Genomic DNA, 57,671 nt, shown 5'->3' on the forward strand with positions numbered 1-57,671 from the left:
TCTTCGATATAATCCATCCACTCCAACAATTCTTCCACAGCACAAATCTCCTTTTTATTTTCAGCATATCACATAAAAGGAGATTTGTTCACAATTTATTTACTCATGCGTTTGTCCTGCCCTTCCCCTGAATCTCGAGAGGCTTGAACACTTTGCGCGCCGCCGCAATCCATGCCTTGTCCGTACAGAACAGGAAGCCGTCACCAGGCGCGCATACATCGATAACATGCTTGATATCATCCTTAATCTTGTCAATGCTTTGTGTTCTCACAGCCGCCACTTTCAGGCCGCCCTCAATAATCTGATGATCGCCGAGTTCCTTCTTGGCCTTGCAGATATCGTCATCGTCAATATGTAAGATACAGGAATCCTTCGGCACTTCCAGGAAATGATGCCATACCTTCTCCCAGCTGCCCTCCAGCATGATCCATACCTTGGAGCCTGCTGCTGCAGCCCGCTCAATCCATTTCTTTTCATAAGGCCAGTACAGCTCCTCAAACTGCTTCGGGCTTAAGTACAGCGCGATGTGAGTCATATGGCACGCATAGGGGAATTCATCTACCGGGCCGGACATACGCGGAAGATTGTATACCTCCCAGAGTTTGTCGCAGGCCGCTTTCACCTTATCCGGCTGTCTGCGCAGGTCTGTCAATGTTCCCTTGAAACCGCGGCAGTAGTCAAACAGTGTATCCACCGGGTTAGAGAATACTTTGGAGAAATCCGCGATATCAGTAATTCCATATTTCTCCGACAGTACCTGGGACTGCTTTCCCATCAGCACGCCAAGAGAATAGAACTTGTCCTCTGCCACTGTCTTCAGAACCTTTTTCGCATATTCCCGATCCTCATAAAGCTTCGGGTACTTTCTGGGAACCCGCACTTCAGAGACAAAGCGGTTCGGATCCTCGATAAACTGATCGTACTCATCCCTCCTGACTCATGTATCACATGTCTTCAAAAGTTTCTATATAAAATATATATAATTTGCACAAAATTTTCCCTGCTGGCTAAAATTCATTCTCCGGCAGATTCTGTCTGTCCAAACATCCCTCCAGTCTGTGGGCAAGCCCACCCCAGCTCCCCCCACCTCTCAATCTTGAGGGACTTAAACACTTTGCGCGCCGCTGCAATATCACAAGGCGGTAACATACCTTATTGCGGCGTGTGCATCCCGCCCGGAAGGCTTTTTATTCTATAGGGCAATCCGGAAGAATTTCCTATAAGTTAAAAAGCTTTCCCTTATTTTTTCCGGTAAGAAAAAAATAAGGGAAAGCTAATACGTAAACTGTTTTATACAATGTACCTTTTATTCCTCTGACCCTTCTTCGGCGTTTTCCTGGTTCATTGCAATCCTTGGCTTGGTAGTCAGGATCCTCATAAACTCTTCTCCCGAGATGGTCTCATGTTCATAGAGATACTTAGCCAGTTCATGGAGTTTCGGCATATTCTCTTCCAGGATCTTCACAGCCTTGTCATGCTGTTTCTGTACCAGATCCACTACCATTTTGTCAATCCGTGTCTGTGTCTCAAAGGAACAGGTCAGGGAACTGTCTCCTCCTAAATACTGGTTGGATACAGTCTCCATGGCTACCATGCCAAACTCCTGGGACATACCATATCTGGTGATCATACCTCTGGCCAGCTTGGTAGCCTGTTCAATGTCATTGGAAGCTCCTGTGGTAATGGAGTGGAAGATCAGCTCCTCTGCCGCTCTTCCTCCTGTAAAGGTAGCAATCTTATTCTCCAGTTCTTCTTTTGACATAAGATAGTGTTCTCCATCCTCTACCTGCATGGTATAGCCCAGAGCCCCGGAAGTCCTTGGGATAATGGTGATCTTATGCACCGGTGCGGAATGGGACTGCATGGCAGCAACCAGTGCGTGTCCCACTTCGTGGTAAGCCACAATAAGTTTTTCCTTGTTGGAAAGGACCTGGTTTTTCTTCTGATATCCGGCGATGACCACCTCAATGCTCTCCTCCAGGTCTGCCTGGGTGGCAAATTTTCTGCCGTCACGGACTGCCCTCAGAGCCGCTTCATTCACAACATTGGCCAGATCAGCTCCGGAAGCTCCAGGGGCTGCCTTAGCAATATCACTGAAGTTCACATCATCGGAAATCTTGATCTTTCTGGCATGAACCTTCAGGATCTCCTCTCTTCCCTTTAAGTCAGGAAGCTCTACAGGAATCCTCCTGTCAAAACGTCCCGGCCTTAAAAGTGCAGGGTCCAGAGAATCTGGACGGTTGGTGGCAGCCAGGATTACAACACCTTTTGAGCTGTCAAATCCATCCATCTCTGTAAGAAGCTGGTTTAATGTCTGCTCCCTCTCATCATTAGCTCCGGCAAATTGTCCGTCACGTTTTTTACCAATGGTATCAATCTCATCAATAAATACGATACAGGGAGCTTTTTCGTTGGCCTGCTTAAACAGGTCGCGGACTTTTGCAGCGCCCATTCCCACGAACATTTCCACAAATTCAGAACCGGATATGGAGAAGAAAGGGACGTCGGCCTCTCCTGCCACAGCCTTGGCCAGAAGGGTCTTACCTGTTCCGGGAGGTCCAACCAGAAGGGCTCCTTTTGGAAGGGATGCGCCAATCTCTGCATACTTTCCTGGGTTATGAAGATAATCTACCAGCTCGGTCAACAGTTCCTTGGCCTCGTCTTCTCCGGCTACATCTGAAAACTTGATCCCTGTAGATGACTTTACATAGATCTTGGCATTGCTCTTTCCGAAAGTCATAGCTCCCGGACCACCCATACCGCCCATGTTTTTCATCATCCGCTTCATCAGCCAGCCGCCTACTACCCATAAAAGTACCAGGGGCAGTACAAAACTGATAAGGGATGAGAGCAGCGGGTTCATCTGCTGAGGAATCTCCTCAGAGAAGACTACTCCTGCCTGATCCAGTCTCTCTACCTCGTTTACATCGAAAATACGGCCTGTCTTATAAACCTGCTGCTGGTCGCCGTCCTTTTCCAGATAATAAATCGTATCTTCTTCCAGATTTACTTCTGAAATCCTGCCTGCCTCAAGATCATCCAAAAACTGGTCATAGGTAGCGTCCTGTATGCGGCTCTCTGACAAAGAGGGCACAAGGAATAAGTTAACCGCCGCCAGTATGACCAGCACGATAAGGTAATAAAACATCACCGGTTTTTTTGGAAGCTGAGGCTTTTTCTTTTCTTTAATGTCCATTTGTTTACCTCCAACCTTTTCCATTTTATTTATATAGTATAAAAATATGACAGCATCATTATATAAAAACTATACTTCTTATTATAAAAACAATCAATGAAAAAACTGTGAAAACTTTTAAAAAATTCAGAAAAGAAGCCCCAGTATCTGGGCTTCTTTTCCTGTTTTTCCTTGTTTACTTTTCGCTGTCATCCCCTGTCAGCCGGAGGATCGCTTTCATTTCTTCCGGCTCCATATCCAGGAATCCGGAAAGTTCTTCCACTGTATATTTGATATTATCATCTTCTGTGAGAGCCTTTAACCGTTCTTCCAGGTTCTGGACCTTTTCCACCAGGAAATTATCTTCTCTCTTCTGCCTGGTCTGCTCCTCCAGAAATTCTTCCACCAGGCTGCGGACTTTATGCATAAGCCATTCTTCTGCTGCTTCTTCCTCTGTCACATCCTTAAGCTCCTCCAGTGCCATAAGAAGAGCTGTATTTGCCTCAGAAAGCAGATCTGCGAAGAGAACCTCCCGGCAGTTCAGGTCTCTTGCCACATCTGCCAGTTCTCTCTGGCAGGCCTTTACCAGACTTTCCCTGGCACCTTCTTCATTTCTTTTGCAGGCCAGAAGCAATTCCTGCCGGTCTCTTAAATTTCCTTCAAATCCAAAGGCTTTCAGATACTCCTTAAGATACTCTTCTTCCTCTGCTGTAAGAGGAACTCTTTCCTGTTTTTTCTCTATATGAGGAACCGGCCCTTGTCCGGCGTCTTCTCTGTCTCCTGTTCTTCCGGTAACACGGATTCCCTGGACTTCCAGATAATCGTAGACCTTCTGGAGTTTCTCCTGATCCATATCCTCCTCACCGAAAAATTTTTCCACCAGCTCTGCCCGTACCTGTTTCCCGTTATTCAGAGCCAGGGTCTGTATATCTTTTAGTTTATTCTGAAATTCAATAATATCCATAGCTTTCCTCCCATCTTCTACAGTAGCTTACCACAAAAGAGGATGGTTTTAAAGCTCTTCCGGATTTTTCTTTTCTGATGTAAGATCCTTTAAATACCTTACGCTATGCCTTCTCCTCTGCCTCCTGAAGCTTCTGTCTAAGAAGCTGGTTCACCTGTTTAGGATCTGCTTTTCCTTTCATCTGCTTCATGATCTGTCCTACCAAAAATCCGGTGACTTTCGTCTTTCCTTCCAGATACTGCTTTACCGTGTCTGGATTTTCTTCCAGGACTTTTGCCACGGTCTCTTCCAGAAGTCCGGTATCCAGAACGGTTTTCAGCCCTTTCTCTTCTGCATAGATCATGGGGTCCACATCGTCTGTAAAAATCATACGGAAAACTTCTTTGGCAGTTTTATTGTTCAGCTCTCCCCGGTCTGTCATCAGGATCAGCTCTGCCAGATGCTCCGGAGAGAAGGAGATTTCTTCTGTCTCTATTCCTTCTTCTTTTACCAGGCGCAGAGTTTCCCCAATATACCAGTTGGCCGCCTTCTTCGGCATCTGGCAGATTGCCGCAGTCTTTTCAAACATTTCGCTCAGGTGTCTGGACTGGGTCAGAAGGCCGGCGTCATAATCTGACAGCTCGTACTGCTCCATATACCGTTTTGCCTTTTCCTCCTGAAGTTCCGGCTGGGCATTCCGGATCTGGGCTATCCACTGATCGCTGATGCTCACCGGAGGCAGGTCCGGGTCCGGGAAGTAGCGGTAATCCTTGGCGTCCTCCTTGGAACGCATAGCGTAGGAATATTCCTTATTGTCATCCCACCGCCGGGTCTCCTGGATCACCGGGCGTCCCTCTTCCAGAAGCTCAATCTGCCGGGCTCTTTCTCCTTCGATAGCTCTTGCAATAGCCTTAAAAGAGTTCAGGTTTTTCATCTCTGTCCTGGTTCCCAGTTCCCGGGATCCCACCTCTCTTACTGAAAGGTTTACGTCGGCACGCATAGACCCTTCCTGAAGCTTACAGTCAGAGACTCCCAGATACTGGCAGATAAGCCGCAGTTTTTCCAGATAAGCGATCACTTCCTGGGCGTTTCTCATATCCGGCTCAGACACGATCTCAATAAGGGGAACGCCGCTTCGGTTGTAATCCACCAAAGAGCAGTCATCCCACTCGTCATGGATCAGTTTTCCTGCATCTTCTTCCATATGCATCTCATGGATCCGGACTTTTTTAGGACCTGCCGCTGTCTGGATCTCCAGGAATCCATCGTGACAGATGGGAAGATAAAGCTGGGAGATCTGATAGTTCTGAGGGTTATCCGGATAAAAATAATTCTTTCTGTCAAATTTGCAGTACTGGTTGATCTGGCAGTTGGCCGCCAGCCCCAGGGCAAGGGCGTATTCCACCACCTGTTTATTCAATACGGGAAGAGCCCCGGGAAGGCCAGCACATACCGGACAGGTATGGGTATTGGGAGCTCCCCCGAACTTAGTAGAGCAGCCGCAGAAAATCTTGGATTCTGTAGAAAGTTCTACATGGACTTCCAGTCCGATGACCGTCTCATATTGTTTTTCCATTATCCTTCCTCCTTTGCAAATGCCAGAGGAAAGTCCCCTCTGATTTTTTCCAGTCCCATAGCCGCCTGGAGAACCTTCTTTTCTTCAAAGCAGTTTCCGATAAACTGCAGTCCTACAGGAAGTTTCTGGCTGTCCAGAGTCCAGGGCATGCTAATGGCAGGAAGTCCTGCCAGGTTTACCGCTACGGTATAGATGTCGCTTAAATACATCTTCAAAGAATCTGTAAGACTTTCTCCCAGATGGGGCGCCGGCGACGGTGAGGCAGGAGCCAGGAGAACATCATATTTTACAAAGGCCTCGTCAAAGGCTTTCTTGATAAGAGCCTTAGTCTTCAAAGCTTTCAGATAGTAAGCGTCATAGTAACCGGAGCTTAATACAAAGGAGCCCAGAAGGATTCTTTTCTTTGCCTCTTTGCCAAATCCCTCTGCTCTTGTTTTCTTATACATATCATGAAGGTCTGTTCCTTCCATAGAACGGTATCCGTATTTTACCCCGTCGAATCTGGCCAGGTTGGAACTGGCCTCGGCGCAGGCGATGATATAATAGGCCGGGATCACATAATCTGTCATGCCCAAGGAGAAAAATTCTACAATAGCGCCGCTCTGGCTCAGAGCGTTTACCACATCTACAATGGCTTTTTTGATCTCACTGTCCAGACCTTCAGAGAGATACTCTTTAGGAACGCCTACCCGAAGCCCCCTGATATCCTCTCCCAGATTTTTGGAGAAATCATAAAGTTTTCTCTGAATGGACGTGCTGTCCCGCTTGTCATATCCTGCGATCACGTCCAGAAGAGTGCCGCAGTCTTTTGTATTTTTTCCAATGGGACCGATCTGATCCAGGGAAGAAGCATAGGCCACCAATCCGTAGCGGGATACCGTGCCGTAAGTAGGTTTCAGCCCTGTGACGCCGCAGAAGGCGGAAGGCTGGCGGATAGATCCTCCTGTATCAGAACCTAAAGCCAGGGGCGCCTCTCCTGCTGCCACTGCCGCACAGGAACCTCCTGAAGAGCCTCCCGGCACCCTGGTCAGATCCCAGGGATTTTTCGTTTCTCCAAAGGCAGATGTTTCTGTTGTGCTTCCCATGGCAAATTCATCCATATTAGTCTTTCCCAGGAGGATCATTCCTGCCTCTTCCAGCTTTTCCACAGCACCTGCGCTGTATGGCGGCACAAAATCATTTAAAATTTTAGAAGCGCAGGTAGTGGCCTGTCCCCGGGTGCAGATATTGTCTTTTACCGCAATGGGAACACCTGCCAGAGGACCGGTATATTTTCCCTGGCGGATGCCTTTTTCCACTTCTTTTACTCTCGCATATATCTTTTTTTCGTCAATATCCAGATAAGCGTGGACAGAGGGTTCCACAGCTTCTATCTGATCCAGGTAAGCTTTCACAGCTTCCTTTACGCCGATCTGCCCTTTTTTAATCTCCTCTCCCAGAGCAGTGGCTGACATCTCTATGATCTTCATGTCTTTCATCCTTTCTACACGGTCTTGGGAACCTGATACTGTCCTTCTTTTTTCACCGGAGCGTTGGCCAGCATTTCCTCCTGGGCGTCCCCGTTGGTCACTTCGTCCTCCCGGAACACATTTTCCAGTGGGAAGATATGGGAAGCTGCCTCCACATTTTCCGTATCCAGTTCATTAAGCTTTTCTACATAATCCAGGATTTTTTCCAGCTCTGTCCGCATTTCTTCCCGTTCATCCTCAGACATGGAAAGCTTTGCCAGGATCTCTATATTTTCCATTACTGTATCATCAATTCTCTGTGCGCTCATTGTTTCGCTCCTCTCTAGGGCTCAAGCCTTGTTAAATCTCTTGGGAATAAAGTAGTCTCCCGGATGTTGTCCTCTCCTAAAAGCTGCATGGTCAGTCTTTCCAGGCCGATGCCCAGTCCTCCGTGGGGAGGCATGCCGTATTTAAAAGCATCCAGATACTGTTCCAGTCCTTCTTCGCTCATACCCTTTGCTGCGATCTTATCTTTCAGCATCTGATAATCATGGATCCTCTGGCCTCCTGTAGTGATCTCCAGTCCCTTATACAGCAGGTCAAAGCTTAAAGTATAGCGGCTGTCTTCCGGATCATCCATAGCGTAGAAAGGACGTTTCTTAGAAGGATAATGGGTGACAAATACAAAATCTGAACCCCATTCTTCCTGGAAATATTTTCCGATCAGTTCTTCCTCCTCCGGTTCCAGATCAAAAGGCGCCCGGATCTTTCTCTGGTATTTTTCAGAAACCAGTTCCTTTGCTTTCTGGAAAGTTACACAGGGGATTTCTTTGATCTCAGGAAGGGTTACCTTTAAGATATCCAGTTCTTTCCTGTATTCTCTGTTCAAAAGATCCATGGTGTATTTCAAAAATCCTGTCTCCATCCGGCAGATATCGTAAAAGCTGTCAATATAGCCCATCTCAAAGTCCAGGCTGGTATATTCGTTCAGATGTCTTCTGGTGTTGTGTTTCTCTGCCCGGAATACAGGCCCGGTCTCAAATACCCGGTCAAACACACCTACCATCATCTGTTTATAAAGCTGGGGGCTCTGCTGGAGCACTGCAGGATGATGGAAATATTCCAGCTTGAAAAGGTTGGCGCCGCCCTCGGCACTTTTTGCTCCGATCTTGGGGCTGTGGATCTCTGTAAAGCCCTGATGATACAGGAAATCCCGGAAACCTCTGGTGATCCCTTCCTGAATACGGAATTTCGCCCTCTCTCTTACATTCCTTAAAGAGACAGGGCGCATGTTCAGTTTGGCTTCCAGGGACGTGTTCAGGTTCCACTTTCCTACCGGCAGGGGCAAAGGCTGGTCAACCTTAGACAAAAATTCCGTTTCCTTAATCCTCAATTCCTTTCCCTGGGGAGCTCTCTCTTCAGTTTTCACAGTTCCCGTCACACGGATACAATCCCCTTCATGAAACTCCTTCAGATCCTCTCTGGAGACGCCTTCCTCCCAGACCGCCTGAAGAAGCCCTTCCCTGCTTCTAAGAATCACAAACCCAATCTCCCCCATATCCCGAAGACTATGGACCGCCCCCTCCAGACAGGCAGTATCCCCCTCCGCCTTCTCCAAAAACTCCTCATATCCAGACTTTTCTCTCTCAACAATACCCTTAACAAATTCCATAATCCCATTCCCTTCCTTTACCAAAACTATCACTCTCTATTGCAACTATTCTGATCTTCTTTTATATCTAAGCGACCACGCACCGACCAACCGTGCTTTTCACTCGAACTCCAGCACCAGCATACCATCCAAATTTCTTTTTTAATTGAATTCCTGCAATGCCGTACAACCTTTGTCCCCCGGCAGCGGAAACAACCGTAGCTTCAAGAATACAGGTGTGTTTTCAGCGAATTTCCCGAGCATAGCTTTGAGACCTCAGGCTCAAAGCGGCGCAGGCTGAGCAGAAAACACACCTGTATTCTTGCTCACCACGCTCCCCCGGTTCACCTATTCAATCAAAAAAGAAATTAAAAAAGTCCGAAATACCCAGAAAAATCCAGATACTTCGGACAGGATATCTTTGATTACATCTTCGTAATCCTCTTAATCGCCTCTATTGTGTTTTCATAGGTGCCGAAAGCACTTAACCGGAAATAGCCTTCTCCGCAGGCGCCGAAACCGCTTCCAGGAGTTCCTACCACATTCACCTCATGGAGAAGGGTGTCGAAGAATTCCCAGGAGGTCTGGTTACCCGGCGTTTTCAGCCATACATAAGGAGCATTCACGCCGCCGCTGACTGTATATCCTGCGTCTTTCAGACCATTATATATGGCATGCGCATTTCTCATATAATATGCAACCTGCTCCTTTACCTGGGCTTTTCCTGCTTCTGTATACACAGCAGCTCCTGCTTTCTGCACGATATAAGGAGCTCCGTTATACTTGGTCCCGTGTCTTCTGGCCCAGAGGTCATTTAAGGAAACTCCTCCGGCTTTCAGATCTTTCGGCACTACCGCAAATCCCAGACGGACGCCGGTGAATCCCGCATTCTTGGAAAAACTTCTCAGCTCAATAGCACAGGTTTTTGCTCCTTCACATTCATAAATGCTGTGAGGCACGTCCTCCTCAGTGATATAAGCCTCATAGGCCGCATCGTAAATGATCAGACTGCCGTTTTTATTGGCGTAATCCACCCAGCCCTGAAGCTGTTCTTTACTGATCGTAGAGCCTGTAGGATTATTTGGAAAGCAGAGATAGATCACATCCGGGGTTTCCTTTGGAAATTCCGGGGCAAAATTATTCTCTGCCGTACAGGACATGTAGATCATACCGTCAAAATTCTGTGTCGTCTTATTATAATTTCCTGTTCTTCCCGCCATAACGTTGGTATCTACATATACGGGGTAAACCGGATCGCACACAGCAATCTTATTATCCAATCCCAGGATCTCCTGAATATTTCCGGAGTCACATTTCGCTCCGTCAGATACGAAGATTTCTTCTGGATCAATGTCACAACTGCGATCCTGATAATCATTTTTCGCAATAGCCTCTCTCAGGAAAGCGTAGCCCTTATCCGGCGCATATCCGTGGAAGGTCTCTGCATGAGCCATCTCTTCCACAGCTCCGTGAAGAGCCTCAATGATCGCCGGCGCCAGGGGCTGTGTCACATCTCCGATTCCCAGTCGGATGATTTCTTTTTCCGGATTTTCCTTCTGATATGCTGCGATTTTTTTTGCAATATCAGAGAACAGATAGCTTCCAGGAAGCTTCAGATAATTCTCATTAATAGTAAACATATCACATTTCTCCTTTAACATTCGTCATAGATCAACGTCAATATCATCTGGGCAGTTTCTACCATATTCGTGCCGTTGTCCATGCTGCATTTCTGAATGTAGCGATAGGCCTCTTCTTCTGAAAGATGATTACGCTCCATCAGCAGGAACTTGGCGTTCCTAATATAGTTTTCTTCTTTCTCCGTCCTCTTCCTTGGTTTTTTCCTGTCTTTTTTATACCGCCGTTCTACCTGGCTGAGGACCATTTCCACGGTATTGACTAAATCATATATTTTCACTGGCATAGTCACGGCGATGATTCCGCTTTCTGCCGAGCTTACAACATTTGCTGATCCCATCAGCAGCATTTCAAAATATTTTGGTATACATTCATACAACTGGGTATAATGCATATCCGGAAGTTTATAGCCGCTGATGATCAGTCCTCTCTGATCTTGATTTGCCTCGATTAAAGCTGCGGAAGCGGTACAGCAGGATACTACATTTTCAAATCCATGGTTCATCAGGATCTTTCGTATCCGCTTTGCATCTTCAATCTTGGGTAATGCCACAATGATGATGCTCATATACTGCTCCCTGCCTTTTCTTTAATTCTGCGAGTACCTTATAGCAGACATCCTATAGGATGTTTGCATTGCCGATTAAAAAATATTTAAATCTGGTACAGATACTGTTCCAGTTCCCATTCGGAAACCTGCTTCATATAACTCTTCCACTCTTTTCTCTTGCCTTTTTTATAATGCTCCAGAAAAGATTCTCCCAGCATCTCCTTTACCCAGACATCTCTTCCCATCTCATATAACGCATCGCTTAAATTTTCCGGCAGGGCTTCGATACCCTGATTATTTTTCTCTTCTTCGGACAAATCCCGGATGCTTCTCTTCAGTTCGGCAGGCGCCTCCAGTCCCTGTTCTATACCGTCAATACCGGCTTCCAGGCACAGGGCAAATACCAGATAAGGATTTGCGGAAGGATCCGGACTTCTCAGCTCAATAGCCTTCTCTTCTCTCATACCCTGGCATACCTTTATGAGTGCTGTCCTCTGGGTAGAGGACCAGGTTAAATCTGAGGGTGCTTCAAATCCCGGTACCAGGCGTTTGTAGGAATTCACCAGAGGATTGAAAACCGCTGTCATACCCTTGATATGTTCCAGCAGCCCGGCGATAAAGGAATATGCTTCTTTACTCAGTCCCAGACTGTCCTGGGGATCTTCAAATATATTTTTTCCATCCTTGTAAAGAGCCATGTTGATATGCATACCTGAACCGTTTACCTCGGATCTTGGCTTTGGCATGAATGTGGCGTGGAGTCCATGACGCTTTGCCACAGTGCGGACCGCCACCTTAAAGGTCATCAGCTTATCCGCTGTGTCCATCACATCTGACATAGTAAAATCAATCTCATGCTGACCGGGAGCGATCTCATGATGGGAAGAAGCTACTTCATATCCCATATCCTCCAGAGTCAGTACAATGTCTCTTCTGGCATTCTCCCCCAGGTCCACCGGACTCAGATCCAGAAAACCGGCTCTCTCGTGCGTCAGGGTAGTAGGAGAACCATTATCATCGGTATGGAAAAGGAAAAACTCACATTCCGGATTTACCTTAAAAGTATATCCCTTTTCCTCAGCTTTTTTCACAGCGTTCTGAAGAATGTATCTGGGACTTTCCTTATAAGGTGTCCCGTCCGCCTTATAAATATCGCAGATAAATCTGGCTACCTTTCCCTGCTGGGGTCTCCATGGAAGAATGCAGAAAGTATCCAGATCCGGGTGGAGATACATATCCTCCTCTTCGTTTCTATAGAAGCTCTCCATAGAAGAAGCATCGATCACACATTCATTATCCATAGCCTTTTCCAGCTTGCCGAAAGGAATCGCAATATTCTTCATAGTACCGAACATATCGGTAAATTGAAGACGGATAAATTCCACGTCTTCTTCCTCTGCCATATGCAGAATATCCTCTCTGGTGTATTTCGCCATAATGACCACCATGTCCTTTCTGAATTAATCAACAATCCCGCTTAAGGCAGCGGGCAGCCGGCCCTGCATTCCTATTTGGCGACAGGATATGCTCTGGCCTTTTCATCACACAGGAAAGTACAGCGGACTTTCTTATGTAATGAAAAAGGGCGCACTTACTCAGGTCCCCGCCTGAATAAGAACGCCTTTGTCCTTCATGGGTGGTATTATAGCAGTGTAAAATTGAAAAGTCAAGATATGGCCTGGGAAATTATTCGTATTTTTGCAAGACACTCTTAAAGGATCTTCAAAATATCTTGAATCCTGCAGCCCAATGTGTTATATTGAGAATAGAAAAAGGGAAACCATAGAAGCGGTCTACCCTCAATGGTAACTAAATTTAACGCTTTATAGCGTCAGCCGTCACTGTTGGCAGTAGTGGCGGCTACTTTCTTTTATCCTTGAAAATCTCATATACGAGACCAACAAGGGCAACAATGAATATTAAAAGCTGAATCAAATCAGCATATGTAACATACATTGGCATCGCCCTCCTTTCTTTCGTCTGGAGGGTTCGCCCCTCCGGAAATCGGAGGGTAAGCCGCCTGGCTCTATGGTTTCCCGTGTTCCTATTCTACCATGCAGCCTCTATTTCTTCAATCTTGTTTCTGCAATTTGCATATTGAAAACAAAATCCGCATATACTATAATGCCCATAGGCAAAAAGATAATGCAAGTCCATTGTGGACGACAGCGAAAAGCCCCGGTGTTCCAGCACCGGGGCTTTTCTATTCCCTTTTTTGGAGTGGCAGGGCTTATGTCCACAATTTTATACGGTATATCCCATCAAATCTTTATCTACCGCCTCTGCCGCTTTTCTTCCCTCTGTAATGGCCCATACTACCAGGGACTGGCCTCTGTGCATATCTCCTGCTGTGAATACTCTGGGCACGCTGGTCTGGTATTCATCGGGTTTGGTCAGCACGTTGGTCCTTGGATTCAAGTCTACTTTGAAAGCGTCTGTCACATATTTCTGGCTTCCCAGGAAACCTGCTGCGATCAGCACCAGCTGGGCGTCAATGACTTTTTCTGTGCCTTCCACTGGAACCATGTTCATACGTCCTGTCTTTTCGTCTTTCTTCGGCTCCAGGCTGACGATTTTGGCTTTCTGCACATTGCCTTTATCATCTTTTAAAAACTCTGTCACAGTTGTCTGATAGATTCTGGGGTCTTTCCCGAAGACTGCAATGGATTCCTCCTGACCATAATCGGTCTTCAGCACTCTTGGCCACTCCGGCCATGGATTCCCGGGAGTTCTGGTTTCTGAAGGCTTAGGCATCATCTCTAACTGGGTAACGGATTTTGCTCCCAGGCGGATAGCAGTTCCCACACAGTCATTTCCCGTATCGCCGCCGCCGATGACCAGCACATGTTTTCCTTTCGCAGGGATAAACTGGTTGTCTTTAAAATTAGAATCCAGAAGGCTCTTGGTCACAGATTTCAGGAAGTCTACAGCAAAATAGATGTTTCCCGCATCTCTTCCCGGCACCTGGATATCTCTTGGATTGGAGGCTCCGCAGGCCAGGACTACCCGGTCAAATTCTTTCAGAAGGTCCTGAGCTTTCACATCTTTGCCTACGTCCACGCCGGTTTTAAAGACTACTCCTTCTTCTTCCATGAGCTTCACTCTCCGGTCAATGATGGATTTGTCCAGCTTCATGTTGGGGATCCCGTAGCGGAGAAGTCCTCCTACCCGGTCATTCCTCTCAAATACCGTTACCCAGTGTCCTTTCCGGTTCAGTTCCTGAGCTGCCGCCAGTCCGGAAGGGCCGCTGCCTACTACCGCCACTTTCTTTCCGGTACGCACAGGAGGCACCTGGGGAACTACCCAGCCATTTTTCCAGGCAGTCTCGATAATTGCCTTTTCATTGTCTTTTGTGGCTACCGGGTCTCCGTTAATATTACAGGTACAGGCAGCTTCGCACAGAGCAGGACACACATGGCTGGTAAATTCCGGAAAACTGTGGGTCTTGGACAGTCTCTCGTAAGCCTGTCTCCATTTTCCCCGGTATACCAGATCATTGGTCTCCGGCACCAGGTTGTGCAGCGGACAGCCGGAAGCCATCCCTGCGATCATCATACCTGCCTGGCAGAAGGGAACGCCGCATTCCATGCAGCGGGCTCCCTGGATCTGCTGTTCCTCTAAGGGCAGAGGTTTCTTGAATTCATTAAAGTTCTTGATTCTCTCTAAAGGCGGTGTCTGTACTGCATCTTTTCTCTCATAATCTAAAAATCCTGTCGGTTTTCCCATCTTTATACCTCCGAAAATACTTCTGTAAATGCTTCCAACTGTGCCTGTTCTGTACTCATTCCCTGTTCCTCCAGCTTAATGCTCAGGGATGTCATTCTCTTGTAATCATCAGGAATGATCTTCTTAAACTTCGGAAGATATTCGGTGAAGTTTTCCAGGATTTCTTTTCCTCTCTCAGAGCCGGTATACTGTACATGCTCCTCAATCAGGCTTTTCAGTTCATGAACATCTACCTTGCTTTCCACCTGTTCAATGGAAATCATATCTTTATTCAGATTTTTATAAAGAGTATTGTTTTCATCTAATACATAAGCGATACCGCCGCTCATACCTGCGGCAAAATTCTTTCCTGTAGAGCCAAGGATCACCACACGGCCTCCGGTCATGTATTCGCAGCCATGTTCTCCTACCCCTTCTACTACCGCATAGGCGCCGGAGTTTCTTACGGCAAAACGTTCTCCTGCAATACCGCTTATAAATACTTTTCCGCTGGTGGCTCCGTAAAGAGCTACGTTACCGGCGATCATATTATCCTGGGCAGAGTATTTCCGGTTTTTCGGCGGATACAGGATCAGCTTTCCGCCGGAAAGTCCTTTGCCGTAATAATCGTTGGTATCTCCTTCCAGTTTCAGGGTCAGACCTTTCGGGATAAAGGCGCCGAAGCTCTGTCCGCCGGCTCCCTTGCAGTTTACAGTCAGGGTGTCTTCCGGCAGTCCGTGTTTATGCTGTCTGGTGATCTCTGCACCCAGAATGGTGCCGAAAGTCCTGTCTGTGTTGCTGACTTCCACAGATACAGAAGCTTTTTCTCCTTTTTTCAGGGCAGAAGCAAATTTCTTCAGAAGTACTTTCTCGTCCAGGGTCTTCTCCAGCTGGAAGTCGTATACATCCGCCGGGTTAAAGGTTACCTGTTCTCCTTCTTTTGCAAAAGGATTTTCCAGAATAGCGCTAAGGTCGATCTTAGCAGCCATTGGATTCTGGGCTTTATCTTTTACTTTCAGAAGGTCGCTTCTTCCTACCATCTCGTCAATGGTACGGACGCCCAGTTTCGCCATATATTCACGGAGTTCCTCAGCGATAAATTGCATAAAGTTTACCACATATTCCGGTTTTCCGGTAAAGCGTTTCCGAAGTTCCGGATTCTGGGTTGCCACGCCAACAGGGCAGGTATCCAGGTTGCAGACTCTCATCATCACACAGCCCATAGTTACCAGAGGCGCAGTGGCAAAGCCGAATTCCTCTGCTCCCAGAAGGGCGGCGATAGCCACGTCTCTTCCGCTCATGAGCTTACCGTCTGTCTCGATCATCACACGGCTTCTCAGACCGTTCATCAGCAAGGTCTGATGGGTCTCTGCCAGTCCCAGCTCCCAGGGCAGTCCTGCGTTGTGGATAGAGCTTTCCGGAGCTGCGCCGGTACCTCCGTCATATCCGGAGATCAGGATAACCTGGGCGCCTGCTTTGGCAACGCCGGCAGCTACGGTTCCCACACCTGCCTCAGAAACAAGTTTTACGGAAATACGTGCATATTTATTGGCATTTTTCAGGTCATAGATCAACTGGGCCAGATCCTCGATAGAATAAATATCGTGATGTGGCGGCGGAGAGATCAGACTTACCCCGGGGGTTGAATGTCTGGTCTTGGCGATCCATGGATATACCTTTCTGGCAGGAAGATGTCCCCCCTCTCCAGGTTTTGCTCCCTGAGCCATCTTGATCTGGATCTCTTTTGCGCTTACCAGATACCGGCTGGTAACGCCGAAACGAGCGCTGGCCACCTGTTTGATGGCAGAGCATCTGTCCACAGCAGTTCCTGCAGAATCCAGACGTTCTTCACTTTCTCCACCCTCGCCGGTGTTGGATTTTCCATGAAGCATATTCATGGCAATAGCCAGAGTCTCATGGGCTTCCTGGGAAATGGAGCCGTAAGACATAGCTCCGGTCTTAAACCGTTTTACAATGTCCTCTACACTTTCCACTTCTTCAATAGGGATTCCCTTTTCCGGGAAGTTAAAGTCCATTAAGGAACGGAGATTTCCGCTTCTCTCCTCGTCTACCATTTTTGTATATTCTTTAAACATGCCGTAATCTCCCATACGGGTAGATTTCTGCAGCATGTGGATAGTTGCAGGATTGTACCGGTGTTCCTCGCCGCCGCTTCTCATCTTATGCTTTCCAATGCTGTCCAGAGTGAGATCCACTGCTCTTCCAAGGGGATCGAAGGCTTTGGAATGAAGCTCATCCACGTTTTTGGCAATATCGTCCAGGGTAATTCCCCCTACACGGCTGACTGTGCCTGCAAAATATTTATCGATGACTTCCTGGGAAATACCGATAGCCTCAAAGATCTTTGCACCCTGATAGGACTGGATGGTGGAAATACCCATTTTGGAAGCAATCTTTACAATGCCGTGGATCACAGCGTAATTGTAATCATTTACTGCCGCATAATAGTCTTTGTCCAGCAGTTTTTCATCGATCAGCTCCTGGATCGTCTCCAGCGCCAGATATGGATTGACTGCACAGGCCCCATATCCAAGAAGGGTTGCAAAATGATGTACCTCTCTTGGTTCTCCGGATTCCAGGATCAGAGAAAGAGAAGTCTGTTTCTTGGTATCTACCAGATGCTGGTGTACCGCAGATACCGCCAGCAGAGAAGGAATGGGCACATGGTTCTCATCCACCCCTCTGTCGGAAAGGATCAGGATGTTGGCTCCGTCTTTATAGGCTTTATCCACCTCTACAAAGAGACGGCCAATGGCTCTTTCCAGCTTTGTACTCTTGTAGTAAGTAATAGGAACCACCGCTACCTTAAAGCCTTTTTCCTTCATGTTCTTGATCTTTAACAGGTCTGTATTGGTCAGGATCGGATTATTGATCTTCAGTACCTGGCAGTTTTCCGGCACTTCTTCCAGCAGGTTTCCGTCTTTTCCTACATAAACCGTGGTACTGGTAACAATCTCTTCACGGATGGCATCAATCGGCGGATTGGTAACCTGTGCAAAAAGCTGCTTAAAGTAATCAAAAAGAGGACGGTTTCTCTTGGACAGCACTGCCAGAGGGGTATCCACGCCCATGGCAGCAATGCCTTCACTGCCTTTTAAGGCCATTTCATAAATGGACTTTCTATATTCTTCATAAGTATATCCGAAAGTCTTCTGAAGTCTTCTTCTCTGCTCGGAAGTATATTCCTCCACCCGCATGTTAGGGATCTTCAGATCCTTCAGCTCGATGAGGTTGCTGTCCAGCCACTCGCCGTAAGGCTGGGCATTGGCATAAATCTCCTTGATCTCTTCATCGCTTAAAATCTTGCCTTTTACGGTATCTACCAGAAGCATTTTTCCAGGATGGAGTCTTTCTTTCAGAACAATCTCCTCTTCCGGTACAGGAAGAACACCCACCTCAGAAGCCAGGATCACATCACCGTTTTTCATAACATAATATCTGGAAGGACGAAGGCCGTTTCTGTCCAGTACAGCGCCCAGCAGATCGCCGTCTGAAAATACAATAGAGGCCGGACCGTCCCATGGCTCCATCATGGTTGCATAATACTGATAGAAATCCCGGATCTCCTGGGAAAGGGTCTGGTTGTTGGCCCAGGGTTCCGGAATGGTGATCATTACTGCCAGAGGCAGATCCATACCGCTCATTACCAGGAATTCCAGAGTGTTGTCCAGCATTGCTGAGTCAGAACCCTGACGGTTTACCACTGGAAGGACCTTGTGAAGCTGGTCTTTTAAGTGGGCAGACTCCATATTTTCTTCCCTTGCCTGCATTTTGTCCGCATTTCCCCGGATGGTATTGATTTCCCCGTTATGTACGATAAAACGGTTAGGATGGGCTCTCTCCCAGCTTGGGTTTGTATTGGTGCTGAATCTGGAATGGACAGTAGCGATAGCAGATTCATAGTCTTTATCCTGGAGATCCGCAAAGAAAGTGCGGAGCTGTCCTACCAGGAACATTCCTTTATATACAATGGTACGGCTGGACATAGAAACCACATAAGTATTATCGTTACTCTGCTCGAAGACTCTCCGGGCAATATACAGCTTCCGGTCAAAATCCAGTCCTTTTTCTACATTTTCCGGTTTTTTAATAAAGGCCTGCATGATATGAGGCATACACTCTTTGGCCTTGTGTCCCAGAACATCCGGATATACAGGAACCTCACGGAAACCTAAAAGCTCCAGTCCCTCTTTCTCCACAATGATCTCAAACATCTTCTTAGCCTGGTTTCTTTTCAGTTCATCCTGAGGGAAGAAAAGCTGGGCAATACCATATTCTCTCTCTCCTCCCAGATCGATCCCCATTTTTTTACAGACCTTGGAAAAGAATTTATGAGAAATCTGAAGAAGGATTCCCACGCCGTCTCCTGTCTTTCCCTCTGCATCTTTTCCGGCTCTGTGTTCCAGGTTCTCCACGATATGGAGTGCTCTCTCCACCGTCAGATGGCTCTTGATTCCCTTGCTGTTTACCACTGCGCCGATTCCACAGTTGTCATGTTCAAAGGCGGGACTGTACAGTCCCTGTTGTTGTTCTCTCATCACATTTTCCTCCCTATCTGTTTCTTTTTCCTCTTCCATACTCGTCTGCTGCTTTTACGAATCCTCGGAACAGCGGATGGGCACGGTTTGGTCTGGATTTCAATTCCGGATGCCCCTGAGTTCCAATGAAGAAGGGGTGATCCTTCAGCTCTATCATTTCCACGATCCGTCCATCAGGGGAAAGACCTGCCATGGTCATTCCATGTTCTTCCAGAGCAGACCGGTAGTCGTTGTTTACTTCATAGCGGTGTCTGTGACGCTCGGAAATTTCTTTTGCTCCGTATAATTCATATGCCTTTGTTCCCTCTTTCAGCACACAGGGATAAGCTCCCAGACGGAGGGTTCCTCCGATATTTTCCACGCCGTTCTGTTCCGGCATAAGATAGATCACCGGGTGCATGGTGTCAGGATTCAGTTCTGCGCTGTTGGCGTCCTTAAAACCGGCTACATTTCTGGCAAATTCTACAATAGCCATCTGCATGCCCAGACAGATTCCCAGGAATGGAATCTTGTTTTCCCTGGCATATTTTACAGCCTGGATCTTTCCTTCCGTTCCTCTGTGTCCAAAGCCTCCCGGGATCAGGATTCCGTCTACCCCTTCCAAAAGCGCCTGGCAGCCCTGGCTCTCGATTTCTTCTGAGTCTACCCAACGGATATTGACGTTTACCCGGCTGGCGATACCGCCGTGTTTTAAAGCTTCTACCACACTTAAGTAAGCGTCATGAAGCTGGATATATTTCCCTACGATAGCGATTTCTGTCTCGGACTGGGGATTCCGCAGGTTCTCCACCATAGCCGTCCAGTCTGTAAGGTCCGGTTCCGGGCATGGGATATGAAGACATTCACAGACCACCTGAGCCAGATGTTCTTTTTCCATAGCCAGAGGGGCCTCATACAGGTATTCCACATCCAGATTCTGGAGTACATGATTGGGCGGTACATTACAGAACAGTGCGATCTTGTCTTTCAGCTCATCAGACAGCCGATACTCCGAACGGCATACCAATACATCCGGCCACAGACCCATACTCTGAAGTTCTTTTACACTGGCCTGAGTAGGCTTGGTCTTCAGCTCTCCGGAAGCTTTCAGATAAGGTACCAGGGTCACGTGGATCAGCACTGCGTTTTCCTTTCCCACATCATGCTGGAACTGACGGATGGCTTCCAGGAAAGGCTGGCTCTCAATATCTCCTGCAGTTCCTCCCACTTCTATAATCGCAATCCGGTCTTCCTCAGGGGTTTTTCCTCTGTAAAACCGGCTTTTGATCTCATTGGTAATGTGAGGGATGACCTGTACCGTGCCGCCGCCATAATCCCCGTGACGTTCCTTCTGAAGCACTGTCCAGTAAATTTTTCCCGTAGTCACATTTGAATTTTTATCCAGGCTTTCATCAATAAATCTCTCATAATGTCCCAAGTCCAGATCTGTCTCTGTGCCGTCGTCAGTAACAAAGACTTCTCCATGCTGGATAGGGTTCATAGTGCCCGGGTCCATATTAATGTAAGGGTCAAACTTCTGCATGGTCACCTGATACCCTCTTGCTTTCAAAAGCCTTCCCAGAGAGGCAGCCGTGATCCCTTTACCCAGGCCTGAGACCACTCCTCCGGTTACGAATACATATTTTACCATCACATTTTCCTCCTGATTTTTCCATACAAATGAAAAAAGCGTCAGAATCTCCTCAACAGAAATTCTGACGCCTTCGTCATAACTTTATTCATAACTGCTGTCTACTATAACCGATTTTTTTCATTTTGTAAATCCCTGTTTTGAAAAAATTTTTATAACTGAAATTTCTGGATACTCTGGCGAAACTCTCTGTTTTCTCCGTGGCAGCTCACCACAAGAGGTTTCTCCAGTCCCAGGGCAAATACTCCTAATATAGATTTTCCGTCTACTACGGCGCTGTTATAGGCCAGGTCCACATCGAAGTCACATTTCCTTGCCGCCCGGACAAATTCCTTTACATCGTCCGGCTTTTTCAGACATATCTTCATATCTTCCATAAAAACAACCTCCTGCTTTATACTATGATGCCAGGATTTTTCAGGTCATAGCGCTCATGACTGCCTGCAGACATTGCAGACATATGGCATCATAAGGATATCTAAGTATCCCCTGCTCCCGGCTTTTTTAAACAGAAAGGAAAAAGAATTTTAAAAAATTTCAAAAAAGGGATTGACATTTTTCTTTCCCTGAGTATATACTACACAACGTAAAGCAAAGGCGCTTTGGATAGAGATATCCAGGGCGCTTTTTCTATTTCTATGGAAAACAGATTCTGCAAAAGGAATCTGTAGGAAAGGAGCATACTATGAAAAAAGATATTCCTGCTTTATACGGAAGCCTGGTATTTAATGATAAGGTCATGAGAAACAAACTTCCGAAAGATGTTTACAAAGCTCTTAAGAAAACCATTGAGAACGGCACCCATCTGGAGCTGGAAGTAGCAAACTCTGTGGCAGTTGCCATGAAAGAGTGGGCCGTAGAGAACGGCGCTACCCATTTTACACATTGGTTCCAGCCTATGACAGGCTTTACCGCTGAAAAACATGACAGCTTTATCTCCCCCACTTCAAACGGAGAAGTGATCATGGATTTTTCCGGAAAAGAACTTGTGAAAGGCGAGCCGGATGCGTCCAGCTTCCCTTCAGGCGGACTGAGAGCTACCTTCGAAGCCAGAGGATACACCGCATGGGATCCTACCTCTCCGGCCTTTATCAAAGACGGAACCCTGTATATTCCTACAGCTTTCTGTTCCTACGGCGGAGAAGCTCTGGATAAGAAAACTCCTCTGCTCCGCTCCATGGAAGCCCTGAGCAATGAGGCAGTAAAGATCCTGCACATTCTGGGCAATACAGCCGTAACTCATGTTTCCACCACCATCGGACCAGAGCAGGAATATTTCCTTGTAGATAAAGATTTATACAAACAGCGCCGTGACCTGGTTTTCTGCGGAAGAACTTTAATGGGAGCTTCCGCACCCAGAGGACAGGAAATGGAAGATCACTACTTCGGCGCTCTGAAGCCAAGAGTTGCCGCTTATATGCATGACCTGGATGAAGAGCTGTGGAAGCTGGGAATCCCTGCTAAGACAAAACACAACGAAGTAGCTCCTTCTCAGCATGAACTGGCGCCTATCTTTGATACCGCCAACGTGGCCGTTGACCACAACCAGCTGACCATGGAGATCATGAAAAAAGTGGCAGATAAACACGGCCTTGCCTGCCTGCTCCATGAAAAACCCTTTGAAGGCATCAACGGAAGCGGCAAGCACAACAACTGGTCTATCTCTACAAATACAGGAGAAAACCTGTTAGATCCGGGAAAAACGCCGGATCAGAATATCCAGTTCCTGGTATTCCTGATGGCGGTTATCAAAGCCGTGGACGAATATGCAGATCTGATGCGTGTTTCCGCAGCCAGCGCCGGAAATGACCACAGGCTGGGCGGCAACGAAGCCCCGCCGGCTATCGTATCCATTTTCCTGGGAGATGAACTGACCGCAGTTCTGAAATCTATTGAAGAGGATACTTACTTTGACGAGCATCAAAGCGTACAGCTGGAGACCGGCGCACATGTGCTTCCTCATTTTATGAAAGATAACACGGACAGAAACCGTACTTCACCTTTCGCCTTTACCGGAAACAAATTTGAGTTCCGTATGCTTGGTTCCTCTGCTTCTGTGGCAACACCAAATATTATCCTGAACACAGCTGTGGCAGAAGCCCTGTCTCAGTTCGCCAAAGAGCTGGAAGGAACTGCACCGGAAGATATGGAGCATGCTGTACATGAACTGATCAAACGTGCCATTAAGAAACATAAAAAAGTAATCTTCAACGGAAACGGCTACACAGAAGAGTGGGTGGAAGAAGCCAAAAAAAGAGGTTTATACAATCTGGAATCTACTCCTGACTGCCTCCCTCAGTTTATCTCTGACAAGAACGTGGAGCTTTTCACAAAGCATCACATCTTTACAAAAGAAGAAATCTTCTCCCGTTACGAGATTCTTCTTGAGAACTATGTAAAAACCATCGGCATTGAGGCAAAGACCATGAAGGAAATGCTGACCAAAGACTTCCTTCCTGCAGTAAGCAGCTATGCAGCTTCTGTGTCAGACAATGCTCTGGCCATGAAAGCGCTGGCACCTTCTGTACCTACCGCTTCTGCTGAAAGTCTGGTTTCTTCTCTGGGGGATGCCTACGAAAAGATTTCATCTGCTCTGTCTACACTGGATGAAGAAATCCAGGAGATCGATAAAAAAGGCTCCATGCAGGAATCTGCAGACTACTGCCATAAGACAGTTCTCGCTACTATGGATGAGCTGCGGGCAGCCGCCGATGAAGCCGAAGCAAAAATTCCGGATGAGGAGCTTCCATATCCTACCTATGATGCTCTCCTCTTCTCCGTGTAAAGGAGCCTACTCCAAATGGAACTGGATGCACAATATGAAATAAAAGAAGCCTGCGGCGTTTTCGGTATCTATGATTTTTCCGGAAACGACGTAGCGCCTTCCATCTACTACGGACTCTCTGCTCTCCAGCACAGAGGGCAGGAGTCCTGCGGCATTGCCGTAAGCGACACCAAAGGACCTAAGGGAAATATTGATTCCCACAAAGGCATGGGACTGGTCAGCGAGGTATTTAAAGAAGAAAATCTCCACAGCCTCCATGGCAATCTGGGAATCGGACATGTGCGGTACTCCACCACAGGAGCCACCACTCTGGCCAACGCCCAGCCTCTGGTGCTGAACTATGTAAAGGGAACTCTGGCTCTGGCCCACAACGGAAACCTGGTCAACGCCCAGGAACTGCGGGATCATCTGGAGAAAAACGGCGCCCTCTTTCATACCACTACTGATTCAGAGGTGATCGCCTACTGTATCGCAAGAGAACGTATAACCTCTAAGACTGTAGAAGAGGCTATCCTGAAAACAGCCGGTATGATCCGGGGAGCTTACGGTCTGGTCATCGCCAGCCCCAGAAAGCTCATCGGCGTCCGGGATCCCCTTGGTCTGAAACCTTTGTGTCTTGGAAAGAGAGACAACGCCTATATCCTGGCTTCTGAAAGCTGCGCCCTCCAAAGCGTTGGTGCTGAATTTGTCCGGGATATCCGCCCCGGCGAGATTATCACTATTACAGAACAGGGGATTTCTTCTGACTATACGCTCTGTCAGGAAAAGAAAGCTCACTGTATCTTTGAATATATTTATTTTGCAAGGCTGGACAGCACCATGGATAATATTAATATCTATGACGCCCGAATCCGGGCAGGAGCCGCTCTGGCAAAATCCTATCCGGTGGAAGCAGATCTGGTCTGCGGGGTTCCGGACTCCGGTATTCCCGCAGCAAAAGGCTTCTCAGAGGCTTCCGGGATCCCCTTCGGCCTTGCTTTCTATAAAAACAGCTATGTAGGCAGGACCTTTATCAAACCTACTCAGAAAGAGCGGGAAAACAGCGTCCGCCTTAAGCTCAATGTTTTGGAGTCTGTGGTAAAAGGAAAGCGTATCGTATTAGTGGACGACTCTATCGTCCGGGGCACCACCATCGCCAATCTGATTCATATGCTGAAAAAGGCAGGGGCCGTAAGCGTCCATGTGCGGATCAGTTCACCCCCCTTTTTATATCCCTGCTATTTTGGCACGGATATACCATCCAACAAGCAGTTGATCGCCTCTTCCCATTCCACAGAAGAAATCTGTTCCATGATCGGGGCAGATTCTCTGGGATACATGAAAATCGAAGACCTTCAGTCCATGGTAGGAGACCTTCCTATCTGTAAGGCCTGCTTTGATAATCAGTATCCCATGAAGATCCGGTAATCAGGGAAATGATACCCCGTCATTTTCCGATTACATATATCACATTTTTCTTTATTTTAGCCAGCAGCAGGCCAGAGATATACATCTGGCGGCTGCAACAAAGCTGGGCGGCGCCCCAAAGATATTCAGGCGTATCGGCGGGGCTCCGTTCAGAAAAAAGAAGCAGATCATACAGGCTTTCCTCCTATATGTCTGCTTCTTTTTTAAATGATATAATTATTTCCTGCCTGGTCGCTCCAGTCCAGAAGATCCTCCAGAGTATATCCTTCTGTCACTTCCCGGATAGCTTTGTCCAGCTTTTTCCAGAAAATCAAAGTCACGCAGTCAGCCGCTCTGGGACATGGATTTACTTCTCCCTCCAGGCATTCTACCGGGGCAAGGCTGCCTTCCGTCAGTCTCAGGATATCCCCCAGAGGATATTCCTTTGGCTTTCTGGCAAGCCGATATCCTCCCTGAGGCCCCCGGATGCTTTTTACATATCCGGCCTTGACCAGAACCGCCACGATCTGCTCCAGATATTTTACAGAAATTTCCTGTCTGGCCGCTATGTCCCGGATCCTTACTGGCTCTCCCGTATCATGGACTGCGATATCCAGCATCAGGCGGAGCGCATATCGTCCTTTCGTTGAAATCTTCATCTTATCCCTCAAAAAGCGGCGTAGAATAATACCTGTCCCCGCTGTCCGGCAGAATCACTACAATAGTCTTTCCCTTGTTTTCCGGTCTCTTTGCTATTTCAATAGCCCCGTGAAGGGCTGCTCCAGAGGAAATCCCCACCAGAATCCCTTCTTTATGAGCCAGAAGTTTGGCTGCAGCAAAGGATTCTTCACTTCCCAGAGTGAGGATCTCATCATAAATCTGGGTATTCAGAGCTTTGGGAACAAATCCTGCGCCGATTCCCTGAAGCTTGTGGGGCCCTGCCGCTCCTCCCGAAAGCACTGGAGAATCCGAAGGCTCCACGGCAACTACCTTCACCTGGGGATTCTTAGATTTCAGATATTCTCCGGTTCCGGTGATGGTGCCGCCGGTTCCCACCCCGGCCACAAAAATGTCCACCTTTCCATCCGTGTCTTCCCAGATCTCCGGACCAGTGGTCTTTCTGTGTGTCTCCGGATTAGCCGGATTCTCAAACTGGCGGGTAAGGAAACTTCCGGAAATCTCTTTTGACAGCTCTTCTGCCTTCTCAATAGCTCCTATCATTCCCCTGGCTCCCTCAGTAAGAACAATCTCCGCTCCATAAGCCTTCAGGATATTTCTCCGCTCTACACTCATGGTCTCCGGCATAGTCAGGATCAGACGATAACCTTTGGAAGCTGCAATGGCAGCCAGACCGATACCTGTGTTTCCTGAAGTAGGCTCAATGATCGTTGCGCCAGGCTTTAAAAGCCCTTTCTCCTCTGCATCTTCGATCATGTTTTTGGCAATCCTGTCCTTCACACTGCCTGCCGGGTTCAGATATTCCAGCTTGACCAGAACTCTGGCTTCCAGACCCTCTTCTCTCTCAATGTTCCGGATCTCCATAAGAGGAGTCCTTCCGATTAACTCCTGTACACTCGTATAGATTTTTCCAGCCATAAAATACCGCCTTTCTTATACTTACTTCACCAGACAGCAAGTCCATCAGGCATATCCGCCCTTATGCTGCTGTTGCAGGTGTGTTTTTATTTCCTACTAAATCTATAGGAATTATATATTATGCACAGTTCTTTGTCAATCTCTTTTCATGAAAATAATATCCGTCTGGCATAGTATTTTTTCCATGTCTGTTTCTACTTGAAACACTGCCGATTTCCGTCTTATAATAAAATATACCTCCGTACATAAGGGTATACTCTCAGAAAGGACGGTTATCTGCTATGAAAAATATACATATCGTATCCATTGTGGGACTTGGATCCATCGGCTCTTATTTTGCGGAAAAAATACAGCCTGTATTAAAAGACAACCTGCGTATCATCGCAGGAGGCCGGCGAAAAGAACAACTGGAAAAAGAAGGAAGGATCATCAACGGCCATCAACGTTTCTTTCACCTTGTCTCGCCTGAAGAAAACACAGGCTATTCGGATCTTGTCCTTATCTGTTCCAAAATGACCGGCTTAAAACAGGCTCTGAAAGACGCCGGAAATCAAATAGGCCCGGAAACCATCATCCTGACTCCCCTGAACGGGGTAGAAAGCGAGGAAGTCGCCGCCTCCATGTATGGCCGGGATCAGGTTTTATACTCTCTTATGCGGGTCAGCAGTGTAAAATCCGGAAATCAGATAACCTTTGATCCGGAAGTCTCTTATATAGAATTCGGAGAGCAGATCAATGACCCCAATGCTCTTTCCCCGAAAGTACAGAAAGTCAAAGAATTTTTTGACCTGGCTGCCATACCTTCTGTAATACGGCCTGATATGCTCCGGGCCATCTGGGAGAAATATGTCTGCAATGTAAGCGAAAATCAGGTCTCCGCAGTTCTCAATATCCCCTTCGGGGCATGGGGAGCCTGCACAGACGCCGACAGGCTGCGGCTCCTCACCGCCAGAGAGGTTATACAGATCGCACGGAAAAAAGGAATTCCCATAGAAGAAAATTATGCCGAAAAGCATCTGGACCGTCTCAAAAAACTTCCCCCTGGCAACACGCCATCCACCCTTCAAGATCTCCTGGCCGGCCGCAAAACAGAGGTGGAAATGTTCGCAGGCACCATCCTGCGCATGGGAAAAGAGCTGGATATACCCACACCCTTTAATGAATTTCTCTATCACGCCATACGGGTCTTAGAAGCCAAAAATGAAGGAAAGATCCCCGGTTCCCGGGGCGGAGCCTTCTCCTGATCTCTCCCTGTTTCCAAAAGGAGCAGTCCTATGAATCATACTTCAGGAATATTTATAGATTTTATGCGAATTTGTCGAGCATAGCTTTGAGACTATAGGCTCAAAGCAGCGCAGACTGAGCAGTAAAATCTATAAATATTCTCGATTTTGATTCATGGGACTGCTCCTTTTGCTCCCTGTCTGAGACATAGTGAAAGGCCCGGAAACAAGTCTTCCTCCGACTGTTCCCGGGCCTTTCTTAAATGGGAAAAGCTATGGCATTATTTATCCTTCAATGGAAATATATTTCTTCTCTTCTACTTTCTTTGGATTCTCTTTCGGAACTGTCAGTTTCAGAATACCATCCTCAAACTTTGCATGGATGTCTTCCTGCTGCACATCCTCGCCTACATAGAAGCTTCTGCTCATGGTTCCTGTATAACGCTCCCTGCGGATGTATTTGCCTTCTTTGTTCTGCTCGTCGTTGTTTGCACCTTTGGTAGCGCTGATGGTCAGATAACCGTTCTCCAGTTTTGCAGTAACTTCTTCTTTCTTAAATCCTGGAAGATCAATGTCCAGTTCATAAGCATTGTCTGTCTCTTTGACATCTGTCTTCATAATGTTCTTTTCAGTCTTTCCATAGACCGGGGTTCTTCTGAAAAATTCTCTCTCAAATGGGAAATCCATAAAATCATCAAATAAACTTTCTCCAAAAATACTAGGTACTAACATAAGTCATATCTCCTTTCAATAGACATCATATTATTTATTTTAGCACTTTGGGAAAACCGAAGTGTTGTTTTCGGAACTCGGGAACCTTTCTTTTATCTCTCTTCCTTTGTTCTATATGTAATATAGCACGTATTGTTAGCACTGTCAAGAGGTGAGTGCTAATTTTTTCTATATTTTTTTGCAAACCCTGTAAAATCAATGGTTTGCAAGCATTTTCCACTCTTGAAATTGTCATTTTTCTTAGGTTTGACACCAATTTGACACCATTTTTTTCTTTTATGGTGTCAGAAGTTCACTGCCATACTATCCAACTTTGCTATCTCGTTTTCAATTCTTGCTCTGTCGCCCAAATGGTTATACACTTCCATAGTCACATCAAAATGAGCGTGTCCCATGATGTACTGCAATACCTTAATGTCCATACGGCACTCTGCCATTCTTGTGCAGGCTGTGTGTCGCATAACATGAGCGGAAACCTTTGGAAGCAGTTCTGCTTTCCTGTGTTCTTTCTTTGCCTTTTGGACTTCCGCTTTGTTATAAGCGTCCACAATGTTATACAATACACTGTTTACACCATAAGGCATAAGCGGTCTGCCGGATTTAGCAGTGAAAACAAAACCAGAATATCCGTCCACCTCAAAAGACTTATCTTTCGCCAGCATGAAGTTGATTTTTCTCTGTTCTTCAAATGCTTTCTGTACTTCCTGCGTCATAGGTATCACACGAATACCAGAGTCCGTCTTTGGCGTAGAAATATGGAAGCGACAGCCGTCTCCTAAATTCTTGTAAATAAGCTGGTGGTCTACATTCAAACGTCTTGCTCTCGTGTCCACGTCTTTCCATGTAAGACCGATCAGCTCTCCACATCTTAACCCTGTACCTATCATAATCGTAAGCATAGGATAATAGGTATTGTAGACATTGCTCTGCTTCACAAAATCAATGAGCTTTTCCTGTTGCAAGATTGTCAACGCCACACGTTCTTCTGCTGGTCTGCCATAATCACTGATAGAACCTTTTGCCGGATTTTTACGGATAATATCATCATCAACCGCCATTTCCAACGCAGGAAAAATCATGTTGTTAATATACTTGATAGTAGAATGAGCATATCCAGCTTTGGACAATTTTGAATAGTAGGATTTAATGTGAGAGGGTAACATCTGGACAACCTTAATATTGCCGATTTCATCTTTCACCCGATTATTCCATACACGAATGTAATTTACTCGTGTAGGCTCTTTCAGTTCACGGGTCGCCATATATCGCTCGAACAAGGTATTTAACGTCATTTTCTTGATTGCGCTGTCAGTCAAAATGTTATCGTCCATATCCTTTGCAATCTTTTTTTCTTTCTCTCTAAGCTCTGGTAAATCCTGTGCGTAGATTGTGCGACGTTTTCCTGTCCTTATATCTGTGAAGCGATAGCTGTATCTGCCGTCATTACGCCAGCTTTCGCCCTCTCTTAATTTTCTCCCTTTCGGGTCTTTTCTGCTAACTGCCATGAGAACCATTCCTTTCTTGTAGCTCTCTTTTCATGTTCTCACAGCGTGGTTTGCCTATGGATAATTATACCATATTTCCGTAAGAACATAAATAGAAAACCGTCCTATTCTGCAAGGTAAAGCAGATATTTTTTGACCCTTTCCACGGAGTAAAGAACCCTGCGACCTATGACAATTTTTGCTTCTGCCTGCTCACCGATTTTCCTTGCCGTAGCATGACCGCATGAGAGCATAGCAGAAAGCCCCTCTATATCAACAGTAATCGGCTGGCTGGTTTTTCGTTCTTTTGTCTTGTTCATATATCAGCAAAATAAGCATATCAGTATCACTTATTTTGCAACACCCCCTTTCCTGTATTTTTAGAAGCAGACAGACGGCTCTGGAAAAGCTCCGCTGGTATCTCAACCAATCTCATTCCTATGAGCAAAACCACCTCTGGGACGTATCATTATCCTGTGAATACAGGTCATGGCGGGGCGACTTTTCCAAAGGTCGCTCTCGGATCACTGCGTGGGTCGCTCGCTTTCTTTTGGAAAGGTCATGGCGTACAGTCCCCGTGGCTCGCTGTATCACAAACGTATCTGTCTGCTTTATTCAGTTGTCAAAGAACAGTGGCGAAAGCTATAGGCTCTCATGTGTAAAAGCAGAGGGCAGGACAGGAAAGAGGGGATTGCAACAAATCATGCCCTGCCATAATTGCTTTATTCTTCTATTGGCACAGTACCGATATCGAAGTCTAAAATCATTTTGATAATAGCTTCTCTGATACGCCCTTTAAGCTCCATATCTACTACGATATAAACATTACCGTATTCATCATACAGAGGACGCAAACAGCATTTTGATATGTACGGGTCATAAAATGCCAGTATTCTTTCAATAGACTGTTCATTTCCGTCCACAGCAGATGAAATAAGTCGGTAAGGTGGAAGCTTGTACCCTTTTTTCATGTTTTATTCACGCTCCTTTGTCAGTGTTTTCTTTAAATTTTGTAAAGCTCTGTAACGGTTTTTAAAAACTCCTGCTCTGGAAATTTTCTGTGCTTTTGCAATTTCTGTATCGCTCATTTCCAGAAAGTAGTACATCAGAAGATTTTCACGGTTACGTTCCGATAATTGCTTTAATGCTTCTGAAAGTTCTTCATCAAGCACTCGGATTTCAACACCGCATACCTCAAACACGGTATAGTCACTCATGTACTCGTCCCATACAGCCAGCTTTTCAACAACGATTTCTGGAAGCTCACAGAAAGGAATTTCTTTATCCTTACGACGTTTTAATTCCTTTTTATAATTCCAGATAACGCCTTTAACAGTACGTTTGAGCTTACAGTCAAACTGACACTGGATTGTTTTTTGGAAGTCAGACGGTTTCATCATCTCACCCCCTCTCTGTCCAGACGTAAAAGGTATCTATCCCTCTTTCCGCCCCACATCGGTACAGGAGTGGGTGATTTGCTAACCTGTATAAGAAAGAAATTCAAAAAAATATTGAACTTCTCATAAATAACAAAAACAGTCAATCAGCACATGAATGTACCAACAGACTGTTTTTGTTATGTTTACGATATGAATTTTTAACTCATGTTTAAGGTGTACTGACTGGATAACCATTGTAAGGCGGTTATTCAGTTGTGAATACTGGCGTATTCGCTGATACGCAATCATAGTACAACCCCCTTATTCAGAGCTGTACCGTGAGTGAAAAAGAAAAGGACAGCTCTGGTTATCCAAAACCGTCCTAATCAAATTGAAAGACATGGAAAAAGATATTACCCTAGAACGGTTTTTTTTATTTACCGTCAAGGTAATATTGATGTGAACTAATAACGCATAATATATGTGTTTTTAACACATTCTAATCATGTGCCATGAAGTATAAACTCATGACAGGTGATTTAAAATGAGGAAAAAGAAAGATACTCACAGCTTTGATTTCCGTCCGTTGGGACTGGCAATCAGAGAAGCGAGAGAGAAAGCTGGGCTTTCCCGTAATGACTTAGGCGATAAGGTCTTTTACGGAGAACGTCATATCGCAGATATTGAGAATATAGGGAAACACCCCAGCTTCCAGTTATTTCATGATTTAGTGACAATGTTCCATATCTCTGTTGATGAATACTTCTATCCGCAGGAGAAAGCGGAAAAATCTACAATCCGCAGACAGATAGACGTATCGCTTGATAAACTGACAGATGAAGAACTCAAAATCATTCAAGGAACGATTGACGGTATCATGAAATACAAGGGAACGGGAAGCAAATAGGCTTCTCGTTTTCTTTTTCCTCTCATAAGCTATCCTGCTGATCTGCTCCGCAGAAAGCAGGATTTAATGAAAAGAGCCAATAATCTGCAAGAGTAATTCTTACAAACTATCGGCTCTGCGTCTTAGCGTCTGGCTCTTTAATAATGGTTATTTGCATTTTTTGTATGTTGATTAAATTTTCTTGCTTACATTTTGGACAATAAAGCGGATAATTTATCAAAACAGTATCTTCTCTAATTTTGTTACGGGTTTTAGCCCCGCAAACAGGGCATAATATCCATTCATATTTTTTCACATTTCTTCTCCCCAATCATTCTCTTATAGCCCATTTAATGACTTATTGATGTACAAGAAAATAGGCATTAGAAGTAAAATAATTCCAGAACTAATCATAATCCATTGCAAGGAAATAATGTCTGCTAAAGGACCGAAAACTACCATACCAAACGGATAGCAAATAGCATACATCGCTCCCATGAAGCCAAATATTCGCCCCTGCATTGAAACATTCGTATTTTCTTGAAGTAAGGTAGTAATTGTTGTTTGTATTATCGTTAAAGCAACACCATAACAAATCATAAAAATAAGATACAGTAAAAAAATTTGAGTTATGCCCATACCTATTGCCATTATTCCAAATACAGCTAAACCACTGAACATAGTTTTACTACGTTTATGAAAACCGCCCCATACACTCATTAACAACCCGCCAACAACCATACCGCCAAATCCACATATTTCAACGGCAGTCAGATACCAGTATGTATCACCATATATTCTACTTACCAATAGTCCAGATAGATAGCCTGCTGGAACACATAGAAAAGTAAATATTCCATATATCATCAATAAGATACCAATATTTTTTTGCGAGAATACATAGTTAATTCCACTTTTCATATCCGATAAAATAGGAGATGAAGTGATTTTTTTGTCTTGCTTAGGCAATGATATACAAGCAAACAATGCAATCCCTACTATTGCAGTCAAAATATCAATCAACAATGTATTCTGCAATGTTCCAACAGATAAAACTATCCCTGCGACAGCAGGAGCAGAAAATTGAACAACTGATTGCATGGTTGCATTGATACCATTATAACGCATTAAATTTTCTGCTGGTACAAGTTGCGGGATAACAGCATTAACAGCGGGTGACTGTATTCCAGCACCAATAGAACGAAGAATAGACATTACTATCAGTAAGCTAAGTAGTACGATTTCTATTGATATATAAGGCATAATAAGTATCATGCTAAATGTGACAATCGCTATTCCTAAATCAGCACCTATGATAAGAAATTTGCGATTATAACGGTCAGCCCAAACTCCACCTACAAACGAAACAAGAAATTGTGGTAAATAGGAACATACTGAAAAAACAGCTACCCATGCACCGCTGGTTGTATGAAGTGTTACATACCATACGATTGCCATTTGAACTATTTGAGAGCCAAATAATGTAATACTTTGACTGATAAGAAAAAGAATAATTTTCTTCTTCCAAGTATCCTGTGCTTGTTGCATTTTACACTTCCTCCTTATCTTTTGGTGGAAGCACAAAGCGTTGAGTAGGATACCCATATTCAGTAAGCAACTCTCGTTCCGCAAAACCAAGACGCAAATATTCTTCACGATAGCCTGTATCTGCTTTATCGCCCTCTCGATATGTAGTTAAACTAATCTCTTTTCCTGCAAGAAGTTCATCTACAAGTTTATCAAGGAAAACCTTTTCAATCCCCAAATTTCGATATTGTGGGTGAACTGCCAGAAAATCAATACTTCCTGCTTCTGCTGAAAATCCCATTATACCGATTGCCATGCCTTCATCTCTTAAAATTAAGGCTCTTTTATCAGCCATATAGAAAGTCAATTTTTCAATATAGTCATCTTCGTCTAAACAGGGATAGCCATCAACAGTTAAATGAACTAATTCCATCCAGTCATTTATATCTTTGATAGTTGCAAATTGTATATCATCTTTTGTAAAATCCATTTTTATCGGCTCTTTACTTAAATGAATTTCTAACTGTAAAGGATAAAATTCTTCAGCTATTCTAAAATCAGCAGGAGTCATTTTATACATTGCTTTAAAAATGCTTGTAAATGCTTGTTGACTTTCATAACCACTGATAAGTGCGATTTCTATAATCGGTCTTTTAGAAAAAACCAGTAACTTAGCCGCTTCTGTAAGCTGTCTCCTTTGAACATATTCATGTATTGTCAACCCAACTATCTTTGTAAATATACGGTGTAAATGATATTTAGAGTAATGTAGAGCGGTTGCAACTGTTTCCAAATCCAGCTTGTTATCTAAATTATTTTCTATATATCGAATTGCCTGTGAAACAATATACACTGCTTGTCCTTGCATTTGCACTCCCTCCTTTCCGAGGAAACAGTATAGCATGATAAAATTATCCAGTTTTCATCATTCTTGCTATTTTCAATGTATCAAAATTATCATGCTGATCTGCTTTGCAAGGAAGCATGATAATTATTTAAAATTTCGTTTTGGCTGTGATTGTGTAAATATATTCCTCTGGTGTAGGCGTTTTGTTCCCAAAATATCGCTTGAAGTTCGCCTGTACCTCTGGGTCTGTACTGTTCATAACTTCGTCAATCGTAGCCTGTATTTCTGCCCTTAGTTCCGACACAGGGACACCGCTTAATTTTGCTCCATATTTTAACATCTTTTTTACATCACGTTTTTTCAATCCTATCATAAGCTCTCCTTTGTATTTAAAAAGGGTACAACTACTTTCAACCACTCGTCAGGTAAATATATTGCTAAATATCCATGATTATATCCTTTAGCTTCGTATATTTGACATGAAGGAACTAATTTTTTAAAGAGTTGTGCCGACTCCTTTACACATTTCATTTCTTTTGAACCATAACAATACATAATTTGTGCTTTCGTTTTGGAAATATCTTTTTTTAATTGATATTCCGCCATGTATGTACGATACATAGTATAAAGCGTATTTCTCTTTAATAAGGGCATATCATGTATATAATAATTTTCAATTTCTTTTGGAAATCTCATATTAGGAGACAATCGTAGCAAAACCATTTGACATTTGCACGAAAATCTACTAAACATCAATCCCCCAAAAAACTTTACTGTAGCAATACAGAATTTTTCCAATTTAGGTTGTGGATAACAAATACTTCCATCTATGATAGCCTTTTGACAAATATCAGCTTTAAGAGAAAGCATTTCTATCACAATCTGCCCACCTAAAGATACACCACAAAGAAAAAAAAGCTGTCCATTACAATTTCGATTTATATACGAGATTAGTTTTTGAGCACTATCTGTTGTAGAGACATATTCTGTATTATACTCTTCTCCATGCCCGTCTAATGTTGGCAGAATAACATGATATTCTTTAGACAATACTTTTGCTTGTCTTAAATAATTCCACCATGAATTTCCACCGCCATGAATTAACATAATATGCGGATTTTCTTTATCTCCGAACTCATGAAATTTCATTTACATTCCTCCTCAAAAATCTGTTCTGTAATATTTTCTAATAGCTTTTTTACTGTACTTTCAATTTCTTCTTTAACTAACAAATCGCTATTTTGCAAACAAAGATTAACAAGCTGTATAAAATTTATAACAGCATTAAAGTTAATATTTTTTTTTGGTTTATCTATATACATAATATTTTTTTTCATAGAAGTTCGTATGTTTTCAAAAGGTTGGCTTCTATCCGCTCTTAAAAGAATAGTCGTTAAGTCATCTCTCGATAAATATCGAAAAATATTACTTTCATCTTTCAGAAAAAAGAATGAATATAAATCTATAAATTCAGATTTTGTTATTTTTCCATTACATTCTAAAATTTTAAAAAATCGATTTTGCAAGTTGTGTTGCGAATCTTCCATAATAGATAATATTAAATCTTCTTTTGAGTTATAAAAATTGTAAAATGTACCTGTTGATATACCCGTCATTTTTGCTAACTCTCTAATATTAAGCTGTCTATATCCTTTTTCCCTAATTAAATCAATACAATTTTGTTTTATAATTTTATACAAATACTGTTTCCTTGTTTCCGAAAAAATTTTAGGCATATTTTTCTCCTTTAAGTGATAAAATGAACGATATGTTTATATGTTCATTTTATCACTTTCTAGAATTTATTACAACTATATTTTTAAGTACAAGCTAAAACCTTAATTTATAATTTTCCAGTTGCTATCCTTATGAAGCGTCAGCACATATTGTGAAATCTGTGTCGCTTTTGTCTGATTGTCAATGAACTTCACCGCAACGCTTACTTTCACGTTGTCGCCGTCAGCCGTGAATACAGGATTGACAAGCTCAGAAAAGAGATAGTCCCCGTTTATCGGTTCAAGGGTGTTTCCCTCTACATAGTAGGCAAGCTCCTTGTCCGTTGCGGTCGGGTACAGCTTGAAGAATGTTTCCAGAAACGCCGTAGCGTCATTGATTGTGTCAGCGTCCACGCTGTTGTCCGCTTCCTGTGCCTTTGGTTCATAGCTGGATTTTTCCATAGCAGGAGCAAGGGTCGGGTTCTGTATAATAACCATATCCCCGTCAGCGTCTACATGAACAGTCACGGTATAGGTTTCTGATACGTTTCTTGTCTGGTCGCCCTCTTTTATCCGCTGATCTACTTCGTAGGTAACATTAAAAGCGTTCTTCCCAGACTGTTCTATATCCCAGATAATCACGTCCGTGACCGTGGAGCTGGTCGGTATATCCGTCCTCACGGTATCAACATTCAAATCCTGCAATTCCTGTGTCAGATAGGCACTGATAGCCTGTGTCCTTGCTTCGATTGCTTCTTTGCTGTTGCTCCATGTGTAGTAGGATTTACAGAAATTCTTCACAAAATTTTCTATGCCGTTGGTGTCATTCAAGCGGAGCTGTATGGTTTCTACCTCATGCGTGGTGTGCTGGTCGATAGCGGTAAAATTCTTATACACACCAAAGCTCACGCTTGCGATAAGCACCACCCAGAGGGCAATGACGGACTTCTTATGCGTCCCCACTTTCATAGTACGGACTTTCTTTTCCTTTATCGGTTTTTCTTTCTTCTTGAACATGATTTCCATTCCTTTCTATTGCTTAATTCTGCCAGCCCCGATAAGGTGCTGTTGCCAGTAGCTATTATTCAAATCAGCGTAGCCTATCGGGTCGCCAGCATGATACATCTGATTGTTTCCCACATAGATACCGACGTGCGTTACATACGTTCCCGCATTGTAGGTACTGTGAAAAAATACCAAATCACCAGCCTGTGCCTGTGAAAGCGGGATATGCTGGGTAGCGTCATACTGTGCCTGTGCCGTTCTCGGTAAGGAAATGCCAGCCTTGCCATAACACCATTGAACCAGCCCCGAACAGTCAAAAGAAGTGTTAGGATTGCTCCCGCCGTACACATAGTCCCAGCCTTGATATTTCAGAGCTTCATTCATTATCTTCTGTGCCAGCTCGCCCGATACTTGACTGACCGTAAGATACTGGCTGACAAGCTCCACATAGAACATATTTCCGTAGGCATATCGCCAGCCACCATTGCGGGCGACAGCGATAGGGTTCGTGTAGGTGACTTTCTTCCCGCCAGACTTGTCACGGGCGAAATTCTCTGCCAGCGTGAAGCTGTGCTTTTTCCCGTTCTTAGCCACATAGCCGATATAGCCACCGCCATAGTTATAGGACTGTACCACCACGTTTATATCCTCTATGCCTTGACTTTCTGCTGAAGAAAGCAGGGACGCAAAATACTTGCACCCCTGCTTGATTGAGCTTTCCGTATCAAGGGAGTTAGGCGGTAAGCCCATGCTCTCGGAACTCTGCATAACGTCCTCGGCTGTACCGCCACTTTCCACCTGTATGATTGCCAGCAGATAGGGGACGTACTTGGAAATGCCGTACTCTTTAGCGTATTTCTCCACCATAGGCTGATGTTTCAACACCTCTGCGGACAGGTTCATGCCCGTTACCCATGAGGAAGAACCACCGCCCCCGTCGTCGTCCTCGGCACTGATAAGCACACCAAAGAAAAGCACTATCGCAAGAAGAAAGGGAAACAGACTGCCGATAAGGGCGATATGTCTTAATTTCATTTCTTACGTCCTTTCTTTCCTGTCATGTTTAGGGTCGCTTTCTTGATGTTTCGCTCCTTTCTGGTGGTCTGCTGGTTCAGCTCCACACCATTGAGCCTTGTTCCGTGTTTCTGCGGTACAGGTTCAGCAGATTTTGAAGCAAGCGGACGCTCCTTGACAGGCTGTGCCTTTGTCGGCTCGGTATGTACCTTATCAGTGCTTGTCCTATCAGATGTGACAGGACGCTTGATTTCCTGCACTTTTCCTGTGTCGGTCTTAGAAGCAGGAGAAGCAGTCACAGGTCTGTCATGGGGACGGGTAGCTCCTGTTGTCGCTGATCCGTCCGTTGTTCTGCCAGCCTGCTTTGCTTCCTGTGCCTTTTGAAGCTCCATACGCTTGTCAGCGATATTCTGTCTATGCTGTTGGAGCTTGTCGGCACGCTGGCTTTGTCTGGTTTCCTGTCCCTGCACAATACCACGCTTGAAGTCGGACACACTTTCCTTTGCCTTTTCCTTTGCGGAGTGCAGGGCATAGGCGGTCTGGGTCGGCATATCCTTGATATTCTCCTTGACAGCCGTTGCTTTGTCCTTGACCTTGTTTTTCGTATCAAGCACCGCACCCACGGCTGAACCCGCTCGGCTTCCAAAAGAAGTATTGTCACGCTTGCGGGTCGTGCCGGCATGGGATTGTTTGTTTCCAGCAGAAGAAAGAACCGCTCCCGCCATAGCTCCCGTTCCAGCACCGACCATACTTCCTTTTCCAACCGCCCTTGCGATACGGTGTTCCATACGTCTAGCCCTGTGTCGCATGAACAGATACGGGCGACGGAATATCCTGCGTCCCATGCTCTGGCTGTCCCCAGCATTTAAGCTGAACATACTCATAAGGTCGCCCAGCTTCATGTAGATACCAGCGAAACATACTATCTGCAAGAACGCAATCATAAAGAACGGGTAATCGGTAGATATGTTGTAAAACATACTGGAAATACTGAAAGCCACCGTGACAATGAGCGTTATTCCCGCCCTTGTCATAATCGTATTGAACACTCGCACGATTGCCTGTTTCGCCATGTTCTCATAGCTGGGTATCATAGAAAGTAAAAAGCTGATAGGCAGGAACATAGCGAAGATGATAAATAGTATCTGGGAGAATATCATCATGCCTGTGAGCAGGAAAACGAATATCGTTATCCCCAGATTGAAGATGAGCAGGAAGAACACCATTCCCAGACGGTTGATGACCTGCGGTATCGTCAGATTGTCGTTGTCGTTATCCTCGATTTCCGTTTTCACCACGTCCTCACGGGTCGCCCCGTCGTCGGCAGAGGGACTAGCCGATACCAGAGCTTCCACACGGTCAGCTCCGATTTCCTCTATATCGCTGTTCCCAAATTGCAGGAGTAGCCACGGCTGTTGTACCTGTATGGAGAACAGGCTGTCCCTTATCAAGTCCACGCTGTCTTTTCCAGCACTGTCGCTGTCGGGAAGCATGATTTTTGTCCCCAAATCCAGCGAAGCCGTGGAAATATCCGAAGAAAAGTCATTGATTTTTTTGATATAATCGGGAGCGTAGGCGATAAAAGAAGCGGATAGCACGAACACCACAACGAAGTTGATAACGGCGTGTAATGCCTTGCTGGTTTCTCGCTTTATCAGTCCCGTGTAGGCTACATAGATACCCACGATAAGGATAATGAGAAGCAGGAAGCCCACATAAAAGCCAGTGCTTCCAAAGCCGTTTTCCGTCACGCCCGCTAATGTCTGTATGCTTTTCCCGATACTGTCTGCCATGTCGTTGATGAAGTCCAGCTTATACGCCTGCTGGACGACATACCCCGTGGCGTTGCTTAGATACAGGCTTATCGTCCAGATAAAATTGGTGATACAGTAAAGCCCGTATTGTACGGATTTCCCGATACCGTCCAGCCAGTTCCACGGAAGCCAGCCCCAGCTATTGTCCACATAGAAGTCAAGCTGGTAGTTTTCCAGCGGGTACTGTGAATACAGGTTGTCCGCATTGACGGTATCATCTACCAGCCCCGTGGCATGAGCCACCGTCCCGAACAGGGAGAGAAACACAACAGAGGTAAAAATGACTATCAGAGCTATCTTGAAAAAACGAAAGAGCTTCTTTTTTGTCAGAAGCCCCTTTATCCTATCTTTCATCACTCCACCTCGCTTTTCACGGGCGGTCTGGTATCAAAGGCGTGCAGTAATTCTTCAAAGACAGGGTGTATCTGCACCACGCCCACACGCCCGTACAAATCTTGAAGCAGGCATTGTCCGTTCTCCAAGTCACGAAGTCGTTTCTGGTTGTTCTCGTCGTCCTTGTCGATACCGAAAAATTCAAGGGTCTGCTTTATCTCGTTGATGTCCGTAGAGCGGAAAGCGAATTTCAGCCCGATATTGTTCTTTAGGCTCTCTTTGGACACGTCCCCAGAGGATTGCGTGACGAAGTACACGCCAGCCTGCATAGCACGTCCCGCACGCACCAGCTTGTTTGAGAGGGTTTCGCCCTGTGCCACGTTGAGGAACGCCCACGCTTCATCTAAATCCACGATTTTAAAAATGCTTCTGTCACTGTGGATAAAGTCAAGGGCAAAGGTACTAATGACAATCAGCATAGCCACGGACAGCAGTTCAATGGTGGTGTATTCCTCAAAGGTCGTGTCCTTGTCTGGGAGTACCAAGTCTGCCACCTGTATGATGTTGAGCTGGTTGTCCAAGCTGATAGCGTTAGACACCGAACCGTCGGAGAACAACAGATGTGCAAAGTCATAGTCCGTAAAGCTGTCGATATGGTCGGCAATGTTGCGGGCTATCGCCGTGTCCTCTCTGCGTAGCTCGTCTATCACATGGAGCAAGCCTCGCTGATCGCTCTGGGTCACGGCTCGCACCGCTTTTCTAAGGACAGGAAATTTCTCGCCGTCCCTAGAGGAAATCCCCGTAAGGAATGTGAGAATGTCTATCGCCAGACTTTCAGCGTCCTTTACATTCTTCATAATCACGAACGGGTCAAGAAGCCCAGCGTTTTCCTTATCGCTGGTAAGGTTTACGATATTGATTTCATGGGCTATCTCTGGAAGCGTTTCTTTCCAGTTGCCACGCTCTGATTTAGGGTCGAGAATGACCGCCTGTCCCCCAAAGAGGACGGAATAATAGACAATCAGATTGTTGCAGAATGACTTTCCACCGCCAAGACTTCCCACAAAGGCAGAAGCCAGAGCGTTGGTGACTGTCCCCTTGATACCCTGTGAAGCAAGGGACGGCTGTAAATAGACGTTTCTTCCCGTATCTACGGAATAACCGATATAGATACCCGTATTCTCGCCAAGCTGTTGTGTCGCCCCGAAGCCAAGCCCCGCCAAGAAGTCCGATTTCACATACTGTACATAGTCATTGATGTAACGCTTGCTGGCGGGGAGAAATTCAGAGTGAAGCCCCAGCATATCCCCAGCGGGACGAACTAACTTTACATTGAGGTCGTCGTAGAAGTCCTTGACCTCATCACAGCGTCGTTTCAGCTCGTCGAGGTCGGGGGCTGATACCCTTATCACATAGGAGAGCTTATACATGCTTTCCTTGCTCTGGTCTAAATCGGTTTCCAGCTCGTCCACGCTGTCTAATGCGTCCACCACGTTTGAGCTTGTTTCACTCCCAGACTGATAGGCGTGGTTGTCCAAATCTTTCAGTTCTTTCTTTTTATTTCTCACCGTGGAAAGTGCCTTGCGGTTGCCGACGATTTCCACATTCATAGAAGTGTCCACGGGAAAAGTGAACTGCTGTTGCTGGAAATAGAATATCTCACTGGACGGAAAATCCAGCTCGCCCACAATGGCATTGACGGTAAAGTAGGACACGAAGCTCTCGCTGTCCTCATGTTCGAGTCGCAAGTATCGCTGGCTTTCTTCTACCAGACAGCGGGTCGGACGGATAAGGTCGTACTGCTTGATGAGCGTTGCCTTTTTCAGCTTCTTCTTTGGAAGCGAATATTCGTAGTCCTCATACGCCACGCCGTCCCTGCCGTAGATATGCTCGATAAGATACCCGAAGTCGTTCTTATCCAAGCGTCGGAACTTGAAACGGCGGGAGATTTTATTTTCCAGCAGTTTTTCCATTTTCATGTAGCGGTTGATTTCATCATCTGGCATGGAGATAAAGTCGTTCATCAGCGTATGGTTGACCTCATTCAAGAACTCTTTGAACGTCATAAACGCCGATTTCTTCATGCTTTCAAGGCTGACCTTTTCCTCTGTTACAATGAGCTTGAAGCCGATAAAAAAGCGGTAGTCTACTTGATTGTCCCCAATCATGCTTACTAACGCTTCTGTCTGTTCATCTATCTTCTGTATCGCCACATCACGAAGTCGCCCCGTCACCAGCTTTTTTGACTGCTCCTGTATGCTTCTTACGGAGCTTTCCGTCGCTATCTGCAAGGCGTGTATCTTCCCCTCACGGGACTGTGCGATAAGCTGACGGAAGCTGTCATGGACGATAAACTTCTGTTCAGCCGATAAGAAGCTGTAATTGTACGGTATCAGCTCATAGTAGGCGAATACCTCATTGTCCTTGTTCCATACAAGGTTGTTGTCGATATATTTAATCGGGAACATACATCACACTCCTAACTGCCGTGACGGGTTCGCTGAACACTTCCTTTTCCAGCTTCACGGCTTTTCCTGCATAGGTCACTTTTGGTCGCAGGGCAAACGTAATCTGCGATTTCAAGAAGCTGTAAGGCTTCTTGCCGTCAAAGGTCTTTTGACTCATAAACCATGTGAGGGCGACGGGAATACCGAAGTATTTTAAAAATGCCCCCTCGATAAGCGATAACGGCGGTAAGTCCCCCAAGAGAATGACAGCAAACTCCGTGATGACAAACCACGTTATCTGGGTAAAGGTAACGGGAAACGGGAGAGTAAAGTCATTGATTGCATACAAGACTTTCTCCACGTTCCAGATACCCGTGTAGCTCTTAATCTTCTTCAATTCGTTTCAGCTCCTTTCGTTGTAATGGAAAAGGATAGCCATTTTCAGACTGTCCTTGATAGAAAAAGCTGTCAGTAGCGACCTTGCCTGTCGCTGATCTGCCAGCTCTAATATGGTATCTCGCATATCCCACGGCTTGTTTCAATGAACGTCCCCTCTATGGATAAGTCCCTGCCGTATGCTTCATAGTCGATATAGTTCTGCAACGGTAGCGGTATCTGTCCCAATACCTGCAACTCGTCAATGAAGTAATAGGCAACGTCGGTCATGTCCCCGCAGTCTGGATAATAATAAATCTCGTCCTTATGCTCGTAAACTTCTTCCAGACTTCCATAGTAGGAAACAAACTCGTCCAGAGCGTCCGTGATATAGTCGGGAAGCTCACAAATCATGTCGTACATTTCATTGAGTTCTTCAATGGAGATATACTCCCCGATTTCAATAGGGAAGTTGTCGGTATCATGGACAGCGTATTCCTCATAATAGCTGTTCAGCCCGATACGCTCCGCAACATCTTCCTCGTCGATAGGGAAAGAAAACCAGTCCCCGACAAGCTCACCCTCGTTGTACTTGCCAAGATTAGCGATATACACCCTCATGTCGTCCACCACAGGCTTACACCTCTTTTCTATGGAAGTTCATAGATACCGTGGTCGGTTTCCACAAAGCGTCCGTTGTCGTCAAGGTACTGCCCGTAGGCTTCATAATCGAAATAGCGGGTGACGCTCTCACTTAGGGAAGTAAAGTCTGGGTCGTTGTTCAGAATGTGGCGGGCAACGTCCGTCATGTTCTTGCACCATGAGTAATGAATAATGTCATTTCTATATCGGTGCAGTTCGTCAAGGTCGGTGAAATAGCACATCAGCTCCCCGTAGTCCTCTTTCAAGTCAGAGGGTAGACTTTCATAGGTATGGTACAGGTCGTCGAGTTTTTCAATGGTGGTATCTTCCTGCACTTCATCAGCAAAGGGAAGCTCCTTTCCCGTGATATAGTAATAGTCCGTATCTATATCAATCCCCAGCAGTTCTTCTACCTGTTCTGTGTCGATAGGCAGGGTGAACCAAAAGGCTCTGATTTCTCCGTCTGTCGGCTCTCTGGCTTCAATCTGCACACGCATTTCTTCCATGTTTCATCACGTCCTTTCTTTGCAACGCTTCCTGTATGACGGCGTAAGGCACACCGAATACATAGCGTGAAAAATCTTCTAACTGTTTTTTAGGGTAGTCGGACAGGCAAAGGCGTTTCATCTCAAACCAGACCGCACGCTTGTAGTAGGGCAGGTCGGAGAGATACGGACAGCCGATTTTTGCCTGCATATCCGTAAAAATATCTTTCAATCAATCACTCCAATCTGAAATTTGAGTATAGAAAAAGCGGTTGATCTCCAATGGAGTAACCGCTTTGTGTCGGGATATGTAATTATTAAATTAGGATTTGTATTTATTCATTTACGAAAAAAATCATCACTTCTTGTTTGGTTTTCTTTTTATTCCCAGCAGTTTAACAAAATCATCAAATAAGGCTGTATCTGTTGGCTCAAACATTAACCATTTTCCGTCGTGATAGGTTTTAGTTTCATCATAAATTTTCTGCACTTCTTTTGAATAACTATTTCTATCTGTATCAAATTTTAATTGTTCATCTTTCCCCAAGATAATCATAAATCCTACACAGTTTTCCCTTGCGTACAATGCACAAAGCGTTTTTCCGCCACGACGATATTTATACTCATAAGTCCACGCTTTACCACCTTTGTTCCATAAACATTCCATGTCATACTTTTCATCAATTAAAGCACAAAGTTTATTCCATATATCATATAATGATTGTCCGATTAAAGCAGTCATTTCTTCTGCATTAGGTATTTTATCCAGCATATTCGTTTCTCCTTTATAACTTTCAATTTGTCGATTTCTATACTCACATTATATCAGTTGAAATTCAACCATTCAATGAAATTCATAGCGTGACTATCTTTTATCTGTGTACCATTCCGTCACCCCCTTTCATTCCCCCTATGCCCGAACTCCCATAGGGGGGACAGGTAAGTTTGCGTGTCCGCAAACTACTGATTATTACGCTCCAATGATACGGTTGAACAGCTCTAACAGCACGTCCTTGACACCGCCGGCATTGAATACCAGCCCGACAGCGATTAAAGCAATCACAAGGAAGCCGATAAGTTTAGAAAACTCTCTCTTAAATCCTAAGTAGATACCGATTACCACGATTGCCATAAGCACCAAGCTCTGGGCGTTGCTTAAAAACCAGTTGTATAAGTTCTGTCCGAAATTCATTCTTTATCAATCCTTTCTTTTTTGATTTCTTCCATTTCTTCGTCAGCCATTTTGCTGACCTGTGCGATACACATAAGGACAACGCCGATACCCATTCCCAGCGATACCAGCACCAAGTCCTTGACAAGTTCTGCCATAATCTAAATTCTCCTTTACTCTGTGATAAGTTCCTCTGTGTCCGCTGTCTGCTGTTTGATTATCTGCAAGTGCTTTTCCGTCAGCTTTGCGTTGTCCTCAATCTCTTTCAGATAGCTTGTGCTGTTGCCAGCGTCTATCTTTTTCAGCATTTTCAGCGTAGGGGCGACCTGTCGGCTTATCCAGCCCAGCGTCCTTTCCAATGTGTAAGGCTCTGGGTCTGTCGTCAGCTTGACAGGCGGGCGGTCTTTTCCGATAAACCACGCCCAGCGGTCATTGAGCTTCCAGTCTGTCTTTCGCTTCTCTGGTTCTCTGTCCACGAAGCGGATATAGTGATTGATGATAGAAAATGCCGTCTGTTCTGCGTCATAATGGGTCAGCAGTTCACGGACGGCATAATAGGCTCTTTCATCTTTCAATCGTATCTCGAAGCGGTTCTTTATGTGTGCTTCCTCAATCGGTATTCCCAGCTTTGCGTACTGTTCATAGCTTTTCTCGTAACAGCAGAAGTAGACTTCCGATTTCAGAGAGCCGATATACAGCGTATGTCCCATGCCCGCCTTGTCCTGCTCGTTGTGCTTCACCAGCTCACCCGAAGCATAGGACTTGAAAGAACGGAACAGGGAAACACATTCCTCACGGTTGCATTTGGCGGTCAGATCTGGAATATCCAGTATGCCCGCCCTGTCGTTAATCGCAAGGTCAAGGCGTTTCATCACACCGCCCTCAATGAGTGCGTCCATGAGGAAGTCATACCAGCTACGCCCCTGTGCCAGCAGGTAGCTTTCAAACTGGCGACAGCCTTTTCCTTTCAGCTCCAGAAGCGTACCTTTTTCCTCGTCCTGCGAGGTGTAGACGAACACATCACCCAGATAGTAATGCTCTGTGTACTTGTAATGTCCGTAGTCCTCATGGAGCATATAGTCAATGTTGAGCTTCAATATATCTCTGATAACGTGCTGTATATCCAGCGTGGGGAAACGGATACGCACATAGTCGAACAGCAGGAACATAGGAGCGTCGGGATTGAATTTCTCGACGGCTTCCATGAGCTTGTCCTGCATATCGTCCGTGAGGTTGACCTTTCCCGCTTCGATACGGTTCAAGTGTTCACGACTGATACCAGCCATGATAGCAAGCCTTGTCTGGGACACGCCGTAAGATAGGCGTTTCTCTTTCAAGGCGGTGATAAAGGTGCTTTCATTCAGCCTGCATACCCCCAATCATGTATTTATAGAAATTTGTGATATTTTCCGCCGATTGTCACAGTCAGCCATGAGTGAGAGAAAACCCTTATGCCTAGCGGAATTTCCAGACTTTTTGACCGTAGTTTCCAGCGGAATTGTGCCCCTCTGTTAGATACCGAGGGGCTTCTTTCGTGGAGCAGGGCAAGCCCTGCTCCACAGGACGGCTTACACGGTCTGGACGCTAAAGCTGACCGTTCCAGCCGTCAGTGGTTCAGTCTATCCTTGTCATGCCCGTATAAACTACGATAACGTCGGTATCAGCAGAAAGGCATTTTCTGACAATCTCTTTGTCAATCTCATATTCATGGTGTATCTGTCTGAAAAAATCCTTATCCACCACAAGGAACGAAAAACGATAGTTGAAGCCATGAATGGAAAGCCATTCGTCCAGCACAACGGAAAAGAGCAACGGAAGTTTCAATCTCCCAAGCCCCGCTTCTATCAGAATATCTTCCATGTGTGCATGATAGGCTTCTGTCGGAAATTCCTCACATTTATCGTCAGTCGTGCCAGCGACACTTTCCAAATCCTCAAGAAAGCGGCCAAAGTCTACGCATACACCCTCGACATGCAAATCTGTGTTAGGGTCGCTGTACCCCATTTCTAAAAGTCCCATGTATTTTTCAATTCTCCTTTCGTTCATCTGGTGCGGCTTGCCTTGCCAGTGCAAGAGAGCCGATAGTCTGTAAAAAATCATGCCCCTTTGGTACAAGGGGAGTGTAAAACTCCGATATGACGCTCGTACCCACGTCACAATAGCCACGTCCTTTGATACGCTTCTGAAAGAACTGTTTCTTTACGTCGCTTCCAAAGAGCATACCGTAGCCTAGCTCACTGATACGTCCCAAACCCACACGGAAGTTGAAGTTATCTCTGATACCGTCACTGAAATACTTTGCGTCGGGACGCTGGCAGGCGACAATGAGGAAATACCCTGCCTGTCTGCCAAGCATGACGATTTTCTTTAGCTGGCTAAGTAGGCTTATGCTTTCCTTTGTCCCCAGCATTTCCAAGAACGCCACATACTCGTCAAAGATAAGGAAGCAGGGCGGCAAGCCCAGATAGGCATAGTTCTCGCCCGTCTTGTAGTCTGGGTGGTGCTTCATTTCCTCGCTTCGCTGTACCATGCCCTCATAGAACGCATTGACACATTCAATCATATCTTCTTTGGTGTGGTACACGTTATCCATGACCGTACCCAAGTCCGCAAGGTCAGCGTTCTTAGGGTCTAAGATGAAAAGCTGGGCGTTGGTCTGCAAGAGGGCTTCAATGATTGTCAGCAGGAAATAGGTCTTTCCACCGCCAGTCCCGCCACAGATGAGGGCGTGAGGGAGTGCGTCGTATTCCCATGTAAGGTTCTTCATCAGACGCAAGCCCCCGTTTTCAGCTTTTACTTCGTCAATCGTGATACGGTTCGCTATCATGTCATAGAGCAGGGTGTACTCGATATAGCCGTCATGGAGCGTCTTGTCGGTCAGTTCACAGTAAAGCCCGCTTTCCAGCTTATCTTCCAGACGTAAAAGCTGGTCTTGATACTTTCCCAAAGAGATTTCACAGAGGATATGGAGCAAGCCCGTTTCCATTTGATAATAGATTTTAGGAAACCAGACGATTTTTTCCCTTGATCTGCTCTGCAGGTCAGTGAAAAAACCGCTGTCCTGTACGGTCTGTGCTTCATACCACTTGTTGTCCAGTATCATGCGTGCCAGCTTTTGACGGTGCGATAGCTTCTTGAAGCTGTCATAGCAAAAGCGGTAATAAAGAAAAGCGACCAATGCACAAACACCAGTCGCTATCAAAATCGTTATGAAGTTGTAGGTGGAAAGCGTTATGCCATTATCTAGTAAACTGAAATGCTCCCAATCGGTACGCATGAGCTGTCCCATGTTCAGTAGCAGGAGAACCGCCACGAACAGGAGCAGGAGCGTACCCGCACAGAAGCGGTACACAAGGTTCTTGTCGCTGGCTCTGATACGCTTTCCCTTGTATTTATATAGGTTCATAAACACCCCTTTCTGGATATGGAAAAAGCGGTCAATCGTAAAGACCAACCGCTTTTTCTTTAAAGAAACCATGTCCAGTTATATAGTAGGAAATTACTTGCACAAGCTAACACCAAATAGATAACTGGCTCGAAATTCCCCAATGAAATAGTTCGCTGTTTTTCTTTTTTGTTAAAGAAATGATTTCCAATCATTTTCCACACAACATATCCTAAAACTGCACCTAATGTATTCATCAGCAAATCATCAATATCTATCAAACGATTAGTTGGTAATTGAGCAAATTCGATAAATACCGAAAATACTAATCCTGTTAGGGCTACTTTTATTGGATTTCTAAAATTTCTCCATATATACGGCAATAAAAATCCCAATGGCATAAGCATAATTACATTCATACAATAAGTAAATAAACCGTCTGACTGAAATGGGATAATTCCAATGTTTGCCTGTTGAAAAGTCTCAATCAGCCCACCTTTTGAAATAATGTCCCATACAGTGCCGATACCCGTAACAGAAAAAACAAGCCATACATAAATCATCATAGTGTATGTCCAAAAATAATGTGTAGAAGTTGATTTTCTCTTACATAACACTAAAACTACTTGATACAGCATTACTGGAAACACAGTTAAAATGATTGGAATAATCAGCATTAAAATCACTATCCTCACTCCTCTCTGAAACTATGTACAATATTTTACTATATAATTCTGAAAAAATTTCAAAGATAAGTAAAATAGTTTCTTAATTTTATCCTACAATTTTTATTTTTTCTGCTGTCCTTGCGGAGCATGGTTCTGTGGATTGCCTGCGGGCTGACCGCCTTTATTTTTCAGCACAATGTCGTCTGCCTTGATGTACCATTCCACGTCTGCCCCTCGGTAGTTGGCGTTTGCCACCGTATCGGCAACAGGGTTGATAAGCTCCACCTCAGCATTGTACGGATAGTCCTTGACAGGTATTTCCGCTGGGATAGATACCTGTATCGTGCGTTCCTGCTGACTGCATTTCAAATCGTAAGTTCTACGCTTGATTTCCTCGGTGGTCGTCCCGTCCTCATTCTCCACACGCACTTCATGTCTAAGGGCAGAGAATTTCAGCACTCCAAACGTCTTTTCCTTATCTAATACAATTCCATTCGCTAATCTCATAGTCTGATACCCCCTTTACTTGCTTTCCTCGACTGGAAGCATATCGTCAGCGTTTAAAATGTAGTTGGTGTAGCCACGACCTCGCACGTTCTTTCCCTCGGCGGTAATCTTAGGATTGACGAGCTTTACTTTCTGCTCATACTTGAAACGCTTTTCACCAGCCTTTGCGGGAAGCACCACGATAATGTCGTCGGCTCTCTGAATGTCGGAATACAGGTTATAGCTTCTTGTCACGGGAACAAAGCGACCATTGACACGCTGTTGCTCCACGTCATTTTCTCCTGCAAACTCCAAATTTCCAAATGTCTGTGCCATGTCAGGCACGATATATTTCAATTTCATGTGTTCATACCTCATTTCTATAAAATCTGTTGATTGTTCATGCTTTTATTCTGGCTGGTGGTGTGATACCAGCAAGCCCCCAGACCGTCAAGGGCAGGTAAATGCTTAAAAGCACCCTTGACTGTCCGTGTGCTTACAGGTGGGTGGCGGACAAGCCTGAATAAAGGGAAGCTCCACCGTTTCCATGTATCGGCGGGGAACGTGATTTCTTCATCATCATAAGCAGACCGCCCGATTATGAGCGTCTACGCTTGAAGAAGTATGTTCCTGCCACGCCTGCACCAGAAAGAACAAGAAGCCCTAAGAATAAGGCAATATTTGTATTATCACCTGTCTTTGGAGCGTCCGTTGTCTTGCTCGGTGTATCTGGTGTGGTCGGCTGTTCTGGCTCTGTTGGTTCTTCTGGCGTTTCTGGTACTTCTGTGATTGTCACCGTCTGCCCGTCGTCCTCAATGTCCTTATGCTCTGTAACCTTTGTCGGTTCGTCTGGATTGCTCAAATCGTATAATTCCTCAAAGGTCACAAGCTCTTTCCCGCCCAGCTCGGAAGCGTCGAATGTAAAGGCAATCTGGACTTCCATGCTTTCACTGTCGGCAGTAAAGGTATAGTCATTCTCGACACGCTCACCATTGATGATAAGCTCGGCGTTTTCGTCCTTAATCATCTGCCAGCCTTTGAGCTGATACTTTGTGCCGATTTCCAATCCGTCAAGGGTAACGGTATCAATGATTGTCACGTCTTTTCCTGCTTCAATCTCTTTCTTTCCGTCCTCGCTGGTCGCTGTGGTATGGATAGAGATGATACGCTCTGTGATAAGCACAGTCTGTCCCTCGTCGTCAATGTCCTTGTGTTCTGCCACCTTTACAGGCTCGTCCTCATTGGAAAGGTCGTAAAGTTCCTCAAAGGTTACAAGGTTCTGACCGCCCAGAGAAGAAGCGTTGAACGTATATTCCATTTCAATCTTCATTTCTTCGCTGTCGGCTGTGAATGTGTAATCACTTTCCACACGCTGTCCGTCGATAAGAAGCTCGGCGTTTTCCTCTTTCAACATCTGCCAGCCTACAAGCTGATATTTTGTGCCTTTTTCCAGCCCGTCAAGCGTAACCGTATCAATGATTGTTACCTCTTTGCCAGCTACGATAGACTTCTCGCCGTCCTTGCCTGTGGCTGTGGTATGGATAGAGATTTCTTTCTCGTATTCATCAGTGAGTGTCCCTAAGTCAACGGTCACATTGTTTCTGGATACTACGATTTCAAACGGCGGGATAAGCTCAAAGCCTTTGTTGCCCTCACAGCGTAATTCCTCAATGATATAGGTATCGTAAAGCAATGCACCCTTGCTGTCGTCTGGCTCACTTGTTCCAAACCAGATACCGTCCTCGCTGGTCTTTCCTGCGTTGGTGTTGTGCTTGTGGGAAGCCCAGTCAGAAGAAGTGGAGAACTGCCCGTTATCATCTGTCACGATAATGTGGCTCTCACCTGTGGTCTTGCTTGTGATCCTAAACGGAACTCCCGCAAGACGCTGGTGTGTGCCAGCTCCAATCTTGACACCCTCTAGGTCGCCACGCTTCACTTGATTGTAAATGGAAGTGTCCGCACCTGTAAGGTCAACGATTTTTCCGTCCTCTGTGATTTCAAATTCAATCGGTTCTGCACCATCCGTCAAATAGCCCTCTGGTGCTTTGCTTTCCTCGATACGGTATTTCCCGTAAGGAAGTAAATCGGCAGAAGTAGAAGCCACGCCCTCAATGTCGGCAAGGATTGTCTTTACCACTTCGCCTTTATTGTAGAGCTTGCCCTCGACAAGTACGGCATTGTCATTAAGGGAAATGATTTCAAATTCAGCGTCTTTCAAGGTCGCACTACCTTGACCTTTGGTATCGCTGGTTTCTAAATCTCTTTTCTGGATTTTTACACCACCTCTAATGATTTTATCTGATACATGATACTGATTGCTTCCAGACAGTACGGCAATGTCGCCGTCCTCGGTAATCTGTGTAAGGTACATTCCCTTAATCTGTTCCTCGCTACCATTTGCCTGCATATATGCACCGTCAAGAAGATAGCCGTTAGGAGCTTTCGTTTCCTCAACGGTCAGCGTTCCTAAAGGAAGCACGTTCTTTCCATCCTGTGTATAGAAGCTGTCCCCAGATACCTTGTATTCATCAGAAAGGCGGGAAACGTAATGGATAGTGCCGTCGCTGTCCTTTTCAGCGATTGTCTTTGTCACCCATGTTTTTGTCGGCTCGCTGGGGAGATTGTCAGCGGTATAGTGTCCCGCATAGAATTTCCATGTGAACTCCGCACCCTCTAGGGAAGCGTCGCCCTGTGGAGCGTCTTTCTGGGTTTCCATGTCAATCTTGAAAAGCTCGATAAGGGTATCTGTAACCTTTGGCGTATCTGATACATTGAGCGTTGCCGTCTTGCCAGCTTCCACATTTAAGGAATACACTGTATTATCCACCTTGTAGCCAGCAGGAGCGGAAAGCTCTTTGATGTAGACTGTACCAGCCTTTACTTCCACGGTATCAGTGTTCCCGCTGTTATCAGTCGTAAGTGTGGCAAGCTGTTTTGTGCAGCCCTTATCAGAATAGACACCATAAGTCGCACCAGCGATAGAGTAAAGCCCGTTCCCGTCGGTAATGCTGGCATTACTGGAAGTCTTTTTAAGGGTGGCATTTCCTACGGCAAGTTTCGCCCAGAACTGTCCAATGTCCTGTCCCTCGCCAGAGTAGATATAACCGCCACATTCATAGCGTCCTTTGTTCTCGCTGGCAAAGGCTTTCGCCCCAGCGTACACCTCGTCCTGTATCGCCTTTGGGATTTCATCATAGGAAGCTCTGACGTTATCGCATTGCCAGCCCAGATGAACACTCAATCTCTGCCATACGACGCACTGTTTCAAAAGGTAGATATGCTGACTGCTCAATCCGCTGTGGCTCTGCACATACTGATTGACATACTCGATTGAGAGGGCAACATCTGAAATCTGGTCGTAGCTCATGCGTGTGCTTGCGTCAGCTCTGGTCTTATAGCCGTTGCGGAAGTTGGTGTTAATATCCACGCAGAAAGCGTCCTCGCCCTCAACGGTCATGTGTCCCTCATTGAATGTCGAACCGATAGAGCCGTCATTCATTACTTTTTCAACAATACCGACACGCTCGGCACTTTCTGTCCAGTATTGCTTCTCGGAAGCGTGGACTGCCGTTGTCGGCAAAGCGGTAACGATAGTCGCAAAGGCAAGGAAGCCTGTGGCTAATCGCTTCAATATCTTTTTCATAGCTTTTAAAATTCTCCTTTCGTTTGGATATAGAAAAAGCCGTCCATTTCTGAACGGCTGGAAATAGAAAAGGAACGTCAATATCGGCGTTCCATAATCTACTTGCGATATTCAATTTTACAATTTGTGATACTGATATACTGTAACAAGAAAAGGTATCTCTCTGCTGATTGACACCAATTTTGACACCAATTTTTTATAAAATGACGATTTCTGACGAGTTGAGATAAAATCATAAAATCCGAGAAACACCCATAAATAGGCACTTACGGCACTCTATGAAGTTAGACAAAAGCCACACTGCGATAACAAGAGATGAGTGCTAATAATTTTGTGAAAAAATTGTGAAGTCCCGATTTTCCTTGATTTTACGGGCTTCACGCCGGTTTTTCTTTTCGTAATTCCCTTGTTTTTTGGTCTACTACACCACATTTACACCATTTTCATGCAAGCTATGAGCCATGCAGGGATAAGACCGGAATGCCCGTTGGGAGCTTGCTCACATAAGGGCAGCTTCGGGATTAGACCTATACGGCGACAGCCGTGACCGAACAAACTTGTTCGTGAGGTGCATGGCGGATTTCTTATACCACTTGAACAGCGTCCATTTTGGCAATCTCATTTTCAATCCTTGCCCGCTCTGTGATATGGTTGTAGACTTCCATTGTCACGCCGATATTGGCGTGTCCCATGATATACTGCACTACTTTCATATCAAGTCCTTGTTCCGCCATTCTGGTACATCCGGTATGCCGCAGGGTATGAGCAGAAATTGAAGGCATACATTCCGCTTCCCGTTTTTCTTTCTTAGCCTGTTCCGTCTCCTGCTTATTGTAAGCAGCTACGATATTATAAAGGACATTGTTGACGGCGCTCGGCATAAGCGGCCTGCCGTTTTTGCTCATAAAGATGAAATCTGTACGCCCTTCAATCTCAACATTCCTCGGAATCCTCTGTAAGAAATTCTGGCGTTTCTGGGCTGCAAAGGCTTTATAGACCGTTTCACTCATGGGAATCTTTCGGATACCGGCGTCCGTTTTCGGAGTGGATACATGGAATTTATACCCATCCCCGTAGTTTTTATAGATTAACTGGCAGCTTATGGAAACTTCCTTCTTTTCCATATCCACATCCGCCCATGTCAATCCAATCAACTCCCCGCACCGGCAGCCCGTTCCTATCATAATCTGCAACATCGGCAGATACACGTTATAAACGCTGCTCCGTTCTACGAAGGACAGAAGCCGGTTCTGCTGGGATGGCGTCAATGCCATTTTTTCTTTTGCCGGTTCCCCATTATCCCCCAAAGCGTCCTTTGCCGGATTCTTGCGGATAATATCATCATCCACGGCCATTTCAAAGCTGGGATAAAGCAGATTGTGAATCAGCTTGATGGTACTGTGGGAATACCCGTCTTTCGTAAGTCTGGAATAAAACAGCCGGATATGGGACGGTCTGACCTGAACCACTTTCATCCCGCCGATTTCATCCCTCACACGGTTATTCCACGTTGCAATGTAATTGCTCCGTGTACTGTCTGCCAGTTTCTTCGATTCTATATACCGCTCAAACAGTGCGTTGACCGTCAGTTTCTTTGCCGCCCTGTCGGTTACGATACCATCGTCCATTTCTCTGGCAATCTGCCGTTCTTTCTCCCGGAGCGCTGCCAAATCAGCGTCATAGATTGCGACACGCTTCCCCGTCCTTTCATCGGTATAGCGGTACATATACAGCCCATCTTTTCTCTGGGATTCTCCAACCTTCAGATTTCTTCCTCTATTATCTTTTCTTGCCATAAAATCATTCCTTTCTGCGCTTTGCTGGTTCCATACCTCTTTGCCAGTCGGAATGATTTTTGCCTTGCACCATCAGTATAGCATAAATCCACTCCCACGGACAGGTGATTGCTAAAGATTTTCAGGAACCGGCAACATTTTCTGCCGGTTCCTGTACCTCTTCTGTTTATTCCGCTATGGCTTCCAGATACTTCTCTATCTTGCTGACAGAATACAGCACCCGGCGCCCAATGGTAATCCTCGCCCCGGCGTCCTCCGCAATCTTTCTGGCAGTAGCCTGCCCGCAGGAGAGCATAGCCGCAAGTCCTTCAATATCTACAGTGAGCATTTGTTTCGATTCTCGTTCCTTCGTCTGTCTCAATAAAATACCTCCATAACTGTCGTTGTCGCAGCAGTCGCCAAATGGATATGCAAGCATATCCGCTTGGCTCGTTGCCTGCGCAAATGAAATAAGCCAGACAGGAGAAGGTCGGCAACGAAGTCCGGCAACGGGCGCGGGAAAACCTCGAAAACAATCTCTGTCTGGCGGGTTACTGTTTATTTACTTTTTCTTTTATTTTTCTGTTGCTTTGGTTGTCAGAGAGGAGAAAAGCCCGCAGTTATGGGCTTTTTCCGGGCTAATGCCCTGCAACCGGCTCGGCAACGGGATAGCAACGGGGTCGGCAACCGGCTGTGGTTTCCCCGGATTTTTCAGAAGGGAAGCTCCATCTGCTCTGTGACTTCCACAAATCCGTCCGGCGTTTTTTCGCGCCCGTTGTCAGCGCCCGTTGCCGGGGTTTCCCGTTCCCAGCCCTTTTGTCTGCCGTATCCCTCAAATATCCGGGGATTGGAGAAATACTTCCATCCCGTGATACCATGGTTCATAATGTCGTTGACTTCCCGGATTTCCCATTGTTTCGGCTCGTCAAAGGGGTGGTTTAAGGCTTCCTTGAAAAGCTGCTTGGAGCAAACGGCGCTGCCGGTGTAGCGGTCAAGGTACGCCTGTATCATCCCGGCTTTGGTGTCCTCCGGCATGAAATCCCGCTGGTGTTCTTTGAGGTACTGTATCATTTCGGGTGTAAAAGACAGCTTAAAATCGCCGCTTTTGTAGGTCGTCATGGCTTCCGCCCATACCTGTTCAATATAGGCTCTGGAAGCGGCTTCATCGTCCAAAATGTGTACCTCGGCCTTCCCGGGGTAGACCATGACCGGCAGGAAGCGCCGGTTCCCGGAACGGTCAAGTGGCAGGAAGTCCAGCGCATTGGAAGTCCCGCCAAACACGCATTGCCGCAGCCTGTCCTCCGGGTGGGTTTCGTAGGGGATTTTATAGACCTCCTTCTGGCGGCTGAGGAAAGACTTGATTTCCTCTATGCTCTTGGCGTTGGCGGTGGCAATCATCTCCGACATCTCGATTATCCAGTGGCCTTGTAGCTTACGATACACGTTATCATCGTCCAGCTTCCGCAAATCATCGGAAAACCACTCGTCTTTTACCGCCAGCAGCCGGAAGAAGGTGGACTTCCCGGCTCCCTGACCGCCCACCAGACAAAGCATGACCTCAAATTTACAGCCGGGGCAGAACGCCCGGTGGATGGCTCCCAGCAGGAACAGCCGCAGGGAATGGTAAGTGAAGTTGTCCGTATCGGCTCCCAGAAAGTGCCGCAGGCAGTAGCGGATACGCTCTTTCCCGTCCCAGACAAGGCCGTTCAGGTAGTCCCGGATGGGATGGTAGCTGTTGGCGTCTGCGGCCAGATCGGCGGCGTCTGCTATCTTTTTCTCGCTTGTCAGGCCGTAGGTATCTTCCAGATACAGCCGGATATATTTCATATCTGTGTCGGTTATGGCCTTGCTGCCGGTTCTGCGTTTCCTGCCGATGGGCTTTAGAAGGTCAATGCGCTCGGTCAGGAGATTTTTCGCAACCGCCCCGGAAAGGACGGGGTCATACTGGAACACGGTCAGGCAGTTGTGGATACTGTTCCGCACGCCGCCTTTC

The 57,671-nt window shown here is 45.7% G+C and carries 52 protein-coding genes (1 of these 52 running past the window's edge); 4 read left to right on the forward strand and 48 right to left on the reverse strand.

Going from position 1 to position 57,671, the window contains the following annotated elements; all coding sequences use genetic code 11:
* Positions 1–103: 103 nt before the first annotated feature.
* From B5G00_RS13320 to B5G00_RS13385, 14 genes are all read right to left on the reverse strand, one after another.
* Complete coding sequence (locus tag B5G00_RS13320; RefSeq protein ID WP_162613508.1) at positions 104–811, reverse strand: uroporphyrinogen decarboxylase family protein; 708 nt, start codon at positions 809–811, stop codon at positions 104–106.
* Between the two features lie 495 nt (positions 812–1,306).
* On the reverse strand, positions 1,307–3,196 hold the full coding sequence (gene ftsH, locus B5G00_RS13325) for an ATP-dependent zinc metalloprotease FtsH (RefSeq protein WP_087273561.1): 1,890 nt from the start codon (positions 3,194–3,196) through the stop codon (positions 1,307–1,309).
* A 175-nt stretch (positions 3,197–3,371) separates the two neighbouring features.
* Positions 3,372–4,139, reverse strand: a complete 768-nt coding sequence (locus B5G00_RS13330) for a hypothetical protein (protein ID WP_087273562.1) — start codon at positions 4,137–4,139, stop codon at positions 3,372–3,374.
* A gap of 103 nt (positions 4,140–4,242) precedes the next feature.
* Positions 4,243–5,694, reverse strand: coding sequence for an Asp-tRNA(Asn)/Glu-tRNA(Gln) amidotransferase subunit GatB (gene gatB, locus B5G00_RS13335; RefSeq protein ID WP_087273564.1), 1,452 nt, complete (start codon positions 5,692–5,694; stop codon positions 4,243–4,245).
* Positions 5,694–7,163 carry an Asp-tRNA(Asn)/Glu-tRNA(Gln) amidotransferase subunit GatA gene (gene gatA, locus B5G00_RS13340; protein WP_087273566.1) on the reverse strand — a complete coding sequence of 490 codons (1,470 nt, stop codon included), beginning with the start codon at positions 7,161–7,163 and terminating at the stop codon, positions 5,694–5,696. The genes gatB and gatA overlap by 1 nt, the downstream gene beginning before the upstream one ends.
* 14 nt (positions 7,164–7,177) lie before the next feature.
* On the reverse strand, positions 7,178–7,471 hold the full coding sequence (gene gatC, locus B5G00_RS13345; RefSeq protein WP_087273568.1) for an Asp-tRNA(Asn)/Glu-tRNA(Gln) amidotransferase subunit GatC: 294 nt from the start codon (positions 7,469–7,471) through the stop codon (positions 7,178–7,180).
* Positions 7,472–7,485: 14 nt separating this feature from the next.
* The gene (gene aspS, locus B5G00_RS13350) at positions 7,486–8,814 is read right to left on the reverse strand and encodes an aspartate--tRNA(Asn) ligase (protein WP_087273570.1); all 1,329 of its coding nucleotides are present in this window, start codon (positions 8,812–8,814) and stop codon (positions 7,486–7,488) included.
* A gap of 404 nt (positions 8,815–9,218) precedes the next feature.
* Positions 9,219–10,433: an LL-diaminopimelate aminotransferase gene (locus B5G00_RS13355; protein WP_087273572.1), complete on the reverse strand. Its 1,215-nt coding sequence runs from the start codon at positions 10,431–10,433 to the stop codon at positions 9,219–9,221.
* A gap of 14 nt (positions 10,434–10,447) precedes the next feature.
* Positions 10,448–10,999, reverse strand: a complete 552-nt coding sequence (locus B5G00_RS13360; RefSeq protein ID WP_087273574.1) for an ANTAR domain-containing response regulator — start codon at positions 10,997–10,999, stop codon at positions 10,448–10,450.
* 86 nt (positions 11,000–11,085) lie between these two features.
* Positions 11,086–12,417: a type I glutamate--ammonia ligase gene (glnA, locus tag B5G00_RS13365; RefSeq protein WP_087273576.1), complete on the reverse strand. Its 1,332-nt coding sequence runs from the start codon at positions 12,415–12,417 to the stop codon at positions 11,086–11,088.
* Positions 12,418–13,225: 808 nt separating this feature from the next.
* The gene (locus tag B5G00_RS13370) at positions 13,226–14,707 is read right to left on the reverse strand and encodes a glutamate synthase subunit beta (RefSeq protein WP_087273578.1); all 1,482 of its coding nucleotides are present in this window, start codon (positions 14,705–14,707) and stop codon (positions 13,226–13,228) included.
* Between the two features lie 2 nt (positions 14,708–14,709).
* The gene (gltB, locus tag B5G00_RS13375; RefSeq protein WP_087273674.1) at positions 14,710–19,245 is read right to left on the reverse strand and encodes a glutamate synthase large subunit; all 4,536 of its coding nucleotides are present in this window, start codon (positions 19,243–19,245) and stop codon (positions 14,710–14,712) included.
* A gap of 13 nt (positions 19,246–19,258) precedes the next feature.
* The gene (locus tag B5G00_RS13380) at positions 19,259–20,878 is read right to left on the reverse strand and encodes a CTP synthase (protein ID WP_087273580.1); all 1,620 of its coding nucleotides are present in this window, start codon (positions 20,876–20,878) and stop codon (positions 19,259–19,261) included.
* Positions 20,879–21,027: 149 nt separating this feature from the next.
* Entirely contained in the window at positions 21,028–21,252 is a 225-nt protein-coding gene (locus B5G00_RS13385) for an HPr family phosphocarrier protein (protein WP_087273582.1), read from the reverse strand.
* A gap of 308 nt (positions 21,253–21,560) precedes the next feature.
* On the opposite strand from B5G00_RS13385, the gene B5G00_RS13390 reads away from it, so the two are divergent.
* Entirely contained in the window at positions 21,561–23,660 is a 2,100-nt protein-coding gene (locus B5G00_RS13390; protein WP_087273584.1) for a glutamine synthetase III family protein, read from the forward strand.
* A gap of 15 nt (positions 23,661–23,675) precedes the next feature.
* The gene (gene purF / locus B5G00_RS13395) at positions 23,676–25,067 is read left to right on the forward strand and encodes an amidophosphoribosyltransferase (RefSeq protein ID WP_087273586.1); all 1,392 of its coding nucleotides are present in this window, start codon (positions 23,676–23,678) and stop codon (positions 25,065–25,067) included.
* 203 nt (positions 25,068–25,270) lie between these two features.
* Here the strand turns inward: purF and B5G00_RS13400 are convergent, their stop codons facing one another.
* Both B5G00_RS13400 and cysK read right to left on the reverse strand, forming a co-directional pair.
* Entirely contained in the window at positions 25,271–25,705 is a 435-nt protein-coding gene (locus tag B5G00_RS13400) for an RrF2 family transcriptional regulator (protein WP_087273588.1), read from the reverse strand.
* A 1-nt stretch (position 25,706) separates the two neighbouring features.
* Complete coding sequence (cysK, locus tag B5G00_RS13405; RefSeq protein WP_087273590.1) at positions 25,707–26,642, reverse strand: cysteine synthase A; 936 nt, start codon at positions 26,640–26,642, stop codon at positions 25,707–25,709.
* A 281-nt stretch (positions 26,643–26,923) separates the two neighbouring features.
* Between cysK and B5G00_RS13410 the strand changes: the two genes are divergently transcribed.
* Positions 26,924–27,886, forward strand: a complete 963-nt coding sequence (locus tag B5G00_RS13410; protein WP_087273592.1) for a ketopantoate reductase family protein — start codon at positions 26,924–26,926, stop codon at positions 27,884–27,886.
* Positions 27,887–28,150: 264 nt separating this feature from the next.
* On the opposite strand, the gene B5G00_RS13415 is transcribed toward B5G00_RS13410, so the two are convergent.
* The 5 genes from B5G00_RS13415 to B5G00_RS13445 all read right to left on the reverse strand — a co-directional run bounded on the left by B5G00_RS13415 (position 28,151) and on the right by B5G00_RS13445 (position 31,478).
* A complete protein-coding gene (locus tag B5G00_RS13415) occupies positions 28,151–28,597 on the reverse strand; it encodes an Hsp20/alpha crystallin family protein (protein ID WP_087273593.1) in 447 nt (148 codons plus the stop codon).
* A 284-nt stretch (positions 28,598–28,881) separates the two neighbouring features.
* On the reverse strand, positions 28,882–30,102 hold the full coding sequence (locus B5G00_RS13420; RefSeq protein WP_070087546.1) for a tyrosine-type recombinase/integrase: 1,221 nt from the start codon (positions 30,100–30,102) through the stop codon (positions 28,882–28,884).
* Positions 30,103–30,206: 104 nt separating this feature from the next.
* Positions 30,207–30,401 (reverse strand): hypothetical protein, encoded by a 195-nt coding sequence (locus B5G00_RS13425; RefSeq protein WP_058692537.1) that lies wholly within the window; start codon positions 30,399–30,401, stop codon positions 30,207–30,209.
* A gap of 402 nt (positions 30,402–30,803) precedes the next feature.
* Positions 30,804–31,052: a helix-turn-helix domain-containing protein gene (locus B5G00_RS13440; RefSeq protein WP_070087545.1), complete on the reverse strand. Its 249-nt coding sequence runs from the start codon at positions 31,050–31,052 to the stop codon at positions 30,804–30,806.
* 3 nt (positions 31,053–31,055) lie between these two features.
* The gene (locus B5G00_RS13445) at positions 31,056–31,478 is read right to left on the reverse strand and encodes an RNA polymerase sigma factor (RefSeq protein ID WP_021421704.1); all 423 of its coding nucleotides are present in this window, start codon (positions 31,476–31,478) and stop codon (positions 31,056–31,058) included.
* Positions 31,479–32,004: 526 nt separating this feature from the next.
* On the opposite strand from B5G00_RS13445, the gene B5G00_RS13450 reads away from it, so the two are divergent.
* A complete protein-coding gene (locus B5G00_RS13450; protein WP_070087544.1) occupies positions 32,005–32,367 on the forward strand; it encodes a helix-turn-helix transcriptional regulator in 363 nt (120 codons plus the stop codon).
* Positions 32,368–32,473: 106 nt separating this feature from the next.
* On the opposite strand, the gene B5G00_RS13455 is transcribed toward B5G00_RS13450, so the two are convergent.
* From B5G00_RS13455 to B5G00_RS13585, 27 genes are all read right to left on the reverse strand, one after another.
* Entirely contained in the window at positions 32,474–32,662 is a 189-nt protein-coding gene (locus B5G00_RS13455; protein WP_070087543.1) for a cysteine-rich KTR domain-containing protein, read from the reverse strand.
* A 23-nt stretch (positions 32,663–32,685) separates the two neighbouring features.
* Positions 32,686–33,894: an MFS transporter gene (locus B5G00_RS13460; protein ID WP_070087542.1), complete on the reverse strand. Its 1,209-nt coding sequence runs from the start codon at positions 33,892–33,894 to the stop codon at positions 32,686–32,688.
* Position 33,895: 1 nt separating this feature from the next.
* The gene (locus tag B5G00_RS13465; RefSeq protein WP_070087541.1) at positions 33,896–34,741 is read right to left on the reverse strand and encodes a GNAT family N-acetyltransferase; all 846 of its coding nucleotides are present in this window, start codon (positions 34,739–34,741) and stop codon (positions 33,896–33,898) included.
* 127 nt (positions 34,742–34,868) lie between these two features.
* Positions 34,869–35,093 carry a hypothetical protein gene (locus tag B5G00_RS13470; RefSeq protein ID WP_087273595.1) on the reverse strand — a complete coding sequence of 75 codons (225 nt, stop codon included), beginning with the start codon at positions 35,091–35,093 and terminating at the stop codon, positions 34,869–34,871.
* Positions 35,090–35,869, reverse strand: coding sequence for an alpha/beta fold hydrolase (locus B5G00_RS13475; protein ID WP_070087539.1), 780 nt, complete (start codon positions 35,867–35,869; stop codon positions 35,090–35,092). Before B5G00_RS13475 ends, B5G00_RS13470 begins: the two co-directional genes overlap by 4 nt.
* The gene (locus tag B5G00_RS13480) at positions 35,866–36,456 is read right to left on the reverse strand and encodes a TetR/AcrR family transcriptional regulator (protein ID WP_070087538.1); all 591 of its coding nucleotides are present in this window, start codon (positions 36,454–36,456) and stop codon (positions 35,866–35,868) included. The genes B5G00_RS13475 and B5G00_RS13480 overlap by 4 nt, the downstream gene beginning before the upstream one ends.
* 102 nt (positions 36,457–36,558) lie before the next feature.
* The gene (locus tag B5G00_RS13485; RefSeq protein ID WP_087273597.1) at positions 36,559–37,452 is read right to left on the reverse strand and encodes a conjugal transfer protein; all 894 of its coding nucleotides are present in this window, start codon (positions 37,450–37,452) and stop codon (positions 36,559–36,561) included.
* Between the two features lie 15 nt (positions 37,453–37,467).
* Positions 37,468–38,475, reverse strand: coding sequence for a bifunctional lytic transglycosylase/C40 family peptidase (locus tag B5G00_RS13490; protein ID WP_087273600.1), 1,008 nt, complete (start codon positions 38,473–38,475; stop codon positions 37,468–37,470).
* Positions 38,472–40,622, reverse strand: coding sequence for a CD3337/EF1877 family mobilome membrane protein (locus tag B5G00_RS13495; RefSeq protein ID WP_087273603.1), 2,151 nt, complete (start codon positions 40,620–40,622; stop codon positions 38,472–38,474). Before B5G00_RS13495 ends, B5G00_RS13490 begins: the two co-directional genes overlap by 4 nt.
* Entirely contained in the window at positions 40,622–43,069 is a 2,448-nt protein-coding gene (locus B5G00_RS13500) for an ATP-binding protein (protein ID WP_087273605.1), read from the reverse strand. The genes B5G00_RS13495 and B5G00_RS13500 overlap by 1 nt, the downstream gene beginning before the upstream one ends.
* Entirely contained in the window at positions 43,056–43,445 is a 390-nt protein-coding gene (locus B5G00_RS13505) for a conjugal transfer protein (protein ID WP_070087533.1), read from the reverse strand. The genes B5G00_RS13500 and B5G00_RS13505 overlap by 14 nt, the downstream gene beginning before the upstream one ends.
* Before the next feature lie 107 nt (positions 43,446–43,552).
* On the reverse strand, positions 43,553–44,056 hold the full coding sequence (locus tag B5G00_RS13510) for an antirestriction protein ArdA (RefSeq protein ID WP_060815475.1): 504 nt from the start codon (positions 44,054–44,056) through the stop codon (positions 43,553–43,555).
* Between the two features lie 17 nt (positions 44,057–44,073).
* Positions 44,074–44,571: an antirestriction protein ArdA gene (locus tag B5G00_RS13515; RefSeq protein ID WP_021421713.1), complete on the reverse strand. Its 498-nt coding sequence runs from the start codon at positions 44,569–44,571 to the stop codon at positions 44,074–44,076.
* Positions 44,546–44,782 (reverse strand): hypothetical protein, encoded by a 237-nt coding sequence (locus B5G00_RS13520; RefSeq protein ID WP_070087531.1) that lies wholly within the window; start codon positions 44,780–44,782, stop codon positions 44,546–44,548. The genes B5G00_RS13515 and B5G00_RS13520 overlap by 26 nt, the downstream gene beginning before the upstream one ends.
* A 126-nt stretch (positions 44,783–44,908) precedes the next feature.
* Positions 44,909–45,322: a DUF3788 domain-containing protein gene (locus B5G00_RS13525; RefSeq protein WP_070087530.1), complete on the reverse strand. Its 414-nt coding sequence runs from the start codon at positions 45,320–45,322 to the stop codon at positions 44,909–44,911.
* Between the two features lie 198 nt (positions 45,323–45,520).
* Positions 45,521–45,742 (reverse strand): hypothetical protein, encoded by a 222-nt coding sequence (locus tag B5G00_RS13530; RefSeq protein WP_010817890.1) that lies wholly within the window; start codon positions 45,740–45,742, stop codon positions 45,521–45,523.
* The gene (locus tag B5G00_RS13535) at positions 45,739–45,879 is read right to left on the reverse strand and encodes a DUF3789 domain-containing protein (RefSeq protein ID WP_010817889.1); all 141 of its coding nucleotides are present in this window, start codon (positions 45,877–45,879) and stop codon (positions 45,739–45,741) included. Before B5G00_RS13535 ends, B5G00_RS13530 begins: the two co-directional genes overlap by 4 nt.
* A gap of 15 nt (positions 45,880–45,894) precedes the next feature.
* A complete protein-coding gene (gene mobT, locus B5G00_RS13540; RefSeq protein ID WP_083262781.1) occupies positions 45,895–47,085 on the reverse strand; it encodes a MobT family relaxase in 1,191 nt (396 codons plus the stop codon).
* 250 nt (positions 47,086–47,335) lie between these two features.
* Positions 47,336–47,767, reverse strand: a complete 432-nt coding sequence (locus tag B5G00_RS13545; RefSeq protein ID WP_140403165.1) for a hypothetical protein — start codon at positions 47,765–47,767, stop codon at positions 47,336–47,338.
* Positions 47,748–49,127: an FtsK/SpoIIIE domain-containing protein gene (locus tag B5G00_RS13550; RefSeq protein WP_070087563.1), complete on the reverse strand. Its 1,380-nt coding sequence runs from the start codon at positions 49,125–49,127 to the stop codon at positions 47,748–47,750. Before B5G00_RS13550 ends, B5G00_RS13545 begins: the two co-directional genes overlap by 20 nt.
* Before the next feature lie 59 nt (positions 49,128–49,186).
* Complete coding sequence (locus tag B5G00_RS13555) at positions 49,187–49,783, reverse strand: VanZ family protein (RefSeq protein ID WP_204243901.1); 597 nt, start codon at positions 49,781–49,783, stop codon at positions 49,187–49,189.
* A gap of 111 nt (positions 49,784–49,894) precedes the next feature.
* The gene (locus B5G00_RS13560) at positions 49,895–50,281 is read right to left on the reverse strand and encodes a YdcP family protein (RefSeq protein WP_021401038.1); all 387 of its coding nucleotides are present in this window, start codon (positions 50,279–50,281) and stop codon (positions 49,895–49,897) included.
* A gap of 15 nt (positions 50,282–50,296) precedes the next feature.
* Positions 50,297–50,623 (reverse strand): YdcP family protein, encoded by a 327-nt coding sequence (locus B5G00_RS13565; RefSeq protein ID WP_070087528.1) that lies wholly within the window; start codon positions 50,621–50,623, stop codon positions 50,297–50,299.
* Between the two features lie 235 nt (positions 50,624–50,858).
* A complete protein-coding gene (locus B5G00_RS13570; protein ID WP_087273610.1) occupies positions 50,859–53,903 on the reverse strand; it encodes an SrtB-anchored collagen-binding adhesin in 3,045 nt (1,014 codons plus the stop codon).
* Between the two features lie 584 nt (positions 53,904–54,487).
* Positions 54,488–55,699, reverse strand: a complete 1,212-nt coding sequence (locus B5G00_RS13575) for a site-specific integrase (RefSeq protein WP_087273612.1) — start codon at positions 55,697–55,699, stop codon at positions 54,488–54,490.
* Between the two features lie 166 nt (positions 55,700–55,865).
* Entirely contained in the window at positions 55,866–56,117 is a 252-nt protein-coding gene (locus B5G00_RS13580; protein ID WP_330396371.1) for a DUF6462 family protein, read from the reverse strand.
* 272 nt (positions 56,118–56,389) lie between these two features.
* Positions 56,390–57,671, reverse strand: partial view of a virulence-associated E family protein gene (locus B5G00_RS13585; RefSeq protein WP_087273616.1) — the 3' portion only. It continues 17 nt past the right edge of the window; 1,282 of the gene's 1,299 nt are visible here — the last part of the coding sequence; its start codon lies beyond the right edge, outside the window; its stop codon occupies positions 56,390–56,392.

The sequence above is a fragment of the Blautia sp. An46 genome (genome assembly GCF_002161645.1).
Classification (GTDB): domain Bacteria; phylum Bacillota; class Clostridia; order Lachnospirales; family Lachnospiraceae; genus Blautia; species Blautia ornithocaccae.

What these genes read in the sequence shown, in the direction of transcription:
- ftsH (WP_087273561.1), bottom strand. Translation starts at nt 3,196, where the DNA reads ATGGACATTAAAGAAAAGAAAAAGCCTCAGCTTCCAAAAAAACCGGTG.
- B5G00_RS13330 (WP_087273562.1), bottom strand. Translation starts at nt 4,139, where the DNA reads ATGGATATTATTGAATTTCAGAATAAACTAAAAGATATACAGACCCTG.
- gatB (WP_087273564.1), bottom strand. Translation starts at nt 5,694, where the DNA reads ATGGAAAAACAATATGAGACGGTCATCGGACTGGAAGTCCATGTAGAA.
- gatA (WP_087273566.1), bottom strand. Translation starts at nt 7,163, where the DNA reads ATGAAGATCATAGAGATGTCAGCCACTGCTCTGGGAGAGGAGATTAAA.
- gatC (WP_087273568.1), bottom strand. Translation starts at nt 7,471, where the DNA reads ATGAGCGCACAGAGAATTGATGATACAGTAATGGAAAATATAGAGATC.
- aspS (WP_087273570.1), bottom strand. Translation starts at nt 8,814, where the DNA reads ATGGAATTTGTTAAGGGTATTGTTGAGAGAGAAAAGTCTGGATATGAG.
- B5G00_RS13355 (WP_087273572.1), bottom strand. Translation starts at nt 10,433, where the DNA reads ATGTTTACTATTAATGAGAATTATCTGAAGCTTCCTGGAAGCTATCTG.
- B5G00_RS13360 (WP_087273574.1), bottom strand. Translation starts at nt 10,999, where the DNA reads ATGAGCATCATCATTGTGGCATTACCCAAGATTGAAGATGCAAAGCGG.
- glnA (WP_087273576.1), bottom strand. Translation starts at nt 12,417, where the DNA reads ATGGCGAAATACACCAGAGAGGATATTCTGCATATGGCAGAGGAAGAA.
- B5G00_RS13370 (WP_087273578.1), bottom strand. Translation starts at nt 14,707, where the DNA reads ATGGGAAAACCGACAGGATTTTTAGATTATGAGAGAAAAGATGCAGTA.
- gltB (WP_087273674.1), bottom strand. Translation starts at nt 19,245, where the DNA reads ATGAGAGAACAACAACAGGGACTGTACAGTCCCGCCTTTGAACATGAC.
- B5G00_RS13385 (WP_087273582.1), bottom strand. Translation starts at nt 21,252, where the DNA reads ATGGAAGATATGAAGATATGTCTGAAAAAGCCGGACGATGTAAAGGAA.
- B5G00_RS13390 (WP_087273584.1), top strand. Translation starts at nt 21,561, where the DNA reads ATGAAAAAAGATATTCCTGCTTTATACGGAAGCCTGGTATTTAATGAT.
- purF (WP_087273586.1), top strand. Translation starts at nt 23,676, where the DNA reads ATGGAACTGGATGCACAATATGAAATAAAAGAAGCCTGCGGCGTTTTC.
- B5G00_RS13400 (WP_087273588.1), bottom strand. Translation starts at nt 25,705, where the DNA reads ATGAAGATTTCAACGAAAGGACGATATGCGCTCCGCCTGATGCTGGAT.
- cysK (WP_087273590.1), bottom strand. Translation starts at nt 26,642, where the DNA reads ATGGCTGGAAAAATCTATACGAGTGTACAGGAGTTAATCGGAAGGACT.
- B5G00_RS13410 (WP_087273592.1), top strand. Translation starts at nt 26,924, where the DNA reads ATGAAAAATATACATATCGTATCCATTGTGGGACTTGGATCCATCGGC.
- B5G00_RS13415 (WP_087273593.1), bottom strand. Translation starts at nt 28,597, where the DNA reads ATGTTAGTACCTAGTATTTTTGGAGAAAGTTTATTTGATGATTTTATG.
- B5G00_RS13420 (WP_070087546.1), bottom strand. Translation starts at nt 30,102, where the DNA reads ATGGCAGTTAGCAGAAAAGACCCGAAAGGGAGAAAATTAAGAGAGGGC.
- B5G00_RS13425 (WP_058692537.1), bottom strand. Translation starts at nt 30,401, where the DNA reads ATGAACAAGACAAAAGAACGAAAAACCAGCCAGCCGATTACTGTTGAT.
- B5G00_RS13440 (WP_070087545.1), bottom strand. Translation starts at nt 31,052, where the DNA reads ATGAAAAAAGGGTACAAGCTTCCACCTTACCGACTTATTTCATCTGCT.
- B5G00_RS13445 (WP_021421704.1), bottom strand. Translation starts at nt 31,478, where the DNA reads ATGAAACCGTCTGACTTCCAAAAAACAATCCAGTGTCAGTTTGACTGT.
- B5G00_RS13450 (WP_070087544.1), top strand. Translation starts at nt 32,005, where the DNA reads ATGAGGAAAAAGAAAGATACTCACAGCTTTGATTTCCGTCCGTTGGGA.
- B5G00_RS13460 (WP_070087542.1), bottom strand. Translation starts at nt 33,894, where the DNA reads ATGCAACAAGCACAGGATACTTGGAAGAAGAAAATTATTCTTTTTCTT.
- B5G00_RS13465 (WP_070087541.1), bottom strand. Translation starts at nt 34,741, where the DNA reads ATGCAAGGACAAGCAGTGTATATTGTTTCACAGGCAATTCGATATATA.
- B5G00_RS13470 (WP_087273595.1), bottom strand. Translation starts at nt 35,093, where the DNA reads ATGATAGGATTGAAAAAACGTGATGTAAAAAAGATGTTAAAATATGGA.
- B5G00_RS13475 (WP_070087539.1), bottom strand. Translation starts at nt 35,869, where the DNA reads ATGAAATTTCATGAGTTCGGAGATAAAGAAAATCCGCATATTATGTTA.
- B5G00_RS13480 (WP_070087538.1), bottom strand. Translation starts at nt 36,456, where the DNA reads ATGCCTAAAATTTTTTCGGAAACAAGGAAACAGTATTTGTATAAAATT.
- B5G00_RS13485 (WP_087273597.1), bottom strand. Translation starts at nt 37,452, where the DNA reads ATGTTCAAGAAGAAAGAAAAACCGATAAAGGAAAAGAAAGTCCGTACT.
- B5G00_RS13490 (WP_087273600.1), bottom strand. Translation starts at nt 38,475, where the DNA reads ATGAAATTAAGACATATCGCCCTTATCGGCAGTCTGTTTCCCTTTCTT.
- B5G00_RS13495 (WP_087273603.1), bottom strand. Translation starts at nt 40,622, where the DNA reads ATGAAAGATAGGATAAAGGGGCTTCTGACAAAAAAGAAGCTCTTTCGT.
- B5G00_RS13500 (WP_087273605.1), bottom strand. Translation starts at nt 43,069, where the DNA reads ATGTTCCCGATTAAATATATCGACAACAACCTTGTATGGAACAAGGAC.
- B5G00_RS13515 (WP_021421713.1), bottom strand. Translation starts at nt 44,571, where the DNA reads ATGGAAGAAATGCGTGTGCAGATTGAAGCCAGAGAGCCGACAGACGGA.
- B5G00_RS13525 (WP_070087530.1), bottom strand. Translation starts at nt 45,322, where the DNA reads ATGCTGGATAAAATACCTAATGCAGAAGAAATGACTGCTTTAATCGGA.
- B5G00_RS13530 (WP_010817890.1), bottom strand. Translation starts at nt 45,742, where the DNA reads ATGAATTTCGGACAGAACTTATACAACTGGTTTTTAAGCAACGCCCAG.
- B5G00_RS13535 (WP_010817889.1), bottom strand. Translation starts at nt 45,879, where the DNA reads ATGGCAGAACTTGTCAAGGACTTGGTGCTGGTATCGCTGGGAATGGGT.
- B5G00_RS13545 (WP_140403165.1), bottom strand. Translation starts at nt 47,767, where the DNA reads ATGAACGAAAGGAGAATTGAAAAATACATGGGACTTTTAGAAATGGGG.
- B5G00_RS13550 (WP_070087563.1), bottom strand. Translation starts at nt 49,127, where the DNA reads ATGAACCTATATAAATACAAGGGAAAGCGTATCAGAGCCAGCGACAAG.
- B5G00_RS13555 (WP_204243901.1), bottom strand. Translation starts at nt 49,783, where the DNA reads ATGCTGATTATTCCAATCATTTTAACTGTGTTTCCAGTAATGCTGTAT.
- B5G00_RS13560 (WP_021401038.1), bottom strand. Translation starts at nt 50,281, where the DNA reads ATGAGATTAGCGAATGGAATTGTATTAGATAAGGAAAAGACGTTTGGA.
- B5G00_RS13565 (WP_070087528.1), bottom strand. Translation starts at nt 50,623, where the DNA reads ATGAAATTGAAATATATCGTGCCTGACATGGCACAGACATTTGGAAAT.
- B5G00_RS13570 (WP_087273610.1), bottom strand. Translation starts at nt 53,903, where the DNA reads ATGAAAAAGATATTGAAGCGATTAGCCACAGGCTTCCTTGCCTTTGCG.
- B5G00_RS13575 (WP_087273612.1), bottom strand. Translation starts at nt 55,699, where the DNA reads ATGGCAAGAAAAGATAATAGAGGAAGAAATCTGAAGGTTGGAGAATCC.
- B5G00_RS13580 (WP_330396371.1), bottom strand. Translation starts at nt 56,117, where the DNA reads ATGCTTGCATATCCATTTGGCGACTGCTGCGACAACGACAGTTATGGA.